This is a genomic window from Neisseria mucosa, assembly GCA_003028315.1.
GTDB lineage: Bacteria > Pseudomonadota > Gammaproteobacteria > Burkholderiales > Neisseriaceae > Neisseria > Neisseria mucosa.
The window spans coordinates 1,840,300-1,897,970 of record CP028150.1 but is presented as its reverse complement, the minus strand read 5'-3'; the positions used below and the strand labels follow the sequence as shown (position 1 = coordinate 1,897,970).

39 protein-coding genes and 5 pseudogenes (2 of these 44 only partly in view) are annotated in these 57,671 nt (G+C 52.2%); 28 read left to right on the top strand and 16 right to left on the bottom strand.

Annotated features, from left to right (window positions below; genetic code table 11):
- The 8 genes and pseudogenes from NM96_09420 to NM96_09385 form a co-directional block, all read left to right on the top strand.
- On the top strand, window positions 1–674 hold the end of the coding sequence (locus tag NM96_09420; protein AVR79522.1) for a flotillin. Its footprint begins 1,039 nt before the window's first position; 674 of the gene's 1,713 nt are visible here — the last part of the coding sequence; its start codon lies off the left edge, out of view; the stop codon is at window positions 672–674.
- A 126-nt stretch (window positions 675–800) separates the two neighbouring features.
- Window positions 801–4,283: a chromosome segregation protein SMC gene (gene smc / locus NM96_09415; protein ID AVR79521.1), complete on the top strand. Its 3,483-nt coding sequence runs from the start codon at window positions 801–803 to the stop codon at window positions 4,281–4,283.
- A gap of 183 nt (window positions 4,284–4,466) precedes the next feature.
- The gene (gene asd, locus NM96_09410) at window positions 4,467–5,582 is read left to right on the top strand and encodes an aspartate-semialdehyde dehydrogenase (GenBank protein AVR79520.1); all 1,116 of its coding nucleotides are present in this window, start codon (window positions 4,467–4,469) and stop codon (window positions 5,580–5,582) included.
- 454 nt (window positions 5,583–6,036) lie between these two features.
- Window positions 6,037–8,079 (top strand): DNA helicase RecG, encoded by a 2,043-nt coding sequence (locus NM96_09405; protein ID AVR79519.1) that lies wholly within the window; start codon window positions 6,037–6,039, stop codon window positions 8,077–8,079.
- A 903-nt stretch (window positions 8,080–8,982) separates the two neighbouring features.
- A pseudogene (locus tag NM96_09400) lies at window positions 8,983–9,115 on the top strand (histone H1).
- Window positions 9,116–9,304: 189 nt separating this feature from the next.
- On the top strand, window positions 9,305–9,751 hold the full coding sequence (locus tag NM96_09395) for a prepilin-type cleavage/methylation domain-containing protein (protein ID AVR79518.1): 447 nt from the start codon (window positions 9,305–9,307) through the stop codon (window positions 9,749–9,751).
- A gap of 103 nt (window positions 9,752–9,854) precedes the next feature.
- Window positions 9,855–10,295, top strand: coding sequence for a prepilin-type cleavage/methylation domain-containing protein (locus NM96_09390; GenBank protein ID AVR79517.1), 441 nt, complete (start codon window positions 9,855–9,857; stop codon window positions 10,293–10,295).
- 569 nt (window positions 10,296–10,864) lie between these two features.
- On the top strand, window positions 10,865–12,034 hold the full coding sequence (locus tag NM96_09385) for a hypothetical protein (protein AVR80313.1): 1,170 nt from the start codon (window positions 10,865–10,867) through the stop codon (window positions 12,032–12,034).
- Window positions 12,035–12,101: 67 nt separating this feature from the next.
- On the opposite strand, the gene NM96_09380 is transcribed toward NM96_09385, so the two are convergent.
- The 4 genes from NM96_09380 to NM96_09365 all read right to left on the bottom strand — a co-directional run bounded on the left by NM96_09380 (window position 12,102) and on the right by NM96_09365 (window position 18,460).
- Window positions 12,102–13,397, bottom strand: coding sequence for a tyrosine--tRNA ligase (locus tag NM96_09380; GenBank protein AVR79516.1), 1,296 nt, complete (start codon window positions 13,395–13,397; stop codon window positions 12,102–12,104).
- Window positions 13,398–13,457: 60 nt separating this feature from the next.
- On the bottom strand, window positions 13,458–15,332 hold the full coding sequence (locus NM96_09375) for an acyltransferase (GenBank protein ID AVR79515.1): 1,875 nt from the start codon (window positions 15,330–15,332) through the stop codon (window positions 13,458–13,460).
- A 377-nt stretch (window positions 15,333–15,709) separates the two neighbouring features.
- Window positions 15,710–16,801, bottom strand: coding sequence for a redox-regulated ATPase YchF (locus tag NM96_09370; GenBank protein AVR79514.1), 1,092 nt, complete (start codon window positions 16,799–16,801; stop codon window positions 15,710–15,712).
- Window positions 16,802–16,948: 147 nt separating this feature from the next.
- On the bottom strand, window positions 16,949–18,460 hold the full coding sequence (locus tag NM96_09365; protein AVR80312.1) for a ubiquinone biosynthesis regulatory protein kinase UbiB: 1,512 nt from the start codon (window positions 18,458–18,460) through the stop codon (window positions 16,949–16,951).
- A gap of 521 nt (window positions 18,461–18,981) precedes the next feature.
- Here NM96_09365 and putP point away from each other — a divergent pair.
- The 3 genes and pseudogenes from putP to NM96_09350 all read left to right on the top strand — a co-directional run bounded on the left by putP (window position 18,982) and on the right by NM96_09350 (window position 24,478).
- Window positions 18,982–20,508: a sodium/proline symporter PutP gene (gene putP / locus NM96_09360; GenBank protein AVR79513.1), complete on the top strand. Its 1,527-nt coding sequence runs from the start codon at window positions 18,982–18,984 to the stop codon at window positions 20,506–20,508.
- Window positions 20,509–20,784: 276 nt separating this feature from the next.
- The gene (locus tag NM96_09355) at window positions 20,785–24,390 is read left to right on the top strand and encodes a bifunctional proline dehydrogenase/L-glutamate gamma-semialdehyde dehydrogenase PutA (protein ID AVR79512.1); all 3,606 of its coding nucleotides are present in this window, start codon (window positions 20,785–20,787) and stop codon (window positions 24,388–24,390) included.
- A gap of 25 nt (window positions 24,391–24,415) precedes the next feature.
- Window positions 24,416–24,478: pseudogene (locus tag NM96_09350) on the top strand (FAD-binding protein).
- 275 nt (window positions 24,479–24,753) lie between these two features.
- On the opposite strand, the gene NM96_09345 reads toward NM96_09350, so the two are convergent.
- Complete coding sequence (locus NM96_09345) at window positions 24,754–25,284, bottom strand: hypothetical protein (protein ID AVR79511.1); 531 nt, start codon at window positions 25,282–25,284, stop codon at window positions 24,754–24,756.
- 173 nt (window positions 25,285–25,457) lie between these two features.
- Between NM96_09345 and NM96_09340 the strand changes: the two genes are divergently transcribed.
- The 4 genes from NM96_09340 to NM96_09325 all read left to right on the top strand — a co-directional run bounded on the left by NM96_09340 (window position 25,458) and on the right by NM96_09325 (window position 29,880).
- A complete protein-coding gene (locus tag NM96_09340; protein ID AVR79510.1) occupies window positions 25,458–26,789 on the top strand; it encodes a metalloprotease PmbA in 1,332 nt (443 codons plus the stop codon).
- Window positions 26,790–26,875: 86 nt separating this feature from the next.
- Window positions 26,876–28,057 (top strand): glycosyltransferase family 4 protein, encoded by a 1,182-nt coding sequence (locus tag NM96_09335; protein AVR79509.1) that lies wholly within the window; start codon window positions 26,876–26,878, stop codon window positions 28,055–28,057.
- A 123-nt stretch (window positions 28,058–28,180) separates the two neighbouring features.
- The gene (locus NM96_09330) at window positions 28,181–29,185 is read left to right on the top strand and encodes a tRNA dihydrouridine(20/20a) synthase DusA (GenBank protein ID AVR79508.1); all 1,005 of its coding nucleotides are present in this window, start codon (window positions 28,181–28,183) and stop codon (window positions 29,183–29,185) included.
- 89 nt (window positions 29,186–29,274) lie between these two features.
- A complete protein-coding gene (locus NM96_09325) occupies window positions 29,275–29,880 on the top strand; it encodes a protein-tyrosine-phosphatase (GenBank protein AVR80311.1) in 606 nt (201 codons plus the stop codon).
- A gap of 305 nt (window positions 29,881–30,185) precedes the next feature.
- On the opposite strand, the gene cysE is transcribed toward NM96_09325, so the two are convergent.
- Window positions 30,186–31,004 (bottom strand): serine O-acetyltransferase, encoded by an 819-nt coding sequence (gene cysE, locus NM96_09320; GenBank protein AVR79507.1) that lies wholly within the window; start codon window positions 31,002–31,004, stop codon window positions 30,186–30,188.
- A gap of 162 nt (window positions 31,005–31,166) precedes the next feature.
- Between cysE and NM96_09315 the strand changes: the two genes are divergently transcribed.
- A complete protein-coding gene (locus tag NM96_09315) occupies window positions 31,167–31,739 on the top strand; it encodes a nucleotide exchange factor GrpE (GenBank protein AVR79506.1) in 573 nt (190 codons plus the stop codon).
- Here NM96_09315 and NM96_09310 read toward each other — a convergent pair.
- A pseudogene (locus NM96_09310) lies at window positions 31,698–31,964 on the bottom strand (hypothetical protein). The gene NM96_09315 and the pseudogene NM96_09310 overlap by 42 nt on opposite strands.
- A 78-nt stretch (window positions 31,965–32,042) precedes the next feature.
- Between NM96_09310 and NM96_09305 the strand changes: the two are divergent.
- Both NM96_09305 and NM96_09300 read left to right on the top strand, forming a co-directional pair.
- Window positions 32,043–33,974, top strand: coding sequence for a molecular chaperone DnaK (locus tag NM96_09305; GenBank protein AVR79505.1), 1,932 nt, complete (start codon window positions 32,043–32,045; stop codon window positions 33,972–33,974).
- 176 nt (window positions 33,975–34,150) lie between these two features.
- Window positions 34,151–35,683 (top strand): DUF853 domain-containing protein, encoded by a 1,533-nt coding sequence (locus NM96_09300; GenBank protein ID AVR79504.1) that lies wholly within the window; start codon window positions 34,151–34,153, stop codon window positions 35,681–35,683.
- Window positions 35,684–36,246: 563 nt separating this feature from the next.
- On the opposite strand, the gene NM96_09295 is transcribed toward NM96_09300, so the two are convergent.
- From NM96_09295 to NM96_09285, 3 genes are all read right to left on the bottom strand, one after another.
- A complete protein-coding gene (locus tag NM96_09295) occupies window positions 36,247–38,283 on the bottom strand; it encodes an oligopeptidase A (GenBank protein ID AVR79503.1) in 2,037 nt (678 codons plus the stop codon).
- A gap of 244 nt (window positions 38,284–38,527) precedes the next feature.
- Entirely contained in the window at window positions 38,528–39,394 is an 867-nt protein-coding gene (locus NM96_09290) for a hypothetical protein (GenBank protein AVR79502.1), read from the bottom strand.
- Window positions 39,395–39,426: 32 nt separating this feature from the next.
- Complete coding sequence (locus tag NM96_09285) at window positions 39,427–40,278, bottom strand: mechanosensitive ion channel family protein (GenBank protein AVR79501.1); 852 nt, start codon at window positions 40,276–40,278, stop codon at window positions 39,427–39,429.
- A gap of 302 nt (window positions 40,279–40,580) precedes the next feature.
- On the opposite strand from NM96_09285, the gene NM96_09280 reads away from it, so the two are divergent.
- Window positions 40,581–40,916, top strand: a complete 336-nt coding sequence (locus NM96_09280; GenBank protein ID AVR79500.1) for a hypothetical protein — start codon at window positions 40,581–40,583, stop codon at window positions 40,914–40,916.
- Window positions 40,917–41,051: 135 nt separating this feature from the next.
- Here NM96_09280 and NM96_09275 read toward each other — a convergent pair whose 3' ends face one another.
- The 4 genes from NM96_09275 to ilvB form a co-directional block, all read right to left on the bottom strand.
- On the bottom strand, window positions 41,052–42,065 hold the full coding sequence (locus NM96_09275; protein AVR79499.1) for a ketol-acid reductoisomerase: 1,014 nt from the start codon (window positions 42,063–42,065) through the stop codon (window positions 41,052–41,054).
- A 73-nt stretch (window positions 42,066–42,138) separates the two neighbouring features.
- Entirely contained in the window at window positions 42,139–42,432 is a 294-nt protein-coding gene (locus tag NM96_09270) for an antibiotic biosynthesis monooxygenase (GenBank protein AVR79498.1), read from the bottom strand.
- Between the two features lie 62 nt (window positions 42,433–42,494).
- Window positions 42,495–42,986, bottom strand: coding sequence for an acetolactate synthase small subunit (locus NM96_09265; GenBank protein ID AVR79497.1), 492 nt, complete (start codon window positions 42,984–42,986; stop codon window positions 42,495–42,497).
- An 11-nt stretch (window positions 42,987–42,997) separates the two neighbouring features.
- Complete coding sequence (gene ilvB / locus NM96_09260; GenBank protein ID AVR79496.1) at window positions 42,998–44,725, bottom strand: acetolactate synthase, large subunit, biosynthetic type; 1,728 nt, start codon at window positions 44,723–44,725, stop codon at window positions 42,998–43,000.
- A 446-nt stretch (window positions 44,726–45,171) separates the two neighbouring features.
- On the opposite strand from ilvB, the pseudogene NM96_09255 reads away from it, so the two are divergent.
- The 4 genes and pseudogenes from NM96_09255 (at window position 45,172) to NM96_09240 (ending at window position 51,136) form a co-directional block, all read left to right on the top strand.
- A pseudogene (locus tag NM96_09255) lies at window positions 45,172–45,396 on the top strand (helix-turn-helix domain-containing protein).
- A gap of 67 nt (window positions 45,397–45,463) precedes the next feature.
- Window positions 45,464–46,405: pseudogene (locus tag NM96_09250) on the top strand (IS5 family transposase).
- 136 nt (window positions 46,406–46,541) lie between these two features.
- Complete coding sequence (locus NM96_09245) at window positions 46,542–48,320, top strand: transferrin-binding protein-like solute binding protein (protein ID AVR79495.1); 1,779 nt, start codon at window positions 46,542–46,544, stop codon at window positions 48,318–48,320.
- Between the two features lie 86 nt (window positions 48,321–48,406).
- Window positions 48,407–51,136, top strand: coding sequence for a lactoferrin/transferrin family TonB-dependent receptor (locus NM96_09240; protein ID AVR79494.1), 2,730 nt, complete (start codon window positions 48,407–48,409; stop codon window positions 51,134–51,136).
- Between the two features lie 105 nt (window positions 51,137–51,241).
- Here the strand turns inward: NM96_09240 and NM96_09235 are convergent, their stop codons facing one another.
- Window positions 51,242–52,384 (bottom strand): polyamine ABC transporter substrate-binding protein, encoded by a 1,143-nt coding sequence (locus NM96_09235; GenBank protein AVR79493.1) that lies wholly within the window; start codon window positions 52,382–52,384, stop codon window positions 51,242–51,244.
- A 303-nt stretch (window positions 52,385–52,687) separates the two neighbouring features.
- On the opposite strand from NM96_09235, the gene NM96_09230 reads away from it, so the two are divergent.
- Window positions 52,688–52,951, top strand: a complete 264-nt coding sequence (locus NM96_09230) for a 30S ribosomal protein S20 (GenBank protein ID AVR80310.1) — start codon at window positions 52,688–52,690, stop codon at window positions 52,949–52,951.
- Between the two features lie 71 nt (window positions 52,952–53,022).
- Here the strand turns inward: NM96_09230 and NM96_09225 are convergent, their stop codons facing one another.
- Window positions 53,023–53,193 (bottom strand): AraC family transcriptional regulator, encoded by a 171-nt coding sequence (locus NM96_09225; GenBank protein ID AVR79492.1) that lies wholly within the window; start codon window positions 53,191–53,193, stop codon window positions 53,023–53,025.
- On the opposite strand from NM96_09225, the gene NM96_09220 reads away from it, so the two are divergent.
- From NM96_09220 to NM96_09205, 4 genes are all read left to right on the top strand, one after another.
- Complete coding sequence (locus tag NM96_09220; GenBank protein ID AVR79491.1) at window positions 53,192–54,412, top strand: phospholipase; 1,221 nt, start codon at window positions 53,192–53,194, stop codon at window positions 54,410–54,412. The two genes, NM96_09225 and NM96_09220, sit on opposite strands and share 2 nt — an antisense overlap.
- Window positions 54,413–54,570: 158 nt before the next feature.
- Window positions 54,571–55,251 (top strand): DUF502 domain-containing protein, encoded by a 681-nt coding sequence (locus tag NM96_09215; protein ID AVR79490.1) that lies wholly within the window; start codon window positions 54,571–54,573, stop codon window positions 55,249–55,251.
- Window positions 55,252–55,434: 183 nt separating this feature from the next.
- Window positions 55,435–55,893, top strand: coding sequence for a lysozyme inhibitor (locus tag NM96_09210; protein ID AVR79489.1), 459 nt, complete (start codon window positions 55,435–55,437; stop codon window positions 55,891–55,893).
- 63 nt (window positions 55,894–55,956) lie between these two features.
- Window positions 55,957–57,671, top strand: the 5' portion of a protein-coding gene (locus tag NM96_09205; GenBank protein AVR79488.1) for an aspartate--tRNA ligase. Its footprint extends 94 nt past the window's final position; only the first 1,715 of its 1,809 coding nucleotides appear in the window; its start codon is at window positions 55,957–55,959; its stop codon lies off the right edge, out of view.

Here is a 57,671-nt window from a genome sequence, read left to right as displayed (position 1 = left end):
ACAAAGCCCGCGCCGCCGCCGTGCGTGAAGAAGAGAGCGTGATTACCGTACGCGAAACCGAACGCGCCGAACGTGCCAAAGCCGTCGAACTGATTGCCGCCGAAGAAGCCGCGCAAAAAGACGCGATTTCGCTCACCGTCGCCGCCGAAGCCGAGAAACAGGCCGCGCAAGACCGCGCCGAAGCCGTGCGCATTGCCGCCGAAGCCGAAGCCGAGAAACAACGCCTGCAAGCCAAAGGTGAAGCCGATGCCAAAGTCCTGCTGGCGCAAGCGCAAGAGCAGCAATACAAAGTCGATGCCGAAGGTACCCGCGCCGTGAACGAAGCTGCCAATGTCCTGAGCGTCGAGCAAGTCGAAATGCAAGTGCGCCTCGCCCTGTTGAAACACCTGCCCGACATCATCCGCGAATCCGTGCGCCCGATGGAAAACATCGACGACATCAAGATTCTGCAAGTCAACGGCTTGGGCGGATTCAGCGGCGCTGCCAACGGCTCCGAAGGCGTGTCGGAAGGTCAAACCACACAAGCCAGCCTCGCCGACCAAATGGTCAACAGCGCCCTGCGCTACCGCAGCCAAGCCCCGCTGGTTGACGGCCTCTTGAAAGAATTGGGCCTGAACGGCGGCGACATCAACGGTCTGACACAAGGGCTGGATAAAGGCATCGGCAAAGAATAAGCCGCGCCGTTAAGAAGGTCTGAAAGCAAAGGTCGTCTGAAACCTCGAAACAGGGTTTCAGACGACCTTTTGTCAGATGTTTTAGTATAAAATCCCACTTTATTTTTTTCTCTCCGTCCTTATCCCATGCGTCTGACCCACATCAAACTCTCCGGCTTCAAATCTTTTACCGACCCGACCACGATTCATGTTCCGGGGCAGCTTGTTGCGGTTATCGGACCGAACGGCTGCGGCAAGTCGAATGTGATTGATGCGGTGCGCTGGGTGTTGGGCGAGGCTTCGGCGAAGCAGCTTCGCGGCGAGAGTATGCAGGACGTGATTTTTAACGGTGCGGCGACGCGCCGTCCTGCGCCGAGGGCTTCGGTGGAGCTGGTGTTTGACAATAGCGACCATAGTTTGCAGGGGGCGTGGGGGCAGTATGCCGAGGTGAGCATCAAGCGGCAGTTGACGCGTCAGGGCGAATCGACGTATTTCATCAACAATCAGACCGTGCGCCGCCGCGACATTACCGATTTGTTTCTGGGTACGGGCGTGGGCGCGCGTGGTTATGCCGTTATCGAACAGGGGATGATTTCGCGCATCATCGAAGCGCGGCCGGAGGAGTTGCGCGCCTATATCGAGGAGGCGGCGGGCGTGTCCAAATATAAGGAACGCCGCAAGGAGACGGAGGGTCGTCTGAAAGACACGCGCGAGCATTTGCAGCGTTTGGGCGATTTGCAGAACGAGTTGGCGCGTCAGGTGGAAAAGCTGGAGAAACAAGCCGAAACCGCCGAACGTTACAAATCCCTGACTGCGCAGTTGAACCAACAACAGGATTTGCTCGATTACGCCCAATGGCAGCAATCGCTTGCCGCCGCCGATAAGGCGACCGCGCAACATCAGTCTTTGCAGGCGCAGCAGGACGAAACCGCCGCGCAGGTTCAGGCGTTAAACGAAGAAGTACACGCCTTGCAGACCGCCGAACAGTCGCAGCAGCAGGCGGTGCACGAATTGAGCAACAAACGCGGCGTGTTGCGCGAGCAGATTGCCCGTTTGGAAGAACAAATCCGCCATCAGCAAAACCTGCACCAACGCATCGAACGCGACAAGCAGGCGGCGCAGGCGCAGATGCAGCGCATCCATCAGGAGCAGCAGCAAATCCGCGTGCAGCTTGAGGAAAACGAGTTCCAGGCCGAAGAAAAGCAAACCGAATTGGCGGAATGGGCGATGCAGGTTGCCGAACACGAAGAGCGTCTGCCCGAATTGGAAGAAGTCCAAGCCACGCTCAACGCCGCCTTCCAAACCCAGCAGGACGAGGCAAACCGCATCCGCCGCGAACTGGCGTTGAAGCAGCAGCAGCTTGCCCATGCCGAACAAACCGTTGCCAAGCACGAAGAGCGCAAAGGTCGTCTGAAACAGGAAAACCAAGCCCTGAACCTGCCCGACGAAGCCGAAACCGCCGCTGCGCAGGAAGCCGCCTCCTTGTTGCAAAGCCAGCAAGAGCATTACGAAGAACAAATCATCGCTGCCGAAGAAGCCTTACACGCCGCCCGCGAGGCGTTTCAGACGGCCTCAAACCGCTTCCAAAGCCTGAGGCAGCAACACATCACTTTGCAGGCGCAGCAGCAGGCGTTGTCGCAAATCCTGTCGCAACAACAGGAAGCCGCCGACTTCTGGCAGGCAACCGACCACGCCGCCGCGCCGCAGCTGTGGCAACACATCACCGCCCCTGCCGAGTGGCAGCACGCCCTGTCCGTCATCCTTGCCGAACGCCTGCACGCCCGCGCCGTGCCGCACGGCTTCGTGCCGCCCGCACCTTTGCCGCAGGGGCAGGCGGCATGGCTTTCAGACGACCTCTCCGGCGGCATCAAAAAATCCCTGCCCGTACAGGCATTGCTGAACCAAATCCAAGCGCAGCCGCCGTTTCAGACGGCATTGCACCACTGGCTCGACGGCGTATTGTGCGCGCCCGATTTGAGCTACGCCCTCGTGCATCAAAGCGATTTGGGCGCACACCAAATCTGGCTCACGCCCGAAGGCCATCAGGTCGATAAAGTCAGCGTCCTGCTCTATGCCAAGCCCGCGCAGGAAAGCCTGATTGCCCAAAAAGCGCGCCTCGACGGCATCGCGTCCGAACTGGAAAACCTCGCCCCCGAACTCTCCGTCGCCGAAGCCGCGTTCAAACAGGCGGAGGCTGCCGTGCGCTCGTCCGAAGTGCAACACAAAAACCTGATGCAGCAGCAACAGCAGCACACGCGCCAATACAGCCAAGCGCAGCAACGTGCCGCCGAACTCTTGGCACGCACCAACCAAGGGCAAATCCGCCGCGAACACATCGAGCGCGAACTGGCGCAGTTGGCAGAAGAGCAGACCGTGTTGCAACACACGTCCGACGGGCTTTCAGACGACATCGCTACTTTGCAGGAAGCCGCTGCCGAACTCGAACGCCAACAGCAAACCACCGCACACAGCCGCCAAGAACAGCAAGGTCGTCTGAAACAGGCGCAGCTTGCCTTGTTGGAAGCCAACCGCCAATACGGGCTGGCCGAAGTCGCCGTCCACAAACTCAACCAGCAAAAACAAAACTACCAGCAGCAAATCGCCCGGCTCGAACAGCAAACCCTGGACTGGCAGGAACGCCAGCAAGAGCTTGCCCTCGCCTATGAAACCGAGTTCCAAAACGACGAGCAGCACATCAAGCTCGACGAGCTGACCGAAGCCGTACACACGCTGGACGAAGAATACATCGCCGTGCAGGAAAAACTCGCGCAGATTCAGGAACAGGGCAGGGAGCAATACGCCCGCGTACAAACCCTGCAAACCAAGCTGCCGCAGCTTCAGGCCGCCACCCAAACCGCCCTGTTGCAGCAGCAGGAAGCCCTGATCAACGCCAAACGCTACCATCAAAACCTGACCGAACGCGCCGCCGATTTGGACGCGCTCGAAGCGTTGACGAAAGAATCGCCGAAAGTATTGAACAGCAGCATCGGCAGCCTCACCCAGCAAATCGAAGCCCTCGGCGCCGTCAACCTCGCCGCCCTGCAAGAACTCGAAGAAGCTCGCGAACGCGACGGCTACTACCGCAGCCAAAGCGAAGACGTGCAGGCCGCCATCTCCCTTTTGGAAGAAGCCATCGCCCAAATCGACGACAAGACCAAAGAGCGTTTCAAAGAAACCTTCGACGCCGTCAACGGCAAAGTCCAAACCTTCTTCCCGACCCTGTTCGGCGGCGGAGAAGCGACCCTCAAAATGATAGGCGACGACCTCCTGACTGCCGGCGTGTCCATCATGGCGCGCCCGCCCGGCAAGAAAAACAGCACCATCCACCTCCTCTCCGGCGGCGAAAAAGCCCTCACCGCCATGAGCCTCGTGTTCGCCCTGTTCAGCCTCAACCCCGCCCCCTTCTGCCTTCTGGACGAAGTCGACGCTCCGCTGGACGACGCCAACACCTCGCGCTTCTGCAACCTGGTCAAAGAAATGTCGGCGCAAACCCAGTTCCTCTACATCTCCCACAACCGCCTGACCATGGAAATGGCAGAGCAGCTCGTCGGCGTAACCATGCAGGAAAAAGGCGTATCGCGCGTCGTTGCCGTGGACATCAAGCAGGCATTGGAAATGGCGGAACCGTGATGAGGTGGGGGAATCTTGATTGAGCTTGATACGGAAAGGTCGTCTGAAAGTGTATTTCAGACGACCTTTTATTTCTTTCTAGAGATGCTATAAAAAACTTTACATTTACCTCAAACAGGTTTAAAACTCTTCCTTTTTCCCTATTCAGAAATTTGTTAACAATTTCCCCCTAAGGAGCTCAACATGAAAGTAGGTTTCGTCGGCTGGCGCGGCATGGTCGGTTCGGTTTTGATGCAGCGTATGAAAGAAGAAAACGACTTCGCCCATATTCCCGAAGCGTTCTTCTTCACCACATCCAACGTCGGCGGCGCGGCACCTGATTTCGGTCAGGCGGCGAAAACATTATTGGACGCGAACGACGTTGCCGAACTGGCGAAAATGGACATCATCGTAACCTGCCAAGGCGGCGATTACACCAAATCCGTGTTCCAACCCCTGCGCGACAGCGGCTGGAACGGCTACTGGATTGACGCGGCGTCCTCCCTGCGCATGAAAGACGACGCGATTATCGTCCTCGACCCAGTCAACCGAAACGTCATCGACAACGGCCTCAAAAACGGCGTGAAAAACTACATCGGCGGCAACTGCACCGTCTCCCTGATGCTGATGGCGCTGGGCGGCCTGTTCCAAAACGATTTGGTCGAATGGGCAACCAGCATGACCTACCAAGCCGCATCCGGCGCAGGTGCGAAAAACATGCGCGAACTCATCAGCGGCATGGGCGCGATTCACGCCCAAGTAGCGGACGAGCTTGCCGATCCTTCCAGCGCGATTCTCGACATCGACCGCAAAGTATCCGATTTCCTGCGCAGCGAAGACTATCCGAAAGCCAACTTCGGCGTACCGCTCGCCGGCAGCCTGATTCCGTGGATTGACGTGGATTTGGGCAACGGCCAGTCCAAAGAAGAATGGAAAGGCGGCGCGGAAACCAACAAAATCCTCGGCCGCAGCGACAATCCGACCGTAATCGACGGTTTGTGCGTCCGCATCGGCTCTATGCGCTGCCACAGCCAAGCCATCACCCTGAAGCTGAAAAAAGACCTGCCCGTTTCTGAAATCGAAGCGATTTTGGCAAGCGCGAACGACTGGGTGAAAGTCATCCCCAACGAAAAAGAAGCCAGCATCCACGAGCTGACGCCCGCCAAAGTTACCGGTACGCTGTCCGTCCCCGTCGGACGCATCCGCAAACTGGGCATGGGCGGCGAATACATCAGCGCGTTCACCGTCGGCGACCAGCTCTTGTGGGGCGCGGCCGAACCTTTACGCCGCGTGTTGCGCATCGTGTTGGGCAGTTTGTAAGATTTGCAGGTCAAACAAAAAAGCAACGGTTTATCCGTTGCTTTTTTTATCAAGGTCGTCTGAAAGTAGCAGGGGTGGACGGATTCTTAAATTTGACGGTTTATAGTGATTTATAGTGGATTAACTTTAAACCAGTACGGCGTTGCCTCGCCTTGCCGTACTATCTGTACTGTCTGCGGCTTCGTCGCCTTGTCCTGATTTAAATTTAATCCACTATACATAGAAACCTTATGCCGTTATTCCCGCGCAGGCGGGAATCTAGAAATTTGAAATCATGGCAACTTTGTAAATTTTTCTGAAACCCCGAAATCGAGATTCCCTCCCGCGTGGGAATGACGGCATGGGCAAATTATCAAACTCTACCTGTGCAATGCCTCCAGGTCGTCTGAACGTCCTTTCAGACGACCCCTTCCTGCATTTTCAGCTAAAATACGCGCCATTAAAGGATAAAGCCATGATGACGCCCGAAACCCAGAAACAGCTCAAAATCACCGACGTTTCCGCCAAGAAGCTCGACAAACTCAACCTCCATACCGCATGGGATTTGGTTTTGCATTTGCCGCTGCGTTACGAGGACGAGACGCACATCATGCCGATTAAGGATGCGCCGATTGGCGTACCGTGTCAGGTCGAGGGCGAGGTCATCCATCAGGAAGTAACGTTCAAACCGCGCAAGCAGTTGATTGTCCAAATTGCCGACGATTCCGGCAGCGTCCTTTTTTTGCGTTTCATCCACTTTTATGCCAGTAATCAGAAACAGATGGCGGCCGGCAAACGCATCCGCGCCGTGGGCGAAATCAAACACGGGTTTTACGGCGACGAGATGATTCATCCCAAAATCCGCGATGCCGAGGGCAGCGGTTTGGCGGAAAGCCTCACGCCTGTTTATCCGACCGTAAACGGTTTGAACCAGCCCACTTTGCGCCGCATCATTCAGACGGCGTTAGACGTTACGCCGCTGCACGATACTTTGCCCGATGCCTTATTGGGTCGTCTGAAACTGCCGCACCTTGCCGAAAGCCTGCGTCTTTTGCATTCGCCGCCGCCGAGTTTCACCATCCACCAGCTTTCCGACGGCGCGCTGCCCGCATGGCAGCGGCTCAAATTCGACGAACTTTTGGCGCAACAGCTTTCCATGCGGCTGGCGCGGCAGAAGCGCGTCAGTGGCACGGCGGCGGCATTGGGCGGCGACGGTACGCTGACCCAAGCCCTGCGCCACGCCTTACCGTTTGCCCTGACCGATGCACAAGAAAGGGTCGTGTCCGAAATCCGCCGCGACATGGCGCAAACCCACCCCATGCACCGCCTGTTGCAAGGCGATGTCGGCAGCGGCAAAACCATCGTCGCCGCCTTGTCCGCGCTGACCGCCATCGAATCCGGCGCGCAGGCGGCCGTGATGGCGCCGACCGAAATCCTTGCCGAACAGCATTTCATCAAGTTCAAACAATGGCTCGAACCGTTAGGACTCGAAGTTGTCTGGCTTTCCGGCAGCCAGCGCAAAAAAGCCAAAGACGAAGCCAAAGCCAAACTCGCCGACGGCACCGTCAAAATCGCCGTCGGCACGCACGCCCTGTTTTCAGACGACGTCGAGTTCCAAAATCTGGGCTTGGTGATTGTGGACGAACAACACCGCTTCGGCGTCGCCCAACGCCTCGCCCTCAAAAACAAAGGGCGCGACGTCCACCAGCTGATGATGTCCGCCACGCCCATCCCGCGCACGCTCGCCATGAGTTTTTTCGCCGACTTGGACGTGTCCGTCATCGACGAATTGCCGCCCGGACGCACCCCGATTAAAACCCGCCTCGTCAACAACGTCCGCCGCGCCGAAGTCGAAGGCTTCGTCCTCAACATCTGCCGCAAAGGGCAGCAGGCATACTGGGTCTGCCCGCTGATTGAAGAAAGCGAAACCCTGCAACTGCAAACCGCCACCGAAACCCTCGAGCAGCTTCAGGCAGCCTTGCCCGAACTCAACATCGGCTTGGTACACGGGCGCATGAAAGCCGCCGAAAAAGCCGAAGTTATGGCGGAGTTTGCCGCAGGCCGTCTTAACGTCTTGGTTGCCACCACTGTCATCGAAGTTGGCGTAGATGTGCCCAACGCCGCCCTGATGGTAATCGAACACGCCGAGCGCATGGGCTTGGCGCAGCTGCACCAATTACGCGGGCGGGTAGGGCGTGGCGCGGCAGAAAGTGTGTGCGTCCTCCTGTTTGCCGAACCCTTGAGCGAACTCGCCAAAGCCCGGCTGAAAGTCATCTACGAACACACCGACGGCTTCGAAATCGCCCGCCAAGACCTCAACATCCGCGGCCCCGGCGAATTTCTCGGCGCGCGTCAAAGCGGCGTCCCCATGCTGCGCTTCGCCAATCTCGAAGAAGACCTGCACCTCTTGGAACAAGCGCGCGAAATCGCCCCGATGCTGATTGAACAAAACCCCGAAATCGTCGAAGCGCATCTGACAAGGTGGCTTGCCAGCAGGGAAGGGTATTTGGGTGTGTGAGGTTGTCTGAAAATCCAATCCCACTATTTTTACCTAATGCGCCGTCATTCCCGCGCAGGCGGGAATCCAGACCTACGACTTTCAGAAATATTCAACGATGGACGTAGCGTGGGCTTTACCCACGGATGCGGTTCGCAGAAATATCGGTTGCGGCGGGTCTCTTAATATATTCTCGCGAGCGAAGCCCACACGCTAAGGCAGCCGATTGCAGATACCCGCAAGTCGTCTGAAAAAACAGTTCCCACATCCCTGCCAACCGTGCCGTCATCCCCGCGCAGGCGGGAATCCAGACCTACGGCTTTCAGAAATATTCAACGATTACCGCAGTATGGACTTTACCCACAGATATGGTTTGCAGAAATATCAGTTGCGGCGGGTCTCTTAATATATTCTCGCGGGCGAAGCCCACGCTACGGCAGCCACTTTCAGATCCCCTCAAGTCGTCTGAAAAAACTCCCCATATCCCTGCCTGCTTCGCCGTCATTCCCGCGCAGGCGGGAATCCAGACCTCTGATTTCAGAAATATTCAACGATTACCGCAGTATGGGCTTTGCCCACGGATGCGGTTTGCAGAAATATTGGTCTTGGCAGGGCGTTTATGTTTTACCGGCGAAACCCGCCATATTTTCAGATGACGGTTTTAGTCAAATAAAACGTTCAAAAATAAACTAAATATCTATAATTCGATTTTGAAAATGACCGTTTATCCGAATTAAAATCCGTTTATCAAATTTGTATAAAAAAATAACATAAAATCATCATATTAAAAATATATAAAACTTCAAAATACCGCTTGTCTAAAAACGATACCGCTTATCAAATCCATTTCAATATTATTAAAATAGGTATGAAAGTGACGAAATACGTCATATGACATAAAACGTTTCCCTTTTCTTCTCAAAAATGACAAAACACGTCATATCCCCCCAAAAAATCCCACGTCATAAAAAAGCCCAAATCTGCCCGAAAAATCCTTCAAAACAAATTTAAACCTATTAAAAACATAAAATTACAAAATATTTTCACAAAAAATCCAGACTTGGCACATCCCATGCTTGATACATTACGTCCGGCAAGGGAAACGAAGCAACGAAGCCCGAACCGGGAAGCTGTATATTCCTTCTACTTGATGGTTTTACTCATAAACAAGCAGAGCCAAACACATTACGGTTTTTTAACAACAAACATTTTTATTCACAACACTTTTTAAACTGGAGTTTATTAAATGAAAGCAATCCAAAAAGGTTTCACCCTGATCGAATTGATGATCGTCGTAGCAATTATCGGTATCCTGGCTGCAATCGCCCTGCCTGCTTACCAAGACTACACCGCCCGTGCTCAAATCTCTGAAGCGATCACTTTGTCCGATGGTCAAAAAGCTGCCGTTACTGAATACTATGCTGATAAAGGCGCATTTCCTACGAGCAATGCAGAAGCTGGTGTTGCTAGTGCATCTACCATTAAAGGTAAATATGTAACATCTGTTACTATTGGTGCGAATGGTGTGATCACAGCTCTGATGAATTCAAGTGGCGTAGCCGATGGCGTTAAAGGTGCATCTATTATTTTGACACCGGCAGCTCAAAGTGGTGCGGTAACTTGGGTATGTACTGCTAAAAAAGATAAAACAAAGGCATTAGAAGCCAAATATATCCCTGCCGCTTGCCGTTAATAAGCTAAATCTTTGATTAGGGTGTGTCCTGTTATATTGGGGATGCACCCTTCTTTGGTATGGATATCCTAAAAAATTTTATTAAACAATCTTAAAAGGGGAAATGTATATGGTACAAAAGGGTTTTACCTTGATTGAGTTATTGGTTGTTATAGCGATCATCGGTATTTTAGCTGCAATTTCTTTCCCAATTTACAATAATTATGTTGCCCGTTCTCAGGTAGTTGAAGCATTGCTGTTCGCCAGTACGGCGAAAACCGATGTCAGTACGGCTTATTTCGGTCAGGGCTGGGTTCCGGTTGGTAACTATAGCGGCGAAAATAATGTGAACGGACGGTATGTCAAATCGCTTCATGTCGCCGCTACCGGAAAAATTACTGTAACAATGAACGATGAAGCCAATATTGCCATTAGAGGAAAAACAATTACTTTAGTCCCCAAAGTCGGTACATCAGGTAATGCAGAGAGCGTTATCGAATGGAGCTGTGATTCCTCTGATGCCAATGCGATTTCTAAGAATTTCTTACCTACGCCATGCAGATAAATTGTGTGTGCTGTAGGCTTTGTTCCATGCTGGTAGCAATGGTAGCGTGGGCTTTGCCCACGAGGATGATGTGCAAGGCTGTCTGAAATTTTCGGCATGATTTGTGGGCAAAGCCCACACTACAGTTGAGGCATGCCCAACAAAATTTGAATATCCGCAATGTGGGGTTTGAAAAGCTAATCTGCTAAAAGGTCGTCTGAAAGTGTTTTCAGACGACCTTTTACATGGTTGAGGATGCTTCTTATTCCCTGTTTTATTGTTTGGCATGGCGTTTGCTTAGTTTTTTCATCATTATTTATTTTTCTAGGGATTTGCTGATGGAGCCTTCTTCTCTTTTATCGAAGCAAATTAGATTGCCGTCGTTGCGGCTGAAGTATTTTGCTTATGCACTATTGCTCGTTGTATTGCCGAATCTGCTTTTTTGGATTTTGGCAGGGCTTACAGGAACGGCGCGTCCGATTATCAATTTGGATTATATTGCGGCGGCGGCTTTGTTTGCGCTCGGGTGGAAACCCGCCAAATGGGCGGGGGTACTGCTTTTTTGGGCTGCGTTGCTGTTTGATGTGTTGATGCTGGTAATGCAGCAGTTCCCGTTTATGGATTTGCTGGGGGCTATATACCTTGCGCCCTTTATTATGAAGGCGCCTTTGCTTTATCAGGTATTGACGGGCAGTTTGCTGCTGTATCTTTTACTGATGCCTTTGATCTTGTCCAAAACGGCCGATAAAACCGATTTTTTCCATGTTTCGGTATTGGTTGTTCCGCTTTTGATTGCGGCTTATTTTACCGGGCATTTGCAGTATTACGAGCGTTCGGCGCAGTTTAATCTTTTCGGGGCGAATAATTTTTATTATGCGAAAAGTCAGTATCTGCTTTATTCGAGTAGTCAGAATGCCGACTTTATCAAGCAGGGGTTTCAGAGTCCTGTATTTATGCCTCTGAAGAATCAGCAAAGGGCGGCATCGCATTTGCTGAAGCCCCAATCGGACAAGATTCTCATGATAGTTGCAGAATCTTGGGGACAGCCCGACAAGCAGGCTTTGCAGGATGCGGTACTTGCTAAGTTGTCGGAGCAAAAAGATCGTTTTTCAGTTTGGGAAAGCGGCAGTTTTAATTTTATCGGAGCGACTGTAGAGGGCGAGATGCGGGAGCTTTGTTCTTACAGCAGGGTACATGGTTTTGGGTTGCGCCGCGCTCCGGATGAAAAGTTTGCCCAATGCCTGCCCAATCTTATGAAGAAAGAAGGCTATCGGACCTTTGCCCTGCATGGGGCGAGCAGCGCGCTTTATGACCGCTTCAGTTGGTATCCGAAAGCAGGCTTTGAGGAAGTAAAAACAGCCGAGAATATGATCGGTAAGAAGACTTGCTCGGCATTTGGCGGGGTATGCGACAGCGTGTTGTTTGATGAGGTTTCATCATTCTTTGGGAAATATAACAAAGGGTTATTCTATTGGATGACGCTGACCAGCCATGCGGATTATCCTGAATCGGATTTGTTTGACCATCGTTTGCAGTGTGAGCAATATGGCCTGCCTACCGATACGGACTTATGCCGTAATTTCAGCTTGCACACTCAATTTTTCGATGGCTTAGCAGAATTGGTCAAACGCCCGGAGATGAAGGGAGTAGAAGTCATTGTTGTTGGTGACCATCCGCCTCCTGTGAAGAATATTGGTGAAACAATCAAATATTTGGAACAGGGGCAGGTTGCCTGGTTACATTTTAAAGTGAAGGATTGAGTTATTTGGTGAAATATGGGAAAGGTCGTCTGAAAAGCGTTTTCAGACGACCTTTGTCATTTAAGGCTTATTTCCAAACCAAGAGCGCGTGGTTGCGTTTGCCGCGCCGTACGATGGTGTATTTGCCGAAGCGTTTGTGCGCGTCGGTCAGCAGATAGGCATCGTCAGGGCGTTCGGCGGCGTGGTTCGGGTTGTTCAATTCGGCGGATTGACCGTTGAGCAATACCGCTTTGCTGTTCACAAAACCGCGCGCTTCTTTGTTGGAAGACGCCAAGCCGGTTTTAACCAAGGCTTCGACGACGTTGAGGTCGTCTGAAACTTCAAATGCGGGCAGGCCGTCGAGGGCGAGCTGTTCGAAGTCACTTTCCGTCAGGCTGCTTTGGTCTTCGGCAAACAGGCTTTCGGAAATGCGCTGCGCGGCTTGCAGGGCGGCTTCGCCGTGAATCAGGCGGGTCATTTCTTCGGCGAGGATGCGTTGCGCTTCGGGTTTGGTGCCGCTGGCTTTGTCTTTCGCTTCGATGGCGTCGATTTCTTCGATAGACAGGAAGGTGAAGTATTTCAGGAATTTATACACATCGGCATCGGCAACTTTCAGCCAGAACTGGTAGAACTGATACGGCGAGGTTTTCTTCGCGTTCAGCCATACCGCGCCGCCTTCGGTTTTGCCGAATTTGGTGCCGTCGGATTTGGTGACCAGCGGTAGGGTCAGACCGAATACTTGTTTTTGATTCAGACGACGTGTCAAGTCGATACCGGCAGTAATATTGCCCCATTGGTCGGAGCCGCCGATTTCCAAAACCGCGCCATGACGCTTGTTCAATTCGGCAAAGTCGTAGCCTTGCAGCAGGGAGTAGGCGAACTCGGTGAAGGAAATGCCCACATCGTCGCGCTCGATACGCTGTTTGACGGATTCCTTGTTCAGCATGGCGTTGACGGAAAAATGCTTGCCGATGTCGCGCAGGAAGTCGAGGCAGTTCATGCTGCCGAACCAGTCGGCATTGTTCGCCATAATGGCGGCGTTTTCGCCTTCGAAGCTCAAAAATGGTTTCAGTTGGTTACGGATGCTTTCTACCCAGCCGGCAACGGTTTCAGCGGAATTCAAGCTGCGCTCCACCGCTTTGAAGCTGGGGTCGCCGATCATACCGGTCGCGCCGCCCACCAAAGCAATCGGCGTATGTCCTGCCTGTTGGAAACGGCGCAATGCCAACACGGGCAACAAGTGGCCGATATGCAGGCTGTCGGCGGTCGGGTCGAAACCGCAGTAGAGGGCGATTTTTTGTTCGTTCAACAAAGCGTCTAAGGCTTCGATGTCGGTAGTTTGCGCGATTAAGCCGCGCGATTGTAGGTCTTGGATGACGCTCATCGGTATCTTTCAAAAAATTAGCGGTTTTGCAAACCGCTAATTGTAACAAATTTAATCGGATCAATGGCTATGGTGCGTATCGAGGAGTTTATTCTTTTCGGAAAAAAGTTTCGCCAATTCTATTCCGCCGTAAGGGTTGATATGGTCTTTATCCGAGTAAACCGGCAATCCGTCGATTTTAAAATCTTTCGGAATAAGGGCTGCAGCATCAATGATATGGACATTAGGATATTTGGCTGCCAGTTCCCTAATACGGAGATTGCCTTTCGTGGTCGCTTCATCGTCCGAATGCAGGTTTTGGCGGTAACCCGGTATACGGGAAGACAGCATATAGGCGCGCAGGGCGTTGTAAGACAAGGTTTGGTTGTCCGTCATGAGGTAAACAATTTGTTTCTCAGAAGATAGTGTTTGCAGCATGGTGTCGAATTTTTTAAAGAAATCAGCATCATAAGAAACAGAATTGCTGTTTTCCGGCATTTGGTTGCCCCAGCGCATGGCCAAAAGCACTTTTGAATATCGAGGCAGATGCTCTTGTGCATACTGATAAAAGGCGCGACAGGAGGCATTTTGTTTGAACACTCGGGCTGAGTAGCCTTCTACATAGGCGCAACTGTCGGCAGAAACCATGGTTGCAGACCATTTTTCTTTTTTGCCCACTGCGTCAAAGAATGTTTTGTATTGGTCGGCGTGAGAGTCGCCCAAAATCAGCAATTCCGGCTGTTTTTCCGTATCTCCCCAAAGGCATTGTTTGTCGGTATTGTTATGACAGGAAGTGTAGGAGCGTGCCAATCCCATACGGTCATATTGCGCCATAAACGGCAGCTTCATCGCGAAAAAAGAGCCTACGGCCAAAATCAGCATGGGGAGGGCATAAATCCACGAGGCAGATTGTACAAACGAGCCTTTCCAATTTTTAAACGGTTTTTCTATGCAGAAATAAGAAATCAAGGAAAGTACCACCATCAGGACGATCGCTGCCGCTGTTGAATAAGGAGGCAGGTTGTCCGGACCGATATAGCGCATAAAGGCCAATATAGGCCAATGCCACAGATAAAGTGAATAGGAAATCAAGCCGATGGCAACGGTGATTTTCCATTGGAAAAATTTTTTAAGCGGGTGGTCGAAATGATTGAAATAAATCAGTGCTGCCGAAGCCAGGCAAGGAATCAAAGCGGCAGGGCCTGGAAAATAAGCGGTTTGTTCCGTGTAGGCAAACAGACAGACAAACAGTATGCAGACGGAAAATAAAGTACCTGCGGCAGCATATTGTTTGCCGATAGAAAGTTTCTGCTGTTGTTGATATTGCATCCATACGGCGGTTAACGACCCGACCAGCATTTCGCAGGCACGCAGATGGGGGAGGTAATATTTATCCAGTGAAGAAGGCATAAAGGAAGCGGCAAGGCTTAACACACATAACGCGATGAGAAAGCCAAACTGAACGCGCCAGCTTTTGCGGACGACGAGCAGCAGCAATATCGGAAAGACAAAGTAGTATTGTTCTTCGACCGATAAAGACCAGATATGGAGCAGAGGCTTTTCTTCCTGTGCCGGATCGAAATAGCCTTGTCCTTTTGCGAAATACAGATTGGATGCGAAACCCAAAGCAGCCAGTGAGGATTTCCACAAAAGAAAGAAATCATCTTTGGTGAATAAAAGAAAGCCGCCTATCAGCGTTGCGATTAATACGGCAAAAAATGCAGGCAGAATCCGTTTGATGCGGCGGATATAAAACGTTTTAAAAGAGAAAATTCCCTGACTCATTTCACGATGGATAATCATCGTAATCAAAAAGCCTGAAATCACGAAGAAAATATCGACACCGAGAAAACCGCCTGGCAACCAGTTCTTTTCGATATGGAAAGCTACGACGGATAAAACGGCAATGGCGCGCAATGTATCAATGTCAGGACGGTAAGATAAGACTTTACTCATAATATTTTTACTTTAAATAGAGCCGGCAATGCAGAGGTCGTCTGAAAGATAATTTTTATAAGGGTTAATGGTATATCGGATTACGGTTGGTTACTCAAATCAGGTATGGAGTGTGTGGGTAGGCTGCTTTAGAATAATTGTTGATGGCGTCGGGTTGATTGGGTAGTTAGATTGAAAACTCAGGTGATAGTTTTAAGATGTGGATTTAATATTTTATTTTTATAATTAATGAGATAGGGCTTAATCGGGTTTGAGTTTTTATACGCTTCCATTTCCATGGCAAGGTGAACCCGAATAATTGTTCAGAACAGGTTTCAGACGACCTTGCCCGACTCAAAAAGTATCGGGAGGTCGTCTGAAAACCTGTTGCATTGGGTTTATACGTTAAACAGGAAGTGCATCACATCGCCGTCTTGCACGACATATTCCTTGCCTTCTACGCGCATTTTGCCGGCTTCTTTGGCTTTGGCTTCGCCGCCGAGTGAGACAAAGTCGTCGTAGGAAATGACTTGGGCGCGGATGAAGCCGCGTTCGAAGTCGGTGTGGATGACGCCGGCGGCTTGCGGGGCGGTGTCGCCTTTGTGGATGGTCCAGGCGCGGACTTCTTTGACGCCGGCGGTGAAGTAGGTTTGCAGGCCCAAGAGATTGTAGCCGGCACGAATCAGGCGGTTCAGGCCGGGTTCTTCCAAGCCCATTTCAGCGAGGAATTCGGCTTTTTCGTCTTCTTCCAATTCGGCGATTTCGCTCTCCATCGCGGCGCAAACGGCAACGACGGGGGCGTTTTCTTTTTCAGCCAATTCTTTCAGGCGGTCGAGGTGCGGATTGTTTTCAAAACCGTCTTCAGCAACGTTGCCGACATACATGGCGGGTTTGGCGGTGAGCAGGAACAGCGGTTTGAGCATGGCGAGTTCTTCCGCGTCCAAACCGAAGGAGCGGACAGGTTTGCCTTCGTCCAGATGCGGCAGCAGTTTTTTGCACAGCTCGACCAGTTTTTGCGCGTCTTTGTCGCCTGAGCGGGCGCGTTTTTCTTCGCGGACGATGGCTTTTTCGACGCTGGCGAGGTCGGCAAGCGCCAGTTCGGTGCCGATGGTTTCGATGTCGGCAATCGGATCGACTTTGCCGGAAACGTGGACGATGTTGTCGTCGTCAAAGCAGCGCACAACGTTGACGATGGCGTCGGTTTCGCGGATGTTGGCGAGGAACTGGTTGCCCAAGCCTTCGCCTTTGCTCGCGCCTGCAACCAAACCGGCAATGTCGACGAACTCGACGATGGCGGGCTGCATTTTTTGCGGATTGACGATTTTCGCCAGTTCCGCCATGCGCGGGTCGGGCACTTCGACGATGCCGACGTTGGGTTCGATGGTGCAGAAGGGATAGTTCGCCGCTTCGATGCCCGATTGGGTCAGCGCGTTAAAGAGGGTGGATTTGCCGACGTTGGGCAGGCCGACGATGCCGCATTTCAAGCTCATGGTTTTTCCTGAAAAGATAAAAGTTTAACGGCGGATTATAGCATATCGGGGAATGACTCAAAAACTGTAAAGGTCGTCTGAAAAGCGCGTTTTCCATGCGATGGGAGCGGTTGGCGTTTTCAGGCGACCTTTTGTGTTTATAGATTTTTAATCAAACAGTAAAATCAGCAGCAACACAATCGCAATCACGCCCAGCCACATGCTTTGCCGCTGCTGTACTTTAACCAAATGGATATAGGCATCGCGCATTTCCTGCTGGCGGTTTTCATCAACCAGCGCATTGATTTTGCGCGGCAGGGAAGGGATGATTTGCGCCCAGTCGGGGGCTTCGTTTTTGAGGTTGCGCAAAAAGGCTTTAGGTCCGACCTGTTCGTTCATCCACTTCACTAAAAACGGTTTGGCGGTTTTCCACAAGTCCAAATCGGGATCAAGCTGCCGTCCCAAGCCTTCGATGTTGAGCAGCGTTTTTTGCAGCAGTACAAGCTGCGGCTGGATTTCAACATTGAAGCGGCGGCTGACTTCAAACAGGCGCATCAGTACTAAGCCGAAGGAAATTTGCGAAATCGGTTTGTTGAACACCGGCTCGCACACGGCGCGGACGGCGGCTTCCAATTCTTCCGCGCGCGTATCAGCAGGCACCCAGCCCGATTCGATGTGGGCGGTGGCGACGCGGTGGTAATCGCGGTTGAAGAAGGCGAGGAAGTTGATGGCGAGATAGCGTTTGTCGTAATCGGTCAGCGTGCCGACGATGCCGAAATCGAGGGCAATGTAGCAGTTGTCGGTGGCGACCAGAATATTGCCGGGGTGCATATCCGCATGGAAAAAGCCGTCGCGGAAAACTTGTGTGAAGAAGATTTCCACACCGTAATCGGCAAGTTTGTGCAAATCAATGCCGTCTGCTTTGAGTTTGGCGATATCGGATACCGGCGTGCCGTCCATCCATTCGATGGTCAGTACGTCGCTGGTGCAGTAGTCGTAAAACACCTTCGGCACAATCAGCATATTGCTGTTTTGGAAATTGCGTCCGAGTTGGCTGGCATTGGCGGCTTCGCGCATCAAGTCCAACTCGTCATGCAGGTATTTGTCAAACTCCGCCACTACTTCACGCGGTTTCAAACGCTTGCCGTCGGCAAACAGTCGCTCGACCCAAGCCGCGCCGAAGCGCATCAGCGACAAATCCTGTTCGATAACGGGTAAAAGGTTGGGACGCAAGACTTTGACCGCCACTTGTTCGCCCGAATGCAGGCGGGCTTTGTGTACTTGGGCGATGGATGCGCTGGCGACGGGTTCGGTTTCAAATTCCGCATACAGCGTTTCGATGGATTGCCCCAGTGATTTTTCGATTTGCGAGCGTGAAAGCTGCGCATCAAACGGCGGGACTTGGTCTTGCAGCTTTGCCAGTTCGACCGCGTAATCATGCGGAATCAAATCGGGGCGTGTGGACAGAACCTGCCCGAATTTGATGAAAATCGGCCCCAGGCTTTCTAGGGCAAGGCGCAGGCGGACGGCAGGCGGTTCGTTTTCCAATTCAGACGACTGCGGCAGCATTTTCAACATCGTCCGCGCCCAGCCCGGACGGACAAGCGCGGCAAACAGCTCGGCGAGGCGGTAGAGATAAAGCGTGCGGAGGATGGTTTTGATGCGTTTGAGCCGTTTCATGACGATATATTGATATTGCGCGACAGTCGATAATGCGGGAATTATATAGGAAACGGCAGGCGTTGGCGGGCTGGTTTTTGAAAATGTCGTCTGAAAATGAAGCAAGGTAGTTTTAAGGCGGAATTTGGGTTGATCCGTTTTAGCTGTTGTTTAACTACTGAAAAATTGTGCGGATTGTTTTGGTATTAGGAAAGATAGTTTCAAGGTTTGAAAACAAGATTTTTTAATAGATTTTCATAATATTTTGTTTTACATGGTATTTTGATTGGCGTGTCCGCATTGTGCGGTGAACCTGTTTGCGCTGCCTTTGCAAGTGGGAATTTTTACGGTATGCTGGATTGGATTATTTACAAATCAATAGGATTTTTTTACTTATCTTGTTGTAATTGAAAATGATTTGTTCCGCGTATCCGTAAAAACGCGAGAATTTCCGCTGTATTTTAATTAGAAAAATGTTTGGGCGTGGATTGCCTGCAATTTCATCAGCCCGTGATTTTGAAGTTTTAGATGAGGAATAGTACATGAATCCCATGTATATCACTTTTGCAATCTATCTGATTGCCGTTCTCTTGATTGGTCTGGCCGCGTATTTCTCCACGCGCAATTTCGATGATTATATTTTGGGCGGGCGCAGCTTGGGTCCGTTTGTTACGGCGATGTCGGCGGGTGCGTCCGATATGTCGGGCTGGCTTTTGATGGGTCTGCCCGGCGCGATTTATTTGAGCGGTTTGAATGAGGCTTGGATTGCCATCGGTTTGGTGATCGGCGCGTATTTCAACTGGCTTTTGGTGGCGGGCCGTCTGCGCGTACATACCGAATATGCCAACAATGCGCTGACGCTGCCGGATTATTTCTTCCACCGCTTCGGCGCGGGCGGACATTTGATGAAAGTGGTTTCCGCGCTGATTATTCTGTTTTTCTTCACGATTTATTGCGCTTCGGGCATTGTGGCGGGGGCAACCTTATTCCAAAGTCTGTTTGAAGGCATGACTTACACACAAGCCATGTGGCTGGGTGCGGGTGCAACCATTGCCTATACCTTCTTGGGCGGATTCTTGGCGGTCAGCTGGACGGATACGCTGCAAGCTTCTTTGATGATTTTTGCGCTGATTTTGACGCCGGTAATGGTGTATCTGGGTCTGGGTGGTGCAGATCAAATGTCTGCCGCGATTCAAAATGTTGCCGCAAGTACAGGTAAGGAATACGGCAGTCTGTTTGCCGGTACGACCGTCATCGGCATTATTTCCACCGCCGCATGGGGCTTGGGCTATTTCGGTCAGCCGCACATTTTGGCGCGCTTTATGGCGGCTGAAAGCGCGAAATCGCTGGTGTCCGCACGCCGCATCGGTATGACTTGGATGGTGTTGTGTCTGGCAGGCGCAGTGGCGGTCGGTTATTTCGGCATTGCGTATTTTGGTGCCAATCCCGACCAAACCGCTTCCATGAAGGGCAACCACGAACGTATCTTCATCGCGCTTTCTACTTTATTGTTCAACCCTTGGATTGCAGGCATTATTTTGAGCGCGATTTTGGCGGCGGTCATGTCCACTTTGTCTTGCCAGCTTTTGGTTTGCTCCAGCGCGATTACCGAAGACTTCTACAAAGGCTTTTTGCGTAAAAATGCGCCGCAAAAAGAGCTGGTGTGGGTGGGTCGTCTGATGGTGTTGGCGATTGCTGTGATCTCCATCCTGATTGCGTCCGACCCCGAAAGCAAAGTTTTGGGCTTGGTGTCTTATGCGTGGGCAGGCTTCGGCGCGGCGTTCGGTCCGATTGTGATTCTGTCGGTATTGTGGAAACGCATCACGGCATACGGCGCTTTGTCGGGCATGATTGCCGGCGCGCTGACTGTGGTGGCGTGGGCGGAGTGGGTCAAAAAACCGGCTTTGGCTGCACATGAAACCGGTATTTGGACTATGTACGAAATCGTCCCCGGCTTTATCGCCTGCTTGATTATCGCTATTCTGGTTTCACTGACCGACAAAGAGCCGTCTCGTGAAATCCAAGAACGTTTTGAAAAAGCGGACACAGAATACCGCGAGGCGAAATAAGTGTTTTCAGACGACCTGCCGTTGACCGCAGGTCGTCTGAATTTTTATACGGGAAAGCAGGTTTTGTTTTTATATTGATGCTCATGCGGATAATGCACTCTTTTAGCTTTATCTGCTTTTTATCAAAGCAAAAAATCCTGTTTTTGAGATAAATTGCTTGTCCGACCCTTATAAATTTATTAAGATATTATCTATATGCTTTAAATCTTTTCAGACGACCTCGAAAAGGGATGAGGTCGTCTGAAAATCATCATAAAAACTTTGGAGAACCTTAAAATGTTTGACTTTGCTTTTCCGACACAAACGCCACTGCGCCAAGCGATTACCGATGCTTACCGCCGCGACGAAATCGAAGCCGTTCAGGATATGCTGCAACGCGCCCAGATGAGCGATGAGGAGCGTCGGGCGGCGTCCGAACTCGCGCGCCGTTTGGTTACGCAGGTTCGTGCCAGCCGCACCAAAGCCAGCGGGGTAGATGCGCTGATGCACGAGTTTTCGCTCTCCAGCGAAGAAGGCATTGCGCTGATGTGTCTGGCGGAAGCTTTGCTGCGCATTCCCGACAATGCGACGCGCGACCGCCTGATTGCCGACAAAATTTCCGAAGGCAACTGGAAAAGCCATTTGAACAACAGCCCGTCCCTGTTCGTCAACGCTGCCGCGTGGGGCTTGCTGATTACCGGCAAACTGACTGCGCCGAGCGACAAGCAGATGGGTTCGGCTCTGAACCGCCTCGTCAGCAAAGGCGGCGCGCCCCTGATCCGCCAAGGCGTGAACTACGCCATGCGCCTGTTGGGCAAGCAGTTTGTTACCGGACAAACCATTGAAGAAGCGCTGCAAAACGGCAAAGAGCGCGAAAAAATGGGCTACCGCTTCTCCTTCGATATGTTGGGCGAAGCCGCCTACACCCAAGAAGATGCCGACCGCTATTACAACGACTACGTTCAAGCCATTCACGCCATCGGCAAAGATGCCGCCGGACAAGGCGTTTATGAAGGCAACGGCATTTCCGTCAAACTTTCCGCCATCCATCCGCGCTATTCCCGCGCCCAACACGAACGCGTCATGAGCGAACTCTTACCTCGTCTGAAAGAGCTGTTCCTTTTGGGTAAAAAATACGATATCGGTATCAACATCGACGCCGAAGAAGCCAACCGTTTGGAGCTGTCTTTGGATTTGATGGAAGCACTCGTTTCCGACCCCGATTTAGCCGGTTACAAAGGCATCGGCTTTGTCGTTCAGGCATATCAAAAACGCTGCCCCTTCGTCATCGACTATCTGATTGACCTTGCCCGCCGCAACAACCAAAAACTGATGATCCGCCTCGTTAAAGGCGCGTACTGGGACAGCGAAATCAAATGGGCGCAAGTGGACGGCCTGGACGGCTATCCGACCTACACCCGCAAAGTCCATACCGACATCTCCTACCTCGCCTGCGCGCGCAAACTGCTGGACGCGCAAGACGCCGTGTTCCCGCAATTCGCCACCCACAACGCCTATACCTTGGGTGCGATTTACCAAATGGGCAAAGGCAAAGACTTTGAACACCAATGCCTGCACGGTATGGGCGAAACCTTGTACGACCAAGTGGTCGGTCCGCAAAACTTAGGCCGCCGCGTGCGCGTGTACGCCCCGGTCGGTACGCACGAAACCCTGCTCGCCTACTTGGTGCGCCGCCTGTTGGAAAACGGCGCGAACTCGTCGTTCGTCAACCAAATCGTCGATGAAAACATCAGCATCGATACGCTGATCCGCAGCCCGTTCGACACCATCGCCGAACAAGGTATCCACCTGCACAACGCCTTGCCGCTGCCGCGCGATTTGTACGGCAGGGGTCGTCTGAATTCCCAAGGCGTCGATTTCAGCAACGAAACCGTGTTGCAACAGCTTCAAGAAAAACTCAACCGCGCCGCCGCGCAAGACTTCCACGCCGCATCCATTATCAACGGTAAAGCCCGCGATGTCGGCGAAGCGCAACCGATTAAAAACCCCGCCGATCACGATGACATCGTCGGCACAGTCAGCTTTGCCGACGCCGCGCTTGCCCAAGAAGCCGTCGGTGCAGCCGTTGCCGCGTTTCCTGAATGGAGCGCGACGCCAGCCGCCGAGCGCGCCGAATGCCTGCGCCGCTTTGCCGATTTGCTGGAGCAGCACACCCCCGCGCTAATGATGCTTGCCGTGCGCGAAGCAGGTAAAACGCTGAACAACGCCGTCGCCGAAGTGCGCGAAGCCGTCGATTTCTGCCGCTACTACGCAAACGAAGCTGAAAACACCCTGCCCAAAGATGCCAAAGCCGTCGGTGCCATCGTCGCTATCAGCCCGTGGAACTTCCCGCTCGCCATCTTTACCGGCGAAGTCGTTTCCGCATTGGCAGCCGGCAACACTGTCATCGCCAAACCTGCCGAACAAACCAGTCTGATTGCCAGCTACGCCGTTTCCCTGATGCACGAAGCAGGCATCCCGACTTCCGCCTTGCAGCTTGTCCTCGGCGCAGGCGATGTCGGCGCAGCGCTGACAGGCGACCCGCGTATCGGCGGCGTGATTTTCACCGGCTCGACCGAAGTGGCGCAACTGATTAACAAAGCCCTTGCCAAACGCGACGACAGCCCCGTATTGATTGCCGAAACCGGCGGTCAGAATGCCATGATTGTCGATTCCACCGCGCTGCCCGAGCAGGTTTGTTTGGACGTGCTCAACTCCGCCTTTGACAGCGCGGGACAACGCTGCTCCGCCCTGCGCATCCTTTGCGTCCAAGAGGACGTTGCTGACAAGATGCTCGCCATCATCAAAGGCGCGATGGACGAATTGGTCGTCGGCAAACCCATTCAGCTCACCACCGACGTAGGCCCGGTCATCGATGCCGAAGCGCAGCAAAACCTGCAATCGCACATCAACAAAATGAAAGGCGTTGCCAAGTCTTACCACGAAGTCAAAGCCGCTTCCGATGTTGATCCTGCGAAATCCACTTTCGTGCTGCCGATTTTGTTCGAACTCAACAATTTGAACGAACTCACCCGCGAAGTCTTCGGTCCCGTCCTGCACGTTGTCCGCTACCGCGCCGACGAACTTGACCAAATCATCGACCAAATCAACAGCAAAGGCTACGCGCTCACCAGCGGCGTACACAGCCGCATCGAAGGCACGGTCAAACGCATCCGCGAACGTATCGAAGCGGGTAACGTTTACGTCAACCGCAACATCGTCGGCGCCGTCGTCGGCGTACAACCGTTCGGCGGACACGGTATGTCCGGTACTGGTCCGAAAGCGGGCGGCTCGTTCTACCTGCAAAAACTGACCCGTATCCCCGAATGGGTTGCACCGCCGCTGAGCCGTATCGGGCAAGCGGACGAAGTCGCGCTCAAACGCCTCGAAGCCCTGATTCACAAGCTGCCGTTTAATGCGGAAGAGAAAAAATCAGCGGCATCGGCATTGGGACACGCCCGCATCCGCACCCTACGCCAAGCAGAATCTGTCTTGGTCGGCCCGACCGGCGAACGCAATGCCATGAGCTGGCGTGCGCCCAAACGCGTCTGGGTACACGGCGGCAGCCTCCTGCAAGCCTTCTGCGCCCTGACCGAACTTGCCGCCGCAGGCATCGTAACCGTCGTCGAACCCGACAGCCCGCTTGCCTCCTACACCGCCGACCTCGAAGGCCTGTTGCAAGTCAACAGCAAACCTGAAAGCACGGGTGTGCACCACGTCGCCGCCCTAAGCCCGCTGGACAGCAGCCGCAAGCAAGAGCTGGCAAAACGCGACGGCGCACTCATCCGCATCCTCCCGTCCGAACAAGGCTTAGACATCCTGCAAGTGTTTGAAGAAATTTCTTGCAGCGTCAATACCACAGCCGCCGGCGGCAACGCCAGCCTGATGGCCGTTTCTGACTAAAAGGACTGAATAAACGCCAGAGCGTTTGAACAAAGGTCGTCTGAAAACGTTAGCAAAACCCGCTAAGTCCGTTTTCAGACGACCTTTTTCTGTAAATTAAAATAAGCAGGGCAGATACTGTTTTTCCGTCAGGTATGGATGGTTAACCTACCGTCGTTATTTCCGTACGGCTGGGAATTCGGAAATTTGAAGTTGCAGCAGCTTTGAGATATTTCCGCAATGCAGAGACCCGGATTCCCGCCTGCGCGGGAATGACGGCAACGGCGGTTTCAGACGACTTTTATGGGCTGATGATAAAGTTTATTCGGAAATATGAAAAAAGGTCGTCTGAAACCCAAACCCGTTTTCAGACGACCTCGATATTTATTCTGCCCAGTCCTGCGTTTCTTCCGAATCGCTCTGACCGCCTTCCATGACGGATTTGATTTCTTGGAAGAGGGCGCGGAAGTTTTTCGGCGGTTTGTTTTGTTCCTGCTCTTTTTTCGTGTTGCGGATTAAGGTGCGCAATTTGCCTGCGTCGGCATGGGGGAAGTCCGCCATGAATTGGGTGATTGCGTTGACGTCCGCCAAGAGGCGCGTGCGAGCTTGTTCGACGCGTTGCAAGAAGGCGTTGTGGGCGGTATTTTCGCCGCGCAGTTTGGCGAGGAAGGCTTCGATGGGCGCGGGGTCGGTGTCTCGCATGAGCCTGCCGATGAATTGGCTTTGGCGTTTGAGCGCGCCGTTGGACGTGATTTTTTTGTAGGTAACGACGGCTTCGTACAAGTCCTCGTCCAAGCCGATTTTTTTCAGCGTATCGGTTGAGAGTTTGGTCAACTCCATGCCCAAAGCCTGCAAATCGTTCATCTGCTTTTTCATTTGGGTTTTGCTGACCCATTCGTCTTCGTTTTCAAACATTTTGATAAACCTTTAATTTTGTTTCGGGTATTTTAGCACGTTCGGGCAGGTTTCACGTCAACGCCCTGTCGAAACGGCGTTTTCAGACGACCTTTTGTTTCCGGCGGCGGTATTTTTGCCGAGGTCGTCTGAAAACGGTTAAAATGCCGCAAACCTCTGTCAGGAAACCTTTTATGCTGTTCAACCACACCGCCTCCGAGCTGACCGGCTTATGCGGGCACGCCTTGGATTTGGCAAAAAACATGGGCGCGGCGGCTGCCGAAGCCGACTTTAGCGAATCCATCGGGCAAAGCGTCAGCGTACGGCTGGGCGAAATCGAACAAATCGAGTTCCAGCAAGACAAATCGCTGGATATTACCGTGTACGTCGGCAAACGCAAAGGTCGCGCCAGCACCGCCGACTTCTCCGAAAAAGCCCTGCAAGACACTGTCAAAGCCGCCATCGACATCGCCCGCTACACCGCCGAAGACGATTGCGCAGGTCTGGCAGATGCTTCGCTGATGGCGCAACACGTCGGCGACCTCGACCGTTATCACGAATGGGATTTAAGTACGGAAGCCGCCATTGAGTTGGCAAAACAATGTGAACAAGCCGCCCTGAGCGCGGATGAACGCATCGAAAACTCCGAAGGCGCAGGTGTTCAGACCGGACATTACCAATACGTTTACGGCAACACCCACGGCTTCACCGCCCACCAACAAGGCACGCGCCACAGCATTTCGTGCAGCATCGTCGCCGCCGACGAAAACGGCATGCAGCGCGACTACTGGTACGACGCAGCCTGCCGCCATCAAGACATGGACAGTCCCGAGCAAATCGGCAAAACCGCTGCCGAGCGTACCTTACGTCGTCTGAACAGCCGCAGCATCCCGACAGGCAGCTATCCCGTCCTCTTCGATACCACCGTCGCAGGCGGGCTTATCGGACACCTCGTCGGCGCACTCAGCGGCGGCGCGCTCTACCGCCAAAGCAGTTTCCTGATTGACAGCATAGGCAGAAAAGTCCTGCCCGATTTCCTCAGTCTGCGCGAAGAGCCGCACATCCCCCGCGCCTTCGGCAGCACCTATTTCGACTCCGAAGGCGTCGCCACGCGGCCGCGTTTCGTCATCCGCGACGGTATTGTCGAAGGCTATTTCCTCAGCAGTTACAGCGCGAGAAAGCTCGGTATGCAGACTACGGGCAACGCCGGCGGCGCGCACAACCTTTATTTGAACCATACGCACGAAACGCAGTCCGACCTGCTGAAAGAAATGGGCACGGGATTGTTGGTTACCGAACTGATGGGTCAGGGCGTGAACACCATCACGGGCGACTACTCGCGCGGCGCGGCGGGTTTTTGGGTGGAAAACGGCGTCATCAGCCACCCCGTCCAAGAAATCACCATCGCCGGCCGCTTGCAGGATATGTACCTCGGCATCGTCGGTACTGCCAACGACGCGCTGCGCCGCTCTTCCAACAAAATCGGTTCGGTGCTGATCGAGAGCATGACCGTGGCGGGGGAGTAGGTTTTACCCGGTTATTAAAAAGGTCGTCTAAAAACGGCGAATGTTTTTTCAGACGACCTCAGATTGATTATTACGAAAGTTTTTTCATGCACGTTGCCGTTATTCCTTCTTGGTATCCCAAAACTGAAACCGATGTGGACGGAATCTTTTTCCGTCTTCAAGCACAAGCCTTGCAGCGCAAAGGTTTGAAAGTCGGGGTGATTGCGCCGATGTTCCGCTATTTGCGCGTCCATACCAAATCTATTTTTACCGGTCCGTACGGCATCCGGAAACACAATCAGGGCGGGTTGAATACCTACGCTTACGACAGTATGTATTTTTTCCCCCGTTTTCCTGTTATTGATTTGGACCGCATCCGCTGGGTGCGCGCGGGGATGAAGGCATTTGCGCGGTATGTGCGTGAAAACGGCCGCCCCGATATTGTTCATGCACACTCCATGAACTACGCGGGCATCCTCGCTTACGAAATTTATAAGACTTACGGTATTCCCTACGTCATTACCGAACATAGTAGCACCATTACCCGCAACCTCATACGGCCTCACCAATGGCCGATCATGCGCCTCGCTGCCGAACATAGTGCCGCGCGTTTTGCCGTCAGCCGCGATTTCAGCCGCCTGCTGAAGGAAAAATACGGTTTGGAATGGGAATACCTGCCCAACGTACTGGGCGACAATTTCGCACGGGATTTCACGTTTCCCGATAAAGGAAACCAAGACTACACCTTCTGTACCGTTTCGCATCTGCGCCATCTGAAAGGGCATGACCTCCTGCTGCCGGCCTTTGCGAAAGCGTTGGAAAAATATCCTTTCCTCAAATTGAAAATCGGCGGGGACGGCGTGGAAGCCGCCAATTTGCGCCGTTTGGCACAAGAGTTGGGCATTACGCATGCCGTCAGCTTCCTCGGCGCGCTCACTACGGACGAAGTATTAGATTTGATGCGCCAAAGCGACGCTTTCGTCCTTGCCAGCCGCACGGAAACCTTCGGGGTCGTGTTTATTGAAGCGTTGTCTCAGGGCTTGCCCGTCATCGCCACCATGTGCGGCGGTCCGCAATCCATCGTTACGCCCGAGAACGGTATTTTGGTGCCGACCGAAAATATCCCCGCGCTTACCGGTGCATTGATTGAAATGTATGAAAATCGCGAACGCTTCGATCATGAAAAACTGCGTCGAGATTGTTTGGCGGAGTTTAGCGAGGAGGTTATCGCTTCAAGCTTAATCCGCACATTTGAACAAATCGTCGGAGAAAAGCAAAAGCAACCTTAAGCTTTGCTATAAAGCCAACTGGAGCATCGGTTTTCCGCCGTCTTGGTATCCGTTTAATCCGTTTCCTTTTCAGACGACCTTCAAGAACAAAGGTCGTCTGAAACACTGTTTACACACTACATAATGTCTCAAACCAACCTCCCGTCCCGCCGCCTTTCCGTCGCCCCCATGCTCGACTGGACAGACCGCCACTACCGCTACCTCGCCCGCCAAATTACCCGCAACACATGGCTTTACAGCGAAATGGTCAATTCCGGTGCCATCGTTTATGGCGACAAAGACCGCTTTTTGATGTTCAACGAAGGCGAGCAGCCCGTCGCCCTGCAACTGGGCGGCAGCGACCCGTCCGATTTGGCGAAAGCGGCCAAAGCCGCAGAAGAATACGGCTACAACGAGGTCAACCTTAACTGCGGCTGCCCCAGCCCGCGCGTACAGAAAGGCTCGTTCGGCGCGTGTCTGATGAACGAAGTCATGCTGGTTGCCGACTGCCTCAACGCCATGCAGGACGCGGTCGGCATCCCCGTTACCGTCAAACACCGCATCGGCGTCGACAGGCAGACCGAATACCAAACCGTCGCCGATTTCGTCGGCACGCTGCGCGACAAAACCGCCTGCAAAACCTTCATCGTCCATGCCCGCAACGCATGGCTGGACGGACTCTCCCCCAAAGAAAACCGCGACGTTCCGCCGTTGAAATACGATTACGTTTACCGCTTGAAAAAAGAGTTTCCCGATCTGGAAATCATCATCAACGGCGGCATCACCACCAACGAAGCAATCGCCGGACACCTGCAACACGTTGACGGCGTAATGGTCGGACGCGAGGCGTATCACAACCCGATGGTCATGCACGAATGGGACAGGCTGTTTTACGGCGATACCCGCAGCCCGATTGAATACGCCGATTTGGTGCAGCGCCTCTACACATACAGCCAAACCCAAATCCAAGCCGGGCGCGGCACAATCTTGCGCCACATCGTCCGCCACAGCCTCGGGCTGATGCACGGCCTGAAAAACGCCCGCACCTGGCGGCGTATGCTTTCCGACGCGACGCTGTTGAAAGACAACGACGGCAGCCTGATTCTTGACGCGTGGAAAGAAGTCGAGCGGGCGAACGTGTGGGAATAAAAGCGCGGTTTTCTTAAACATTAAACACGTCGTCTGAAAACAGATTCCTTTTTCAGACGACCTTTTCACTTTTTGAATCTATCCCTATGATGAAACGAACCATACCGATTATCTTCTCAGCCTTCCTCCTTGCCGCTTGCCAAGCCTCGTCCACTCAAGAAACACTAACCATGAATACCCGACTTTGGGCAGTATCCGTCAAGCAAGATGCCAACCTTTACCGCATCGACGACAAACTCTACCGCAGCGAACAGCCTGTCCCCGAGGACGGCGAAACCATTTCACAGCAGGGTATCAAAAGCGTCGTCAATCTGCGCTTTTTCGACCGCAATGACGACGACTATCTCAAACAATACGGCATCAACATCATCAACCGCCCGCTGCTGTCGTGGAATGTCAAACCTAAAGACATCGCCGAAATCCTGTACCTGATTGAAAAACAGCAACAGAACGGCGCAGTCCTCATCCATTGCTACCACGGTGCGGACAGAACGGGGCTGATTGCCGGAATGTACCGCATCCTTTACCAAGGCTGGCAGATTGAAGAGGCAAAAGCCGAAATGCAGCACGGCCCCTACGGTTACCACAGCATTTGGAAAAATATCGCCAACCTATTTACCGAAGCAAAAGTACAGGAAGTCAAAAACCATTTGGAACGCTTGCGCAGCAACGAGCGCAATGCAGTATCGGGGTAATAACGCTGACTTATAAATCCAATCCTGACTTTGGCTGCCAAGCTGATTTTTAGAGACAACATACTGATTGGTGCATTATTCCCGCTCAGGCAGAGATCTATCGGAAATCTTCAGAAGCAGGTATTTGAAAAAAACGGTTGCTGAAATTCAAAATCAGATTCAGTTCCATGAGAAAGGGTGGTTAATGGCGGGTGACGTATTCCAGATAAGTGTGGCGGCCGTATAGAAAAAGGTCGTCTGAAAACCTTATCCATCAGGTTTTCAGACGACCTTTTCGTATCTGCGGCCTTATCAGGCGATTCAGTTCAAATCACAAAATCCATCGCCGTACCCTGCAAACTCTGGTCCATGTCCGCCGATGGGGTTTTGACCGAACGCCCCACTGGTTTGGCAGGTACGCCGACGACGGTGATTGACGACGGTACGTCCGCAACGACCACGCTGCCTGCGCCGATTTTGGAATTGTCGCCGATGCGGATGTTGCCCAATATCGAAGCGTTCGCGCCGATCATCACGCCGTCGCCGATTTTCGGATGGCGGTCGCCGCTTTCCTTACCCGAGCCGCCGAGCGTTACGCCGTGCAGGATGGAAATATTGTTGCCCAACACGGCGGTCTCGCCCGCCACGAAACCGGTGGCGTGGTCGAGCATCAGACCGTGACCGAAACGGGCAGCAGGGTGAATATCGACGCCGAACACTTCCGACATGCGGTTTTGCAGGAAATACGCCAGCGTTTTGCGGCCGTTTTGGTAGAGCCAGTGGTTGATGCGGTGCGCCTGAATGGCGTGGAAACCTTTGAAATACAGAAGCGGCAGCGAATATTCGTCGCACGCGGGGTCGCGTTCGTAAATGGCTTTCAAGTCGGCTTCGACGCAGTTGCTGATGCGCGCGTCGCTGCCCAATGCCTGCTGGTAAATTTCAAACAGGGCGCGCACGTCCATAATCGGGCTGCCGAGTTTGCTGGAAAGGTGGTAGGCAAGGACGGAATCGAGCGAGTCGTGGCGCAATACGGTTTGGTGCAAAAAGCCCGCCAGCATCGGTTCGGCTGCGGCTGCGGCTGCGGTTTCTTCGCGGATGGTGTGCCAGAGGTTGAAATCGGTTGTGTTCAGGTGGTCTTTTTTCATGTTGGGGGTCGTCTGAAAATAGGATGGTGTCGGTGTATCTTACCTTTTATCAACGATTTGCGATAGCGCATTGCGGAATATGCTTATGATGGTTTCCGTGTGCTTGAAGTTTTTTCAGACGACCTTATATAAAGTAGCATTCGATTCAAACCATTCCAAAGGATGCATGAAATGAGCGAACATCACGAACAATATCAACACGAAACCGAAGAGGCGGCAAACGCAGAAGCCGCCCAAGCCCCCAAAACCGAACAACCCGAAGCTACCGAACCGCCGACTTACGAAGAATTGCAGGCGCGTATCGCCGAGTTGGAAGGACAGTTGAAAGACAGCGAACTGCGCGGCCTGGCGAACGAGCAAAACCTGCGCCGCCGCCATCAGCAGGAAATTGCCGATACGCACAAATTCGCCGGACAAAAATTCGCCGCCGAAATGCTGCCCGTCAAAGATTATCTCGAAATGGCGCTGCTCGACCAAAGCGGCAATTTCGACGCGCTGAAAATGGGCGTGCAAATGACGCTGAACGAATTGCAAAAAGCGTTTGACGCCACGCACATCAAAGAAATCAACCCGCAGCCCGGCGACAAACTCGACCCACACCAACATCAAGCAATGCAGGCGGTCGTCAGCGAGCAAGAGCCGAACACCATCGTCAGCGTCATGAAAAAAGGCTACACCCTGTCCGACCGCGTATTACGTCCCGCAATGGTTGTCGTGGCGAAACAAGAATCCTGAAGGCACCGCTTGATAAAGTTTATCAAGCATAAAATTTTCAGACGACCCTTCCCCGTCCCTCAAGCCTCAATCCCACTTTTGGAAAATCATTCCGATGATGCTCAATCGGAAAACAAAGACAAGGTCGTCTGAAAAACAAAATACCGTCCTGTGGATAAATAGTTTAGCTTGTTGAATTTTATATAAAAAAAATTTCAACAAAACCCTTGAAAAAATATCGGGCAACCTTATTTACAGGTCAACGGAACAAAATGTTCCACACAATTATTAATTTAGAAAAATCTTTTTAGGAGCAACATCAATATGGCAAAAGTAATCGGTATCGACTTAGGTACAACCAACTCTTGTGTATCCATCTCTGAAAACGGTCAAACCAAAGTTATTGAAAACGCAGAAGGTGCACGCACTACGCCGTCTGTCGTCGCTTATCTGGACGGCGGCGAAGTCCTCGTCGGCGCGCCCGCCAAACGCCAAGCCGTAACCAACGCTAAAAACACCATCTACGCTGTAAAACGTTTGATCGGTCATAAATTCGAAGACAAAGAAGTCCAACGCGACATCGAATCCATGCCTTTCGAAATCATCAAAGCCAACAACGGCGACGCATGGGTGAAAGCGCAAGGCAAAGAGCTGTCTCCGCCGCAAGTTTCCGCAGAAGTCCTGCGTAAAATGAAAGAAGCCGCCGAATCTTATTTGGGCGAAAAAGTAACCGAAGCCGTGATTACCGTTCCGGCCTACTTCAACGACAGCCAACGTCAAGCCACCAAAGACGCAGGCCGCATCGCCGGTTTGGATGTAAAACGCATCATCAACGAGCCGACCGCAGCCGCTTTGGCATTCGGTATGGACAAAGGCGACAACAAAGACCGCAAAGTAGCCGTATATGACTTGGGCGGCGGTACCTTCGATATTTCCATCATCGAAATCGCCAACCTCGACGGCGACAAACAATTCGAAGTATTGGCAACCAACGGCGACACCTTCTTGGGCGGTGAAGACTTCGACCAACGCCTCATCGACCACATCATCGCCGAGTTCAAAAAAGACCAAGGCATTGATTTGAAACAAGACGTGATGGCATTGCAACGCCTGAAAGAGGCTGCCGAAAAAGCCAAAATCGAATTGTCCAGCGGCCAGCAAACCGAAATCAACCTGCCGTACATCACCATGGACGCAACCGGCCCGAAACACTTGGCAATGAAAATTACCCGCGCCAAATTCGAAAGCCTGGTTGAAGACCTGATTGCCCGCTCTATCGAGCCTTGCCGCACCGCATTGAAAGATGCCGGCTTGAGCACCAGCGACATCGACGACGTGATTTTGGTCGGCGGTCAGTCCCGTATGCCGAAAGTACAAGAAGCCGTGAGAGACTTCTTCGGCAAAGAGCCGCGCAAAGACGTGAACCCTGACGAAGCCGTTGCCGTAGGCGCAGCGATTCAAGGCGAAGTATTGAGCGGCGGCCGCAGCGACGTATTGCTGCTGGACGTAACCCCTCTGTCCTTGGGTATCGAAACCATGGGCGGCGTGATGACCAAGCTGATTCAGAAGAACACCACCATCCCGACCAAAGCGTCGCAAGTGTTCTCTACCGCCGAAGACAACCAAAGCGCAGTAACCATCCATGTACTGCAAGGCGAACGCGAACGCGCTTCCGCCAACAAATCTTTGGGTCAGTTCAACTTGGGCGACATCGCACCCGCACCGCGCGGCATGCCGCAAATCGAAGTAACCTTCGACATTGACGCCAACGGCATCCTGCACGTTTCCGCCAAAGACAAAGGCACAGGCAAAGCTGCCAACATCACCATCCAAGGTTCTTCAGGCTTGAGCGAAGAAGAAATCGAACGCATGGTGAAAGATGCAGAAGCCAATGCCGAGGAAGATAAAAAACTGACTGAATTGGTCGCTTCCCGCAACCAAGCCGAAGCCCTGATTCACTCCGTGAAAAAATCTTTGGCCGACTACGGCGACAAACTCGACGCAGCCGAGAAAGAAAAAATCGAAGCCGCGCTGAAAGAAGCCGAAGAAGCTGTAAAAGGCGACGACAAAGCCGCCATCGATGCCAAAGCCGAAGCATTGGGCGCAGCCAGCCAAAAACTGGGCGAAATGGTTTACGCACAAGCACAAGCCGAAGCCCAAGCAGGCGAAAGCGCACAAGCCGAGCCGTCTTCAGCCAAGAAAGACGACGACGTAGTAGATGCCGACTTTGAAGAAGTAAAAGACGACAAGAAATAATTGAGGTCGTCTGAAAAAAGCGCGAATCGCAAGGTTCGCGCTTTTTGTTTGAATTATTTATAGTAAAAGGTCGTCTGAAAACTTTTCAGACGACCTTCTGCCTATCTGTTGCCCTGTGTGTGGAAACATAAGAAAATAGCCTTATTTTTCAAACCATCCAATCAAAGGAAACCTTCATGACGACATTCCCCATCGCGCGCGCGGGCGATAAGACACTTGAAATCCAAGGCAAAATGGCGAACCGCCACGGCTTGATCGCTGGGGCGACCGGTACGGGTAAAACCGTGACCCTGCGCCGTATGGCGGAAGCCTTCAGCAGCGAGGGCGTTCCCGTATTTTTGGTTGACGTCAAAGGCGATTTGTCGGGCATCGCGCAAGCGGGTGCTGCCAGCGGCAAGGTGGGCGAACGCATTGCCGAGTTTGGCTTGGGCGAGCAATGGCTGCAAAGTTTCCCCGTGCGCTTTTGGGATGTTTACGGCGAAACCGGCATTCCGGTGCGCGTGACCGTTTCTGAAATGGGCCCGCTGCTGCTGGCGCGTTTGATGAACCTGAACGACACGCAGGAAGGCCTGCTGAACCTCGTGTTCAAAGTTGCCGACGACAAAGGCTGGCACATTCTGGATTTGAAAGACTTGCGCAGTATGCTGAAACACGTTTCCGACCACGCTTCGGAATACCGCACGCAATACGGCAACGTCTCCGCCGCCAGTATCGGCGCGATTCAACGTCAGCTTTTGACGCTGGAGAACGAAGGTGCGGAAAAATTCTTCGGCGAGCCGTCGCTCAACCTGCAAGATTGGATGCAGACCGACAACGGCAAAGGCGTCATCAATATCCTCAATTCGGAAAAACTGATGCGCTCGCCGCGTATGTACAGCGCGTTTTTGCTGTGGATGTTGGCAGAATTGTTTGAAACCCTGCCCGAAGTCGGCGATTTGGACAAGCCGAAATTCGTGATGTTCTTCGACGAAGCGCATTTGATGTTCGACAACGCCGCCAATGCGCTGGTGGAACAAGTCGAACAAGTCGTTCGCCTGATCCGTTCCAAAGGCGTGGGCGTGTATTTCGTGACCCAAAACCCGCTCGATTTGCCCGACACCATCCTCGGACAGCTCGGCAACCGCGTGCAACACGCCCTGCGCGCATTCACGCCGCGCGACCAAAAAGCGGTTAAAGCCGCTGCCGAAACCTTCCGCAGCAATCCGAATATCAAAGTTGCCGAAGCGATTGCCGAACTGGGCGTCGGCGAAGCGCTCGTTTCCTTCCTCGACGAAAAAGGTATGCCCGAACCGGTAGAGCGCGCGCTCGTCCTGCCGCCGCAATCTTCCTTGACCCCGCTTACCGCCGAAGAGCGCAACCGCTTGTTCCAAAACGACGATTTGTATCCGACCTATAAAGACATGGTGGACAACTATTCCGCCTTTGAAGCCTTAGCCGAAGCCGACAGTCAGGCTGCGGCGGAGAAAGAGGCGGCAGCGGCGGCAAAAGAGCAGGAAAAAGCGCAAAAAGCCGCTGAAAAAGAAGCCGCCAATGCCGACCCCGGCATACTCGGCGGACTGCTCGGCGGCTTGAGCGGCGGACGTAAAAAGTCAGGGCAGGGCTTGGGCTACAACGTCGCCGATGCCATCGGCAGCCAAATCAACCGCCAAGTGACCAACGCCATCTCCCGCAGCGTGATGGGCATTATTAAAAACATGTTTAAAAAATAAGGCGTGAAAAGAAGGCAAAGGTCGTCTGAAAGCCTGAAAATCGGTTTTCAGACGACCTTTTATATTAATTCAAAAAATATACCGTCATGCCCGCGCAGGCGGGAATCCAGGCCCGCCCGCACAGAAACTTATCGGGTAAAACGGTTTCTTTAACTTTACGTTCTGGATTCCCGCCTGCGCGGGAATGACGGAGTTTGATGACATGCTGGATTTAAAGTTAAGTATGCTTGCTATACGTCCTAGATTTTTGCCTGTTCTATTTTTACATTAACCTTGCCATCCGGTCTGTGTAGGTCTGATTCTTGAATCAGACAGTTTAAGACTTTTGAAATCCTCGTAAAAAAGGTCGTCTGAAAAGTTTCAGACGACCTTTTATAGTAAATTTCAAATAAAAACGTCTTCGTCATCATGCCCGCGCAGGCGGGAATCTAGACCCGCCCGCACAGAAACTTATCGGGTAAAACGGTTTCTTTAACTTTACGTTCTGGATTCCCGCCTGCGCGGGAATGACGATTCAGGTATTTCTATATCAAATCCGCTATATTTTTATATCAACCTTACTATCAAGCCGCGTTGTCGAAGCCGCTGTGGCGCAGCAGTGCGTCTATGCTCGGTTCGCGTCCGCGGAAGGCTTTGAAGGATTCCGCCGCGCTGCGGGAGCCGCCGACGGCGAGGATTTCCTGCCAGAAGCGTTTGCCTGTGGCGGCGACGTCGTCGCTTTCTTCAAAGGCGGCGTAGGCGTCGGCGCTGAGGACTTCGGCCCAGGCGTAGCTGTAATAGCCTGCGGAGTAGCCGCCGGCGAAGATGTGGCTGAAGCTGTTGGCGAAGCGGTTGTATTCGGGCGGTTGGATGACGGCGACTTCTTTGCGCACGCTGTCTAAAACCTGCGGCCAGTTTTTCAGACGGCCTTCGTCGTCTTCGCTGTAAATGGTCATGTCGAAGAGGGCGAACTCCATTTGGCGGACGAGGAACATGCCGCGTTGGAAGTTTTTGGCGGCGAGCATTTTATCGAAGAGTTCTTTCGGCAGGGGCTCGCCGGTTTCTTCGTGGGCGGACATTTGTGCCAAGACGTCGTATTCCCAGACGAAGTTTTCCATAAACTGGCTGGGCAGCTCGACGGCGTCCCACTCGACGCCGTTGATGCCGGATACGCCCAGTTCGTCCACTTGGGTGAGCAGGTGGTGCAGGCCGTGGCCGGTTTCGTGGAAGAGGGTGAGGATTTCGTCATGGCTCAAGCGGGCTTCTTTGCCGCCGACGGGCGGGGTAAAGTTGCAGACGAGGTAGGCGGTGGGCAGTTGCAGCGTGCCGTCGGCGAAGCGGCGGCGGCCTTTGTAGTCGTTCATCCACGCGCCGCCGCGTTTGCCTTCGCGGGCGTAGAGGTCCATATAGACGCCGCCTATGGTTTTGCCGTTTTGCTCCAGCTCGAAGTAGCGCACGTCTTTGTGCCAGACGGGAACGGTTTTTTCGGAGAATTCGATGCCGTAGAGTTTTTTGATTTGGGCGAACAGGCCTGCCAAAACTTTACCGACGGGGAAGTATTTTTTGACTTCGGTTTCGCTGAATGCGTATTTGGCTTCGCGCAGTTTTTCGCTGGCGTAGCTCAAATCCCACGGCTGCGGGTCGGCGAGGTTCAGGCGTTCGCGGGCGAAGGCTTTGACTTCGGCGAGGTCTTTTTCGGCGTACGGTTTGGCGCGGTGGGCGAGGTCGTGCAGGAAGGTGAGGACTTGTTCGGGGGTATCCGCCATTTTCGTTGCCAGCGACAGTTCGGCGTAGTTTTTGAAGCCGAGCAGTTTGGCGGTTTGCAGGGCGTTTTCGAGGGTGCGGTCGATGTTGGCGGTGTTGTCGAATTTGCCGTCGTCTGAAAGTTCGCTGGCGCGGGTAACGTAGGCGCGGTAGATTTGTTTGCGCAGTTCGCGGTTGTCGGCGTATTGGATGACGGCGAGGTAGTGCGGAATCTGCAAACCGATTTTGTAGCCTGTTTTGCCTTCGCTTTGCGCGGCGGCGGCAAACATGGCGAGCGAGTCTTCGGGAATGCCGGCAAGCGGTGCGGCGTCGTCAAAGTAGAGGGCGAAGGCGTCGGTCGCGTCTAAGACGTTTTGCGAGAATTTGGCGGAAAGTTGCGCGCCTTCGGTTTGCAGTTTTGCCAGTTCTGCCTGCTGTTCGGGCGGCAATTCCGCGCCGCTGAGGACGAAATCGCGCAGGTCGTGGTTGAGCTTGGTTTGCTGTGCGGGGGAGAGGGTGGCGAATTCGGGGGAGTTTTTGATGGTTTTGAAGCGGTTGTACAGCTCGATGTCTTGTCCGATTTCGGTGAAGAAGATGGTGATTTCGGGCATCAGTTCGTTATAGACGGCGCGCAGTTCGGGTGTGTCGACCACAGAGTTGAGGTGCGACACGACGCCCCAAATCCTGCCGACGCGTTCGGTAATGTCGGTCAGACGCTCGACGGTGTTTGCCCAGTCGGTGTGCGTTTGGGCTTTGACTTCGGCAATCTGCGCGCGCGCTTCGGCGATGGCGGTTTGCAGGGCGGGTTTGATGTCGGCGGTTTGGATGGTGTCGAAACGGGGTTCTTCGCCCAAATGGAGCAGTACGTTGTCGGTCATGGATGGGATTCCTTTGTGTGGGTGGCGGGTTCGGACGGAGGTCGTCTGAAAAATGGCTGCCGCCTGAGTCAATGGGAAAATGGGGATAATGTGTGTCTGGGTTTTAGGTTTGCCGTTCGGGGTATCCGATTGTGTTTTCAGACGACCTCTTTGCATTCGGGGTCGTCTGAAAACGACGGGGCAAACGATAGGGGAGATATAGTGCCATCGCGTCAGGCTTAAAGCGTCTTTCCCTGTTTTTACGCTATTCTGCGCCGCGCGGGTTGGATTTGAGCGGGGCGGCGAGGTCGAGGCTCATCGGTGTGCCGGCGGGGGCGAACACGGCTTGTGCGATATTGGTTTGCAACGAATCGGCAAACGCGCCGCGATAGATTTTCGCGCCTTGGTGGGTCAGGTTGGATTGTACATCGACATAAACTTCGCCGCCGATTTGCTGCCACAGGCGGCAGAACGTATAGTCTTCGGAAAGGTAGCGTTTGCTTTCGGGATCGACCATGCAGTCGAAGAAGCGGTAGTGCAGCCCTTTGTCTTCGCGTTTGTAGTCACTGTCAGAGATGTAGTTCAGCTCGGGGTAGGCTGCCATCATTTTTTCGAACACGCTGCGTTTGATGACCATGAATCCGGTCGGCGCGTCATCGACTTTCATAAAGCCTTCTTCATCGACGCGCAGGATGATTTCGCCGTTTTCGTTTTTATCGCCTGTGTTGACGGTGTAGGCGGTGTACATCCGCTCGAAATCCGCTTGGGTTGTGCCGGCGGGAACGCCTTTGTCCGGCCAGTTTTCCCGTTTCAGCGGATAAATGCCCGCTACCACGTCTTTATCCGCCAAAAGCAGGCGGTAGAACGCTTCGGCGGAAAAACCGATGTCGGAGTCTATCCAGAAGAGGTGCGTCCATTCTTGGTTTTCCAAGAAGGTCGCCACGCAATTATTGCGCGCGCGGGTAATCAGGCTCTCGCCGCGCTGCATCATCACTTGCAGCGGCCAGCCGTTTTGCGCGCTGGTGTTGACGATGTTGAGCAGCGAAAGGACGTAATTGTGGAAATATTTCCCGTCGTGGCTGGGGGTCATGATGACGGGGTACATTTGCGTAAGGGCGGATTCGGGCAACATAGTATTTTCCTGATTGTTAATAGATTATGGCGTTAAGCTTGAGGGTTTAGCAGGCGGTATTGTACGCGCAAAAACTCATCCAACACCGCCTGCTGGATTTCTAAACGCTTCGCCACGGGCGAGGCATAGCGCACGATGATAAGGTACACCTTGTCGTCATGCGGCACGCGGGTTACGCGCGGCTGGGCGGCAGGGGTGATAAACAGCTTCTCCGCCTGAACGTTTTCCAAATGCCGCTGGATGGCAGGCACATAAGGTTGGCACAAAGGCTCCAATACGGCTTTCAGACGACCTGCAATCACATCCGAATCCAAATGAATCGGCACGGGAATTTCCACCGTATGAATCACATAATCGCCCAAAATATTGTCGCGGCGGACGGAGTGGTTCAAAAGCAGGCTGTTGGGAAACGACAGCGTTTTACCCGAAAGTTGACCGACCAGCGGGTTCGGACCGATCTGCATCATCAGCGTGTTCAAAAGATTAATATCGACCACGCGCCCGCGCAGGCCGTTGACCTCGATATAGTCGCCGACCGAATATTGTTTCGTTACCGAGCGCAAGATGCTGCCCGACAAACACATAATCAGTTCCTTCGTCGCCACCACAATCGCCGCCGCTACGGCAAACATCGACAGCGCCAGCGTCTGAATTTGTGTCGCCCAAATTACCGCCAATCCAAAAATGGTCAAAATCAGCGTCAGATTGCGGCTGAGTACCAAGGAGCGGCGTTTTTCCTCGATACTGTAATGAGGATGGCGGCGCAGATAAAGGTTCAGCAAAATACCCCGCAAAACCAGCAGCGCCACCACCATCAGCATAGATTCCACCACCTCCTCGCGTACCGGCAGAGTATGCAGCCATTGCCGTACTGTGTCCCACATAGTGAAAAATCCTATATTTATCTTGATATTGTTTTCAGACGACCTATACGCACCATCGGCACAAGCTGCCAAGCCGTCTAGGAAATGACATTATAAATGATAACGAATGGGGAGGTCGTCTGAAACATCCGCAAGAGTCATAACATCGAAATGGCGCGTTCAGACGACCTTTAAAGCCTATAATGATATACCGTAACACTATGTTAATAAAGAAGAAATTGTTTACTGAACTGCCAAAAAAGGATAACATAGAGACCGTAACCTAAAGGGTTTGAATTAACCATCGATAACGAGGAATCAAAATGACTTGCAAAATCCACGATCATCACGACCATACCCATGGCGCCGGTTGCGGCCATACCGCCATCAAACATGACGACCACACCGACTATCTGCACGACGGTCATCTGCACCACGAACACAACGGTCATTACGACGAACACAGCTTAAGCGTCAATGAAACCAACCCTGACGGCTGCCATCCCGTCGATACCTGCAACGGTCACGTTCACGGCGAAGGCTGCGGCCACGAAGCCGTACCGCACGGCGATCACACCGACTACATCGTCAACGGTCGCCTGCACCACCAACACGGCGACCACTGCGACGATCACGGTCCGGTTGAGATTGTGAAGTAAGCAGTTTTTAAAGCTTAGGTATAAAAAGGTCGTCTGAAATACATTTAGGTTTTCAGACGACCTTTTTACACTGTGTATGACAAAAAACCTGCCCGAATCGTCGGGCAGGTTTGCTTATGGTTGAACCGAGTCGAATTAGTTTTTGTCCAAGTCGACCAGTTTGTTTTTGGCAATCCAAGGCATCATGGAACGCAGTTGTGCGCCGACTTTCTCGATTTGGTGATCGGCAGTCAGGCGGCGGCGGGCGGTCATGCTGGCGTAGTTGACGGCACCTTCTTGGATGAACATTTTGGCGTATTCGCCGGTTTGGATGCGTTTGAGGGCGTTGCGCATGGCTTCGCGGGATTTGTCGTTAATGACTTCCACGCCGGTAACGTATTCGCCGTACTCCGCGTTGTTGGAAATGGAGTAGTTCATGTTGGCGATGCCGCCTTCGTAAATCAGGTCAACGATGAGCTTCATTTCGTGCAGGCATTCGAAGTATGCCATTTCGGGCGCGTAGCCTGCTTCGGTCAGGGTTTCGAAGCCGGTTTTGATCAGTTCGACCACGCCGCCGCACAATACGGCTTGTTCACCGAAGAGGTCGGTTTCGGTTTCTTCGCGGAAGTTGGTTTCAATCACGCCGCCTTTGGTGCCGCCGTTGGCTGCTGCGTAAGACAGGGCGATGTCGCGGGCTTTACCGCTTTTATCTTGGTAAACGGCGATCAGTGAAGGCACGCCGCCGCCTTTGAGGAATTCACTGCGTACGGTGTGGCCGGGGCCTTTGGGGGCGACCATAATCACATCCAAGTCGGCACGCGGTACGATTTGGTTATAGTGGACGTTGAAGCCGTGCGCGAAAGCAAGTACCGCGCCTTGTTTCAGGTTAGGCTCGATTTCGTTTTTGTATACGACGGGTTGGTTTTCGTCGGGTAGCAGAATCATCACTACGTCTGCTTTTTTGGTGGCATCGGCTACGGACAATACTTCGAAGCCGGCTGCTTCTGCTTTTTTCCAAGAGCTGCCTTGGCGCAGGCCGACTACTACGTTTACGCCTGAATCTTTCAGGTTTGCCGCGTGGGCGTGGCCTTGTGAGCCGTAGCCGATGATGGCGACGGTTTTACCTTTGATCAGGGACAGGTCGGCGTCTTTATCGTAATAAACTTGCATTTGATTTCCTTTGGATAAAATGGGTTCCGGCTTTGTGTTGAGGATGCCGGACGGTTGGATTGAGGGTAAAGGGTTAAACGGAGAGTTCTTCCATCAAAACGATTTCGAGCGCGTCGGTTTTGCCGTCGATGGCTTTAACGAAACCTTGGAAATGTTCGCTGGCGTTGTGCGCGTCGATAGCTGCTTGGGATTTCCAGTTTTCGACGAAGACGAAACGCTCGGGTTTGCCGATTTCCTGATGCAAATCGTAGCTGATGTTGCCTTCTTCCGCGCGGCTGGCTTTGACCAGGCTTTGGAAAAAGGGTTTCAGCGTTTCCGTGTATTCGGGTTTGACGGTAACCAGCGCGACGATTTTAATGTTTGACATCAATCTCTCCTGCCGTTTTTGTTTTCAGACGACCTCCTAGGTCGTCTGAAAAACCGACGGCGTTAAATTTTCAAAATACGCTCGCCACGGCCGATACCGGCTGCGCCTGTGCGTACGGTTTCCAAAATCTGGGCGCGTCCGACGGTTTCGAGGAAGGAGTCGAGTTTGTCGGTCGAACCTGTGATTTCGATGGTGTAGCTGCGGTCGGTTACGTCGATGATGCTGCCACGGTAGATTTCGGTCAGGCGTAAAAATTCGTCGCGGTCTTTGCCGACGGCGCGGACTTTTACCAACATCAATTCGCGTTCGACAAAACGGCTTTCGTTCAAATCGACCACTTTGACCACCTCAATCAATTTATTGAGTTGCTTGGTGATTTGTTCGATGACTTGCTCGTCGCCATGGGTAACGATGGTCATGCGTGAAAGGGTTTTGTCTTCGGTCGGGGCTACTGCCAAGGAGTCGATGTTATAGTCGCGAGCGGAGAAGAGGCCGACCACGCGGCTCATCGCGCCTGATTCGTTTTCCATCAGAACAGATAAGATATGTCGCATTGTCGTTCTCCTTACGCTTTCGGGTTTTCGCGCATATGCGGCGGCAGGACCATTTCGTCCAAACCTTTGCCGTTGCCGACCATGGGCAGCACGTTTTGTTTCTTATCGGTCAAGAAGTCGATAAATACCAGACGGTCTTTTTGTTTGACCGCTTCCAAAAGCGCGCCTTCAACATCGGATTTTTTGTCCACGCGGATGCCGATATGTCCGTATGCTTCCGCCAGTTTGACGAAATCGGGCAGAGAATCGAAATAGGTTTCCGATTCGCGGTTGCCGTAATACAGCTCCTGCCATTGGCGGACCATGCCGAGGTAGCCGTTGTTGAGGGTAACGACGTTTACCGGAATGCGGTATTGGAAGCAGGTGGACAATTCTTGGATGTTCATCTGAATCGAACCTTCGCCGGTAATGCAGAACACGTCTTGATCGGGGGCGGCAAGTTTCGCGCCCATCGCATACGGCAAACCTACACCCATCGTACCCAAGCCGCCGGAATTGAGCCATTGGCGCGGGCGTTCGAACGGATAATATTGCGCCGCGAACATTTGGTGTTGTCCTACGTCCGAAGTGATGATGGCGGAGTTGTTGGTGATTTCGGCAAGTTTCTGCACGACGTATTGCGGCTTGATGATTTCGCTGTCGTTGTCAAACCACAGACAGTCGCGCGAACGCCATTCTTCGATGCTTTTCCACCATTTGTCTAAAGAATCGGACGCAGGAGTCGTATCTTGTTTGCCCCACAAGCCGATCATTTCAGTCAACACGTTTTTCACGTCGCCGACAATCGGAATATCGACTTTGACGCGTTTGGCGATGCTGGACGGGTCAACATCAATATGAATGACTTTTTTGGCTTTTTCAAAGAATTTGGACGGAACGGATACGACACGATCGTCAAAACGCGCGCCCACTGCCAACACGACATCCGCATTTTGCATGGCAAGGTTGGCTTCGTAAGTGCCGTGCATCCCCAGCATGCCTAAGAATTGGCGGTCGCTTGAAGGGTACGCGCCCAGCCCCATCAGTGTGCCGGTACACGGTGCGCCCGTCATGCGGACGAACTTAGTCAGCTCTTCCGAAGCATTGCCCAATACCACGCCGCCGCCGAAATAAACGACCGGACGTTTGGCGGAAGCCAACATTTGGATGGCTTTTTTAATCTGCCCGATATGGCCTTGCACGACAGGTTGGTAAGAGCGGATAAAGATGTCTTCCTGCGGATAGCTGAATTTCGCCATTGCCTGCGTTACATCTTTGGGAATATCGACCACGACCGGGCCGGGTCGGCCGCTGGCGGCGATTTGGAATGCTTTTTTAATGGTCTCGGCAAGCTCGTTGACGTTGGTTACCAAGAAATTGTGTTTGACGCACGGACGGGTAATGCCGACCGTATCCACCTCTTGAAACGCATCCGTACCGATGAGCGAATTGCCGACCTGTCCGCTGATGACCACCATCGGAATCGAATCGCTGTATGCGGTGGCAATGCCGGTCAACGCATTGGTCACGCCCGGTCCGGAAGTCACCAGCGCAACGCCGACTTTGCCGCTGACGCGTGCATACGCATCTGCAGCGTGTACCGCCGCCTGCTCGTGGCGGGTCAGGATGTGCTTGAATTTATTGAGTTGGAAAATAGCGTCGTAGATTTCGATGACTGCGCCGCCCGGATAGCCGAAAACATACTCTACACCTTCGGCTTTGAGACTTTGCACTATGATTTGTGCGCCTGATAATTGCATAATGACCTCTTTTATATGGTTTCAAACCAATAGGGGCAACCCGCCTCGCCACAGCACCTGTAATGCAAGCCCTCCAAGCAGCGGTTTAGGGTACGCGCATTGAAGGAACACGGCGACAGTCAAACTGTCCAATCAATTGGAATGAAACACAGAGTTTATGAATGAAAGAATGCAAACGATAACGCAAACCGCCTGTTCAATCAAGACAAAATCTTTCATCTTTTAACGTTGTTTGAATATTGTGAAGATTGCTTTTTGATTTTTATAGGATAAATATGATTTGGGTTTCTTGGTTTTTGTATCTTTGTCCATAAAATTGTTGACATTTTAAATGTAGGATTGCAAGGTGCCTTCTCAGTTTGATTCATAAGAAAAGGTCGTCTGAAAACTGAACTGCACCCAAAAAGTTGGAGACATACCCTCCAACCACCAAGGTGCAGTTTTTTATGAGTAAATATACATTACACTTCAAATACCAAGCCGTACTCCACTACCTGCACATACGCAGCCAACAGCGTACCACAGACCACTACGGCATCTCCCGAACCCACCTGCGGCGATGGATACGCGCCTATCAGGAAGGCGGTATCGGCGCACTCGAACATCCACAATCCAAAACCATGACCGAACACCGCAAAAACCCCTTCATCGCCGACAAACCCGACCACGAAAACTTGAGACCTTTGCAAAATTCCCCAAAATCCCCTAAATTCCCACCAAGACATTTAGGGGATTTCCATGAGCACCTTCTTCCAGCAAACCACACAAGCCATGATTGCCAAACACATCGACCGCTTCCCACTATTGAAGGTGGATCAGGTGATTGATTGGCACCCGATCGAACAATACCTGAATCGTCAAAGAACCCGTTACCTTAGAGACCACCGAGGGCGTCCCGCCTATCCCCTGTTGTCCATGTTCAAAGCCGTCCTGCTCGGATAATGGCACAGCCTCTCCGATCCCGAACTCGAACACAGCCTCATCACCCGCATCGATTTCAACCTGTTTTGCCGTTTTGACGAACTGAGCATCCCCGATTACAGCACCTTATGCCGCTACCGCAACTGGCTGGCGCAAGACGACACCCTGTCCGAATTGCTGGAACTGATTAACCGACAACTGGCCGAAAAAAACCTAAAAGTAGAGAAAGCATCCGCCGCCGTCATTGACGCCACCATTATTCAGACTGCCGGCAGCAAACAGCGTCAGGCCATAGAAGTCGACAAGGAAGGACAAGTCAGCGGCCAAACCACACCGAGTAAAGACAGCGATGCCCGTTGGACAAAGAAAAACGGTTTATACAGACTCGGTTACAAACAACATACCCGTACCGATGAGGAAGGTTGGTTGGAACATGAAGTTACCCGCCTGACCGTATGCGAATACCTCAAACCATTGCTTGCAGACGGCATCGATACGCTGGTGTTAGGCTGCACGCACTTTCCCTTGCTCAAGCCCTTAATCGGTAGGGAGGCGGGTAATGTCGCGTTGGTTGATTCTGCAATTACGACGGCTGAAGAAACAGTACGCGTCCTTGCGCAGGAGGGATTACTCAATACTGACAACAATAATCCCGACTATCGTTTTTATGTCAGCGATATTCCTTTGAAATTCAGAACGATAGGCGAACGTTTTCTGGGTAGGACGATGGTGCAGATTGAAATGGTGTCTTTGGGTTAGGCAAGGTTTGCTCAAACACCCGCATATCCGGAGTAAGGATGTGCGGGTGTTTTTTGTGAAGGTACGTCAGAAAATGTTTGCAAATTACATTTTAAGTTAATAAAATATAAACTATTATCATTTTTAAAAATTTGATATGAAAAATTCACTTATTGCCCAAGCAGCCGGCATCCTGCCTGTGCTGCTGCTTTCTGCCTGCGCGGGCGGCGGCAGTTTCGATTTGGACAGCGTGGAAACGAAACAGCACAACCCGCAGTCCGAAGCACCGAAATACCAAGACGAACAGACTGAAAAACCGGCAAAACCCGATGAAGCGCAGGCGGCGGAAAACGACCGTCCGGTTTATGGTTTTGCAGCCAAAATACCGCGTCGGAACTGGCACCCGAAAAATAAAGAAGATCATAAGGCATTATCAGAAGCGGATTGGGAGAAATTAGGTGCGGGTGAGCCGGGTGAGTTTCCCCAAAAGAATGAGATTTTTGCGATGGATAAGGGTACGCTGAACGAATCCATCACAACGGGCGACGGCAAAAGCCGTGTGGAAGGATACACGGATTTCCAATATGTCCGCTCGGGCTATATCTACCGCAACGGTGCCAATAAAATCGATTTCAAAAACAATATCGCCCTTTCCGGCGCGGACGGCTACCTTTTCTACAAAGGCAGCAATCCTTCCCAAGCTCTGCCGATGGGCAAGTCGATTTACAAAGGCACTTGGGATTATGTAACCGATGCCAAGGAAAAACAGAAGTTTTCCCAGTTGGGTAATTCGCAAGCGGGCGATAGGTACGGGGCTTTGTCTGCCGAGGAAGCGGATGTGTTGCGCAATAAAAGCGAGGCACCGGAAGGTCAGACCGATTTTGGGCTGACCAGCGAGTTTGAGGTGGACTTCGCCGCCAAGACCATGACCGGCGCGCTCTACCGCAATAACCGGATTACCCATAACGAAACCGAAAATAAAGCCAAACAAATTAAACGTTACGACATTCAGGCTAACCTGCACGGTAACCGTTTCAAAGGTAAGGCGTTGGCTGCAGATAAAGATACTGGGAACGGTCATCCCTTCGTTTCTGATTCTGATAGTCTGGAAGGTGGTTTCTACGGGCCTCAGGGCGATGAGTTGGGCGGCAAGTTTTTGGCAAACGATAAGAAAGTGCTTGCCGTATTCAGCGCGAAACAGAAAGACGGTGCAGAAAAACCATTGGCTGAAACCTTTATGGACGCTTACCGTATCGGTGCGGATTTTGTGAAAAAACAGATAGACAGCTTCGGCAACGTGGCCAAACTGCTGATTGACGGCGTAGAGCTTGCGCTTGTGCCGTCCGAAGGCACTCAGACGGCATTCCAGCATGTATTTGAGAAAGACGGTGTGAAGGTGTCGGTATGCTGCTCCAATTTGGATTACCTGCATTTCGGGGTGTTGGAACACGGCGGTTCGCACGATATGTTCCTGCAGGGCAGCCGTACGCCGGTTTCCGATATGCCTGTAACGGCGGGAGAGGCGGTATATCGCGGTACATGGTCGGGTACTATTGTTAATGGTACGAGCTGGAGTGCTGAACCTTCCAATAAGGAAGGCGGTAACCGGGCGGAGTTTAAAGTTAATTTTGCCGAGAAAACCCTCAACGGTATGCTGACGGCGAAAGACCGCATTGCCCCCGTATTCACCATCACTGCCACGATTCAGGGCAACGGTTTTTCAGGTGTGGCGAAAACCGGTGAAAACGGCTTTGCATTAGATCCGAAAAATACCATCGATCCGAAACGGACGAATATCCGTGCAGATGTGTCCGGTGGCTTCTACGGCAAAAACGCCATTGAGATGGGCGGATCGTTCTCCGGAAATACATTGGAGGGAGAACGCGGCAAGGCGGCAGTGGTATTCGGTACGAAACGCCAACAGCTTGTCCGGTAAACTGGGCTGCCGGTTGACAGAGGAAAGTTCTTCAGACGGCATATCGGCTTTAAATGCCGCCTGAAGGCAGTAAGTAGAGAAATGATATGAAACAGCAACATTTGTTCCGATTAAATATTTTGTGCCTGTCGCTGATGACTGCGCTGCCTGCTTATGCGGATGTTTTACCGGCCGGACAAGTGTGGGAAAAGCAGCTCGATACCGTGCAGGTCAATGCGAAAAAACAGAAAACCCGCCGTGATAACGAAGTAACCGGGCTGGGCAAGCTGGTCAAATCTTCCGAGACGCTAAGTAAAGAACAGGTTTTGAATATCCGAGACCTGACCCGTTACGATCCGGGTATTGCCGTGGTCGAACAGGGTCGGGGCGCAAGTTCCGGCTATTCAATACGCGGCATGGATAAAAACCGCGTTTCCTTAACGGTAGACGGCGTTTCGCAAATACAGTCCTACACCGCGCAGGCGGCATTGGGTGGGACGAGGACGGCGGGCAGCAGCGGCGCAATCAATGAAATTGAGTATGAAAACGTTAAGGCCGTTGAAATCAGCAAGGGTTCGAATTCATCAGAATACGGAAACGGCGCATTGGCAGGTTCGGTCGCATTTCAAACCAAAACCGCAGCCGACATTATCGGAGAGGGAAAACAGTGGGGCATTCAGAGTAAAACTGCCTATTCTGGAAAAGACCATACCCTGACACAGTCCCTTGCGCTTGCAGGACGCAGCGGCGGCGCGGAAGCCCTCCTTATTTATACTAAACGGCGGGGGCAGGAAATCCATGCGCATAAAGATGCTGGTAAAGGTGTGCAGAGTTTCAACCGGCTGATGCCGGTCGAGGATACCCATCCGTACGCAAATTTCATTGTCGAAGAGGAATGTTCCAATGGATATGCGGCCTGTAAAGACAATGCGAAAAAAGATGCTTTGGCCAAAGATGAGCGCAAAACCGTCAGCACGCAGGATTATACCGGCCCCAGCCGCTTCCTTGCGGACCCGCTTGAGTATGGCAGCCAATCATGGCTGTTCCGACCGGGTTGGCATTTGGACAACCGCCATTATGTCGGAGCCGTTCTTGAACGTACGCAGCAGACCTTTGATACACGGGATATGACTGTTCCTGCCTATTTTACCGAGGCCGATCTGAATGAAAGTGTCCGGAGAAACGGTACGCCGAGCGGCTTTGGCAAATATTCGGGCAATAATAAGGCCGAAAGGCTGTTTGTTCAGGGAGAGGGCGGTACATTGCAGGGTATCGGTTACGGTACCGGCGTGTTTTATGATGAACGCCATACTAAAAACCGGTACGGGGTCGAATATGTTTACCATAATGCTGACAAGGATACCTGGGCCGATTACGCCCGACTTTCTTATGACCGGCAAGGTATAGATTTGGACAACCGTTTGCAGCAGACGCATTGCTCTCACGACGGTTCGGATAAAAATTGCCGTCCCGACGGCAATAAACCGTATTCCTTCTATAAATCCGACCGGATGATTTATGAAGAAAGCCGAAACCTGTTCCAAGCAGTATTTAAAAAGGCATTTAATACGGCCAAAATCCGTCACAATTTGAGTATCAATCTAGGGTACGACCGCTTTAAGTCGCAATTGTCCCACAGCGATTATTATCTTCAAAACGCAGTTCAGGCATATGGATCAAAAATCCCGGAAGGGGCGCAGTCACCCAACGGAAGCCAAGGCAAACCGTATTGGGTGTCTATTGGCAAGACCACGGTCAATACATCGCCGATATGCCGTTTCGGCAATAACACCTATACAGACTGCACACCGAGGAATATCGGCGGCAACGGTTATTATGCAGCCGTTCAAGACAATGTTCGTTTGGGCAGGTGGGCGGATGTCGGAGCAGGCATACGTTACGATTACCGCAGTACGCATTCGGAAGATAAGAGTGTCTCTACCGGCACTCACCGCAACCTTTCTTGGAACGCAGGCGTAGTCCTCAAGCCTTTCACCTGGATGGATTTGACTTATCGCGCTTCTACGGGCTTCCGTCTACCGTCGTTTGCCGAAATGTACGGCTGGAGAGCCGGGGAGTCTTTGAAAACGTTGGATCTGAAACCGGAAAAATCCTTTAATAGAGAGACAGGTATTGTATTTAAAGGGGACTTCGGCAATTTGGAAGCCAGCTATTTCAACAATGCTTATCGCGACCTGATTGCATTCGGTTATGAAACCCGAACTCAAAACGGGCAAACTTCGGCTTCTGGCGACCCCGGATACCGAAATGCTCAAAATGCACGGATAGCCGGTATCAATATTTTGGGTAAAATCGATTGGCACGGTGTATGGGGCGGGTTGCCGGACGGGTTGTATTCCACGCTTGCCTATAACCGTATCAAGGTCAAAGATGCCGATATACGCGCCGACAGGACGTTTGTAACTTCATATCTCTTTGATGCCGTCCAACCTTCACGATATGTATTGGGTTTGGGTTACGACCATCCTGACGGAATATGGGGTATCAATACGATGTTTACTTATTCCAAGGCAAAATCTGTTGACGAACTGCTAGGCAGCCAGGCGCTGTTGAACGGTAATGCCAATGCTAAAAAAGCAGCATCACGGCGGACGCGGCCTTGGCATGTTACGGATGTTTCCGGATATTACAATATCAAGAAACACCTGACCCTGCGCGCAGGCGTGTATAACCTCTTCAACTACCGGTATACCACTTGGGAGTCTGTAAGGCAGACTGCCGAAGGAGCGGTCAATAGGCACAATAATGTCGGCAGGTATAACCGCTACGCCGCACCGGGACGAAATTACACCCTGACTTTGGAGATGAAGTTTTAACCAAAGCAACCGTGCATCAAGGCAATAGGTGAACGGCACGGATATTGCGGTAAAATTAGAAACGCCGTCTGAAGAATTTCAGACGGCGTTTTTCAATATTCCGGATTAATTGGAGCCTACTTTGATTTTTTGCCACAAGTTGACAGACAGTTTTTTCGCATCTGCGCTCATTTGAGGCATCACGAAACCGTCTTTCATGTCTTGCTCGTTCGGGAAAATAGAGCGAGTGTTCACCAGCTCGGTAGGCATTTTTTCGCGTGCCGGTTTGCTGGCCGGCGCGAAGGTTACGGCGATACCGTTTTTCGCAGCCACTTCGGGATCAAGCGTATAGTTGATGTATTTGTGGGCATTGGCAATGTTTTTCGCATCGGCGGGAATCAGCCAAGATTCAATCCAGAAGCCCATACCCTTCGGCGTCAAAACTTCAATGCCGACGTTGTTTTTCACTTCTTCGGAACGGGCTTTCGCCAAGTTCAAGTCGCCGCCGTTACCCGCTGCGAGACAGATGTCGCCGCGCGCCAGTTCGTCAATGATAGACGGGCTGAAACGTTTTACATCAGGACGGATGGCTTTCAGCACTTCCGCCGCCGCTTTCAAATCGTCAGGATTTGTGCCTTTGGGGTCTTTACCCAAATAATTCAGTAAAATCGGGAACATCTCGCTCGGCGTATCCCACAAAGCGATACCGCATGATTTCAGCTTGTTGGTATATTCAGGTTTGAACAGCAAATCCCAACCGTTTTCAGGCAGCTTGCCGCCCAAAAGTTCTTTGCCCTTTGCTGTAATTGCCAAAGTGTTGACGCCGGAGAAATAAGGAACGGCATACTGGTTGCCCGGATCGGCAGTTTCCAGCATTTTCAACAATTCGGGATCGATATTTTTGTAATTGGGAATCAGGTCCTTATTGATTTTTTGATAGGCACCCGCTTCGATTTGGCGGGGCAGGAAGGCAATACCGGGAACGACCAAATCATAGCCGGATTTACCGGTCAGCATTTTGGCTTCGAGTGTTTCGTTGTTTTCGTAAAGGTCGTAGGTCAGCTTCAGATTGTTGGCTTTTTTGAAGTCTTCAACGGTGCTTTCGTCAACGTAGTTCGACCAGTTGTAGATGTTCAAAGTATCGGTGGCGGCTGCTTCGGCATTGGCAGCAGGCGCGCTGCCTGCTTGAGGTTGCTCGGTTTTTTTCTCGCCACCGCCGCAAGCGGCCAGCGACAATGCCGCCAATACGGCTAATACGGATTTTTTCATACGGGCAGATTCCTGATGAAAGATTGTTAACGGAAAATGAACACTCTGCACCCCATCAATACCCCGGCGCAAAGCGGGGCTATTGTAATGGAAGTAGGTGAGAACTCAAAGCAATATCTGACTGATTTTTATTGAAATAAGGCACGATTTCTTAGGCTCGGGAAAACGGCGTTGCACAAGATGTCGTTTTTGGGCAAAATACGGGCGATTTGCGCGCGCAAACAGAGAAAATACTTGCATATAGAGGAATCTGTCTTTAAAATTGCGCGTTTACAGAATTTATTTTTTCAGGAGATATTCAATATGGCAAACAGCGCACAAGCCCGCAAACGTGCCCGCCAATCGGTTAAACAACGCGCCCACAACGCCAGCCTGCGTACTGCATTCCGTACCGCAGTGAAAAAAGTGTTGAAAGCAGTTGAAGCCGGCGACAAAGCTGCTGCTCAAGCAGTTTACCAAGAGTCCGTTAAAGTCATCGACCGTATCGCTGACAAAGGCGTATTCCACAAAAACAAAGCAGCCCGCCATAAGAGCCGTCTGTCTGCCAAAGTAAAAGCATTGGCTTAATCTTTTTCGCCTATCGTCTTGGCGCTTGATCGCGTCGGGACAGGCAAGCAGATAACGATGCCCCTGAGGTCTTAACCTTTCAGGGGCATTGCCGTATGTGGTGCAAGTTGATGTAAACTTTTCAGACGACCTGCTGTAACACCGGCGCAAGGCGGTAAAATGCGGCTTGATCTGCTTTTCAAACGATTAATCCCGATGTTCAGGCAAAAGGTCGTCTGAAAACACCCAATCGGCAATCCCATGAATGAAATGATGAACAAGATGTTGAAACACAATTTGGCGCAAAGCGATGCCCTAAAGAACAAAAAACCGTCATTATCCAAATGTCGGCGCGCTTTGATGCTTATCCTTGTCGGCGGAACTGCCGCTCCTGTCGCCTATGCCGACACGGCTTTGCAATGTACTTCCATTCAAGACAATGCCACCCGTTTGGCGTGTTACGACAGCATTTACTCAGCTCAACTGCCGCCGCAAGCACCGCTGCCCGTCATTCGCGAAGAAACCGCCAAAGCGCCGGTCGATTTGCCCAAAACCATCAGCACCAGTCGCGAGAAAAAAGCGGCGACGATTGTGTTTGACGAAAATAAAGAACAATCCACCCTTTCGGAAGACAATCTCCGCACCGCAGCCGATGCCTACACGCCGCTGAGCCTGATGTACGATTTGGACAAAAACGACTCGCGCGGCTTGTTGAGCGTGCGCGAGCATAATCCCATGTACCTGATGCCCGCATGGTACAACAGCTCGCCCAACCTCCATCCCCATTCCCCTTCGCGCGGCACGACCAATCAGGAAAAATTCAGCGAACAGAAACACATAGAAACCAAACTGCAAGTTTCGTTCAAAAGCAAAATCGCCGAAGATTTGTTTAAAACCCGCGCAGATTTGTGGTTCGGCTACACCCAAAAATCCGATTGGCAGATTTACAACCAAGGCAGAAAATCCGCGCCGTTCCGCAATACCGATTACGAACCCGAAATTTTCCTGACTCAGCCCGTGAAGGCAGATTTGCCGTTCGGCGGCAAACTGCGGATGGTCGGCGCAGGCTTCGTCCACCAATCCAACGGACAAAGCCGACCCGAATCCCGCTCATGGAACCGCGTTTACGCATTGGCGGGGATGGAATGGGGCAAACTGACCGTCATCCCGCGCGTGTGGATGCGCGCATTCGATCAGACCGGCGAAAACAACGACAATCCCGACATTACCGACTATATGGGTTATGGCGATTTGAAGCTGCAATACCGCCTGAACGACAAACAAAATATTTCGTCCCTGCTGCGCTACAATCCTAAAACCGGACACGGCGCGGTTGAAGCCGCCTATACTTTCCCGATTAAAGGCAAACTCAAAGGCGTCGTGCGCGGCTTTCACGGCTACGGCGAAAGCCTGATTGATTACAACCACAAACAAAACGGCATCGGCATCGGCCTGATGTTCAACGACTGGGACGGAATTTGACACCCAACCCCGTTTTCAGACGACCTTTTACACCATGTTGTACACAGGTCGTCTGAAAGCAAAACAAACACCCTTCCCATATTAAAAACACTCGTTTCCTATCGCCCAAACGCGTATAATGCAACGTTTGGGCGATATTTGTCGGAATGACACAGAAGATGACAGAACAAACGGCCGAAGGCGGAAAAGTTGCCAAGGCATTAAAAAAATATCTGATTACAGGCATGCTGGTATGGCTGCCGATAGCCGTAACCATTTGGGCGGTCAGCTATATCATATCTGCCGCCGACCGGCTGATCAGCCTGCTGCCCGAGCAATGGCAGCCCCAATATTTCTGGGGATTCAATATTCCCGGCCTGGGCATTATTGCCGCCATCGTCGTCTTATTTCTGACCGGCGTGTTCGCCGCCAACGTTTTGGGGCGTCAAATCCTCGCCGCATGGGACAGCCTGTTGGGACGGATTCCCGTCGTCAAGTCCATCTATTCCAGCGTCAAAAAAGTATCCGAGTCCCTGCTCTCCGACAGCAGCCGCTCGTTCAGAACGCCCGTGCTGGTTCCATTCCCGCAGCCCAATATTTGGACGATTGCCTTTGTTTCAGGGCATATTCCCGACAAACTCAAAGGCAGCCTGCCGCACGATGATGACTATCTTTCCGTCTATGTGCCGACCACGCCCAATCCGACCGGCGGCTATTACATCATGGTGAAAAAGAGCGACGTGCGCGAACTCGATATGAGCGTGGACGAAGCATTGAAATATGTGATTTCTCTGGGTATGGTGATGCCGGATGACTTGCCGCTCAAGAACCAAGCCGAAATACGATGTTTAGACAAATAAACTAGAGATGGCAAACACATGATGCATGGTCCTTTTGGTCTTGATTCATGGCTATTTACATTGTCAGTGTTGTTTTTAATTGTTGTACTTTGGCGTTGGGAAAATCGTGATGACTGAAATTTTCAGACGAGCTGAACGCATAAACCAACAGCCTGAAAGTTTATTCAACCTCAAAATATAAACATGAAATATTTATCTGCTTTACTGCTTGCCTTGTTTCTGCCCAATCTAGCCGTCTCCGCACCTGTAACCAACAGCAAAGGCGAAGAGGTATTTCTATTTGATTGGCACAAACAACCCGCTTTCAAAAAGCTTTGGCACGAACAAGTCGGCAAACATGCACCCAAAGCCCCCATGCACAATTGGGTGCGTAAAATGGCAGGGCCAATGCCGCCGCTGGAAAGTGTGAAAATCGGCGGCAAGACCTATTACTACACCACCATGTGCCAACCGCATAACTGCGGAGGCAACAACATGTATATTCTGACTGACAAGCAACATATCGCTGCTTATCATGTTGTTTATAAAAATGATGACTCCTTTTCTGCAGACAATCCGGATCAAATCTACATTTACGGTAAGCCCACGGAAGCAGAATTAAATTTTCTGAAGGCAGAATGGCGTAAAGAACAAAACAATTAAGGTGTCTTTTTTCAGACGACCTTTTCCTTCTTTTCAAATTGAACAATATAAAAAGGTGATTTTATGCGTACCAACTATTGCGGCCTGATCAGCGAGCAATACTTAGACCAAACCGTAACCGTCAAAGGCTGGGTACACCGCCGGCGCGACCACGGCGGTGTGATTTTTATCGACCTGCGCGACCGCGAAGGCATCGTCCAAGTCGTGATTGACCCCGATACGCCCGAAGCATTTGCCACTGCCGATTCCGCCCGCAACGAATACGTTTTGAGCATTACCGGCCGCGTGCGCAACCGTCCGGAAGGCACGACCAACGACAAAATGATTTCCGGAAAAATCGAAATCCTTGCCAAAGAAATCGAAGTCTTGAACGCCGCCGCTACGCCGCCGTTCCAAATCGACGACGAAAACATCAGCGAAAACGTGCGTCTGACCAACCGAGTTATCGACTTGCGCCGTCCGGTGATGCAGCGCAACCTGCGCCTGCGTTATCAAGTCGCTATGGGCGTGCGCCGTTATTTGGACGCGCAAGGCTTCATCGACATCGAAACCCCGATGCTGACCCGCTCCACGCCCGAAGGCGCGCGCGACTACCTCGTGCCGAGCCGCGTTCATCCGGGCGAGTTTTTCGCTCTGCCGCAATCGCCGCAATTGTTCAAACAACTGTTGATGGTGGCGGGTTTCGACCGTTACTACCAAATCACCAAATGTTTCCGTGACGAAGACCTGCGTGCCGACCGCCAGCCTGAATTCACCCAAATCGACTTGGAAACCTCGTTCTTGAACGAGGATGAAATCATGGACATCACCGAAGGCATGGCAAAACAAGTCTTCCAAGACGCGCTGGGCGTGGACTTGGGCGATTTCCCGCGTATGCCTTACGCTGAAGCCATGTTCTACTACGGCTCCGACAAACCCGATATGCGCATCAGCCTGAAATTTACCGAGCTGACCGACCTGATGAAAACGGAAGAATTCAAAGTCTTCCGTGGCGCAGCCGACATGAAAGGCGGCCGCGTGGTTGCCCTGCGCGTACCGAACGGTGCAAAATTCAGCCGTAAAGAAATCGACGAATACACCAAATTTGTCGGCATCTACGGCGCGAAAGGTCTGGCGTACATCAAAGTGAACGATGTCGGCAACCTTTCCAACGGCGAAGACAGCGGCCTGCAATCTCCAATCGTGAAATTCCTGTCTGAAAACGCCCTGAAAGAAATCATCGAGCGTACCGGCGCGCAAAACGGCGACATCATCTTCTTCGGCGCAGACAAAGCCAAAGTCGTGAACGAAGCCATCGGCGCGCTGCGTATCAAAGTCGGTTTGGAACACGGCGCGGAAAACGGCTACTTCGTGGACGAATGGAAACCTTTATGGGTCGTCGATTTCCCAATGTTCGAATACGACGAAGACGGCGACCGCTGGACAGCCATGCACCATCCGTTCACCTCACCCAAGCCAGGTCATGAAGACCTGATGGCGTCCGATCCTGAAAACTGCCTGGCCCGCGCCTACGATATGGTGTTGAACGGCTGGGAAATCGGCGGCGGTTCTATCCGTATCCACCGTGCCGACGTACAGGAAAAAGTGTTCGCCGCGCTGAAAATCAGCCCCGAAGAGCAACAAGAAAAATTCGGCTTCCTCTTGGACAACCTGAAATTCGGCGCGCCTCCGCACGGCGGTTTGGCATTCGGTCTCGACCGTCTGGTGACGCTGATGACCGGCGCCGAGTCCATCCGCGATGTGATTGCCTTCCCGAAAACCCAACGCGCCCAATGTCT

Bases quoted from the DNA above. Each gene is read 5' to 3' on its own strand.
- NM96_09330 (AVR79508.1), top strand. From the start codon at position 28,181: ATGTCTCAAACCAACCTCCCGTCCCGCCGCCTTTCCGTCGCCCCCATG.
- NM96_09380 (AVR79516.1), bottom strand. From the start codon at position 13,397: ATGAGCGTCATCCAAGACCTACAATCGCGCGGCTTAATCGCGCAAACT.
- NM96_09315 (AVR79506.1), top strand. From the start codon at position 31,167: ATGCATGAAATGAGCGAACATCACGAACAATATCAACACGAAACCGAA.
- NM96_09395 (AVR79518.1), top strand. From the start codon at position 9,305: ATGAAAGCAATCCAAAAAGGTTTCACCCTGATCGAATTGATGATCGTC.
- NM96_09325 (AVR80311.1), top strand. From the start codon at position 29,275: ATGAAACGAACCATACCGATTATCTTCTCAGCCTTCCTCCTTGCCGCT.
- NM96_09235 (AVR79493.1), bottom strand. From the start codon at position 52,384: ATGAAAAAATCCGTATTAGCCGTATTGGCGGCATTGTCGCTGGCCGCT.
- NM96_09210 (AVR79489.1), top strand. From the start codon at position 55,435: ATGAAATATTTATCTGCTTTACTGCTTGCCTTGTTTCTGCCCAATCTA.
- NM96_09340 (AVR79510.1), top strand. From the start codon at position 25,458: ATGCTGTTCAACCACACCGCCTCCGAGCTGACCGGCTTATGCGGGCAC.
- NM96_09270 (AVR79498.1), bottom strand. From the start codon at position 42,432: ATGTCAAACATTAAAATCGTCGCGCTGGTTACCGTCAAACCCGAATAC.
- NM96_09405 (AVR79519.1), top strand. From the start codon at position 6,037: ATGATGACGCCCGAAACCCAGAAACAGCTCAAAATCACCGACGTTTCC.
- NM96_09335 (AVR79509.1), top strand. From the start codon at position 26,876: ATGCACGTTGCCGTTATTCCTTCTTGGTATCCCAAAACTGAAACCGAT.
- NM96_09265 (AVR79497.1), bottom strand. From the start codon at position 42,986: ATGCGACATATCTTATCTGTTCTGATGGAAAACGAATCAGGCGCGATG.
- NM96_09230 (AVR80310.1), top strand. From the start codon at position 52,688: ATGGCAAACAGCGCACAAGCCCGCAAACGTGCCCGCCAATCGGTTAAA.
- cysE (AVR79507.1), bottom strand. From the start codon at position 31,004: ATGAAAAAAGACCACCTGAACACAACCGATTTCAACCTCTGGCACACC.
- putP (AVR79513.1), top strand. From the start codon at position 18,982: ATGAATCCCATGTATATCACTTTTGCAATCTATCTGATTGCCGTTCTC.
- NM96_09285 (AVR79501.1), bottom strand. From the start codon at position 40,278: ATGTGGGACACAGTACGGCAATGGCTGCATACTCTGCCGGTACGCGAG.
- NM96_09215 (AVR79490.1), top strand. From the start codon at position 54,571: ATGACAGAACAAACGGCCGAAGGCGGAAAAGTTGCCAAGGCATTAAAA.
- NM96_09345 (AVR79511.1), bottom strand. From the start codon at position 25,284: ATGTTTGAAAACGAAGACGAATGGGTCAGCAAAACCCAAATGAAAAAG.
- NM96_09355 (AVR79512.1), top strand. From the start codon at position 20,785: ATGTTTGACTTTGCTTTTCCGACACAAACGCCACTGCGCCAAGCGATT.
- NM96_09295 (AVR79503.1), bottom strand. From the start codon at position 38,283: ATGACCGACAACGTACTGCTCCATTTGGGCGAAGAACCCCGTTTCGAC.
- ilvB (AVR79496.1), bottom strand. From the start codon at position 44,725: ATGCAATTATCAGGCGCACAAATCATAGTGCAAAGTCTCAAAGCCGAA.
- NM96_09290 (AVR79502.1), bottom strand. From the start codon at position 39,394: ATGTTGCCCGAATCCGCCCTTACGCAAATGTACCCCGTCATCATGACC.
- NM96_09370 (AVR79514.1), bottom strand. From the start codon at position 16,801: ATGAGCTTGAAATGCGGCATCGTCGGCCTGCCCAACGTCGGCAAATCC.
- NM96_09275 (AVR79499.1), bottom strand. From the start codon at position 42,065: ATGCAAGTTTATTACGATAAAGACGCCGACCTGTCCCTGATCAAAGGT.
- NM96_09385 (AVR80313.1), top strand. From the start codon at position 10,865: ATGCTGGTAATGCAGCAGTTCCCGTTTATGGATTTGCTGGGGGCTATA.
- NM96_09280 (AVR79500.1), top strand. From the start codon at position 40,581: ATGACTTGCAAAATCCACGATCATCACGACCATACCCATGGCGCCGGT.
- NM96_09375 (AVR79515.1), bottom strand. From the start codon at position 15,332: ATGAGTAAAGTCTTATCTTACCGTCCTGACATTGATACATTGCGCGCC.
- NM96_09240 (AVR79494.1), top strand. From the start codon at position 48,407: ATGAAACAGCAACATTTGTTCCGATTAAATATTTTGTGCCTGTCGCTG.
- NM96_09365 (AVR80312.1), bottom strand. From the start codon at position 18,460: ATGAAACGGCTCAAACGCATCAAAACCATCCTCCGCACGCTTTATCTC.
- NM96_09300 (AVR79504.1), top strand. From the start codon at position 34,151: ATGACGACATTCCCCATCGCGCGCGCGGGCGATAAGACACTTGAAATC.
- asd (AVR79520.1), top strand. From the start codon at position 4,467: ATGAAAGTAGGTTTCGTCGGCTGGCGCGGCATGGTCGGTTCGGTTTTG.
- NM96_09390 (AVR79517.1), top strand. From the start codon at position 9,855: ATGTATATGGTACAAAAGGGTTTTACCTTGATTGAGTTATTGGTTGTT.
- smc (AVR79521.1), top strand. From the start codon at position 801: ATGCGTCTGACCCACATCAAACTCTCCGGCTTCAAATCTTTTACCGAC.
- NM96_09220 (AVR79491.1), top strand. From the start codon at position 53,192: ATGAATGAAATGATGAACAAGATGTTGAAACACAATTTGGCGCAAAGC.
- NM96_09305 (AVR79505.1), top strand. From the start codon at position 32,043: ATGGCAAAAGTAATCGGTATCGACTTAGGTACAACCAACTCTTGTGTA.
- NM96_09245 (AVR79495.1), top strand. From the start codon at position 46,542: ATGAAAAATTCACTTATTGCCCAAGCAGCCGGCATCCTGCCTGTGCTG.
- NM96_09225 (AVR79492.1), bottom strand. From the start codon at position 53,193: ATGGGATTGCCGATTGGGTGTTTTCAGACGACCTTTTGCCTGAACATC.